The 57,671-nt window shown below is 66.6% G+C and carries 43 protein-coding genes (1 of these 43 running past the window's edge); 17 read left to right on the plus strand and 26 right to left on the minus strand.

Annotated features, from left to right (window positions below; all coding sequences use genetic code 11):
- Window positions 1-8,921 (plus strand): tandem-95 repeat protein (locus tag M5E06_RS21525; protein WP_252139944.1); only part of this gene is annotated, 8,921 nt, incomplete at its 5' end.
- A gap of 62 nt (window positions 8,922-8,983) precedes the next feature.
- On the opposite strand, the gene M5E06_RS21530 is transcribed toward M5E06_RS21525, so the two are convergent.
- The gene (locus M5E06_RS21530) at window positions 8,984-9,460 is read right to left on the minus strand and encodes a MarR family winged helix-turn-helix transcriptional regulator (RefSeq protein ID WP_252139945.1); all 477 of its coding nucleotides are present in this window, start codon (window positions 9,458-9,460) and stop codon (window positions 8,984-8,986) included.
- A 254-nt stretch (window positions 9,461-9,714) separates the two neighbouring features.
- Here M5E06_RS21530 and M5E06_RS21535 point away from each other — a divergent pair, with 254 nt between their 5' ends.
- Together M5E06_RS21535 and M5E06_RS21540 are read left to right on the plus strand one after the other, a co-directional pair.
- Window positions 9,715-10,413 carry an HAD family hydrolase gene (locus M5E06_RS21535; RefSeq protein WP_109074667.1) on the plus strand — a complete coding sequence of 233 codons (699 nt, stop codon included), beginning with the start codon at window positions 9,715-9,717 and terminating at the stop codon, window positions 10,411-10,413.
- Window positions 10,414-10,660: 247 nt separating this feature from the next.
- Complete coding sequence (locus M5E06_RS21540) at window positions 10,661-10,846, plus strand: hypothetical protein (RefSeq protein WP_252139946.1); 186 nt, start codon at window positions 10,661-10,663, stop codon at window positions 10,844-10,846.
- Between the two features lie 276 nt (window positions 10,847-11,122).
- Here the strand turns inward: M5E06_RS21540 and M5E06_RS21545 are convergent, their stop codons facing one another.
- The gene (locus M5E06_RS21545; RefSeq protein WP_252139947.1) at window positions 11,123-12,406 is read right to left on the minus strand and encodes an MFS transporter; all 1,284 of its coding nucleotides are present in this window, start codon (window positions 12,404-12,406) and stop codon (window positions 11,123-11,125) included.
- Between the two features lie 842 nt (window positions 12,407-13,248).
- Between M5E06_RS21545 and nifJ the strand changes: the two genes are divergently transcribed.
- The 5 genes from nifJ to M5E06_RS21570 all read left to right on the plus strand — a co-directional run bounded on the left by nifJ (window position 13,249) and on the right by M5E06_RS21570 (window position 21,683).
- A complete protein-coding gene (gene nifJ / locus M5E06_RS21550; protein ID WP_252140431.1) occupies window positions 13,249-16,767 on the plus strand; it encodes a pyruvate:ferredoxin (flavodoxin) oxidoreductase in 3,519 nt (1,172 codons plus the stop codon).
- 323 nt (window positions 16,768-17,090) lie between these two features.
- Window positions 17,091-18,596, plus strand: coding sequence for a tagaturonate reductase (locus tag M5E06_RS21555; RefSeq protein WP_252139948.1), 1,506 nt, complete (start codon window positions 17,091-17,093; stop codon window positions 18,594-18,596).
- A 64-nt stretch (window positions 18,597-18,660) separates the two neighbouring features.
- Window positions 18,661-18,957, plus strand: a complete 297-nt coding sequence (locus M5E06_RS21560; protein ID WP_109074673.1) for a hypothetical protein — start codon at window positions 18,661-18,663, stop codon at window positions 18,955-18,957.
- A gap of 33 nt (window positions 18,958-18,990) precedes the next feature.
- Window positions 18,991-20,055 (plus strand): LacI family DNA-binding transcriptional regulator, encoded by a 1,065-nt coding sequence (locus M5E06_RS21565; RefSeq protein ID WP_252139949.1) that lies wholly within the window; start codon window positions 18,991-18,993, stop codon window positions 20,053-20,055.
- Between the two features lie 104 nt (window positions 20,056-20,159).
- Window positions 20,160-21,683: an FAD-binding oxidoreductase gene (locus M5E06_RS21570; RefSeq protein ID WP_252139950.1), complete on the plus strand. Its 1,524-nt coding sequence runs from the start codon at window positions 20,160-20,162 to the stop codon at window positions 21,681-21,683.
- 22 nt (window positions 21,684-21,705) lie between these two features.
- On the opposite strand, the gene pflA is transcribed toward M5E06_RS21570, so the two are convergent.
- A complete protein-coding gene (gene pflA, locus M5E06_RS21575) occupies window positions 21,706-22,467 on the minus strand; it encodes a pyruvate formate-lyase-activating protein (protein ID WP_136703199.1) in 762 nt (253 codons plus the stop codon).
- A 210-nt stretch (window positions 22,468-22,677) separates the two neighbouring features.
- Window positions 22,678-24,963 (minus strand): formate C-acetyltransferase, encoded by a 2,286-nt coding sequence (pflB, locus tag M5E06_RS21580; RefSeq protein WP_252139951.1) that lies wholly within the window; start codon window positions 24,961-24,963, stop codon window positions 22,678-22,680.
- A gap of 397 nt (window positions 24,964-25,360) precedes the next feature.
- Between pflB and M5E06_RS21585 the strand changes: the two genes are divergently transcribed.
- On the plus strand, window positions 25,361-26,245 hold the full coding sequence (locus M5E06_RS21585) for a MurR/RpiR family transcriptional regulator (protein WP_252139952.1): 885 nt from the start codon (window positions 25,361-25,363) through the stop codon (window positions 26,243-26,245).
- A 272-nt stretch (window positions 26,246-26,517) separates the two neighbouring features.
- Here the strand turns inward: M5E06_RS21585 and M5E06_RS21590 are convergent, their stop codons facing one another.
- Window positions 26,518-26,895: a hypothetical protein gene (locus tag M5E06_RS21590; RefSeq protein WP_252139953.1), complete on the minus strand. Its 378-nt coding sequence runs from the start codon at window positions 26,893-26,895 to the stop codon at window positions 26,518-26,520.
- 206 nt (window positions 26,896-27,101) lie between these two features.
- Here M5E06_RS21590 and rraA point away from each other — a divergent pair, with 206 nt between their 5' ends.
- Together rraA and acnB are read left to right on the plus strand one after the other, a co-directional pair.
- Window positions 27,102-27,617 carry a ribonuclease E activity regulator RraA gene (gene rraA, locus M5E06_RS21595; RefSeq protein ID WP_252139954.1) on the plus strand — a complete coding sequence of 172 codons (516 nt, stop codon included), beginning with the start codon at window positions 27,102-27,104 and terminating at the stop codon, window positions 27,615-27,617.
- A 202-nt stretch (window positions 27,618-27,819) separates the two neighbouring features.
- Window positions 27,820-30,411 carry a bifunctional aconitate hydratase 2/2-methylisocitrate dehydratase gene (acnB, locus tag M5E06_RS21600; protein WP_252139955.1) on the plus strand — a complete coding sequence of 864 codons (2,592 nt, stop codon included), beginning with the start codon at window positions 27,820-27,822 and terminating at the stop codon, window positions 30,409-30,411.
- 71 nt (window positions 30,412-30,482) lie between these two features.
- Here acnB and M5E06_RS21605 read toward each other — a convergent pair whose 3' ends face one another.
- Complete coding sequence (locus M5E06_RS21605; protein ID WP_252139956.1) at window positions 30,483-31,340, minus strand: LysR family transcriptional regulator; 858 nt, start codon at window positions 31,338-31,340, stop codon at window positions 30,483-30,485.
- Window positions 31,341-31,434: 94 nt separating this feature from the next.
- On the opposite strand from M5E06_RS21605, the gene M5E06_RS21610 reads away from it, so the two are divergent.
- On the plus strand, window positions 31,435-31,815 hold the full coding sequence (locus M5E06_RS21610; RefSeq protein WP_252139957.1) for a tautomerase family protein: 381 nt from the start codon (window positions 31,435-31,437) through the stop codon (window positions 31,813-31,815).
- Between the two features lie 113 nt (window positions 31,816-31,928).
- Here the strand turns inward: M5E06_RS21610 and M5E06_RS21615 are convergent, their stop codons facing one another.
- From M5E06_RS21615 to M5E06_RS21650, 8 genes are all read right to left on the minus strand, one after another.
- Complete coding sequence (locus tag M5E06_RS21615) at window positions 31,929-32,834, minus strand: MBL fold metallo-hydrolase (protein WP_252139958.1); 906 nt, start codon at window positions 32,832-32,834, stop codon at window positions 31,929-31,931.
- Between the two features lie 80 nt (window positions 32,835-32,914).
- A complete protein-coding gene (locus tag M5E06_RS21620) occupies window positions 32,915-33,691 on the minus strand; it encodes an SDR family NAD(P)-dependent oxidoreductase (RefSeq protein WP_252139959.1) in 777 nt (258 codons plus the stop codon).
- Window positions 33,692-33,719: 28 nt separating this feature from the next.
- Entirely contained in the window at window positions 33,720-35,249 is a 1,530-nt protein-coding gene (locus tag M5E06_RS21625) for a tripartite tricarboxylate transporter permease (RefSeq protein WP_252139960.1), read from the minus strand.
- A 51-nt stretch (window positions 35,250-35,300) separates the two neighbouring features.
- A complete protein-coding gene (locus M5E06_RS21630) occupies window positions 35,301-35,837 on the minus strand; it encodes a tripartite tricarboxylate transporter TctB family protein (RefSeq protein WP_252139961.1) in 537 nt (178 codons plus the stop codon).
- 67 nt (window positions 35,838-35,904) lie between these two features.
- On the minus strand, window positions 35,905-36,894 hold the full coding sequence (locus tag M5E06_RS21635) for a tripartite tricarboxylate transporter substrate binding protein (RefSeq protein WP_109150023.1): 990 nt from the start codon (window positions 36,892-36,894) through the stop codon (window positions 35,905-35,907).
- 65 nt (window positions 36,895-36,959) lie between these two features.
- A complete protein-coding gene (locus M5E06_RS21640; RefSeq protein ID WP_252139962.1) occupies window positions 36,960-37,613 on the minus strand; it encodes a 2-dehydro-3-deoxy-6-phosphogalactonate aldolase in 654 nt (217 codons plus the stop codon).
- A complete protein-coding gene (locus M5E06_RS21645; protein WP_252139963.1) occupies window positions 37,610-38,659 on the minus strand; it encodes a 2-dehydro-3-deoxygalactonokinase in 1,050 nt (349 codons plus the stop codon). Before M5E06_RS21645 ends, M5E06_RS21640 begins: the two co-directional genes overlap by 4 nt.
- The gene (locus M5E06_RS21650; RefSeq protein WP_252139964.1) at window positions 38,644-39,474 is read right to left on the minus strand and encodes an IclR family transcriptional regulator; all 831 of its coding nucleotides are present in this window, start codon (window positions 39,472-39,474) and stop codon (window positions 38,644-38,646) included. The genes M5E06_RS21645 and M5E06_RS21650 overlap by 16 nt, the downstream gene beginning before the upstream one ends.
- 224 nt (window positions 39,475-39,698) lie before the next feature.
- Between M5E06_RS21650 and M5E06_RS21655 the strand changes: the two genes are divergently transcribed.
- The gene (locus tag M5E06_RS21655; protein ID WP_109150019.1) at window positions 39,699-40,808 is read left to right on the plus strand and encodes an ABC transporter substrate-binding protein; all 1,110 of its coding nucleotides are present in this window, start codon (window positions 39,699-39,701) and stop codon (window positions 40,806-40,808) included.
- Between the two features lie 24 nt (window positions 40,809-40,832).
- On the opposite strand, the gene M5E06_RS21660 is transcribed toward M5E06_RS21655, so the two are convergent.
- Window positions 40,833-43,847 carry a bifunctional diguanylate cyclase/phosphodiesterase gene (locus M5E06_RS21660; protein WP_252139965.1) on the minus strand — a complete coding sequence of 1,005 codons (3,015 nt, stop codon included), beginning with the start codon at window positions 43,845-43,847 and terminating at the stop codon, window positions 40,833-40,835.
- Window positions 43,848-44,315: 468 nt separating this feature from the next.
- On the opposite strand from M5E06_RS21660, the gene hmuQ reads away from it, so the two are divergent.
- From hmuQ to M5E06_RS21675, 3 genes are all read left to right on the plus strand, one after another.
- Entirely contained in the window at window positions 44,316-44,642 is a 327-nt protein-coding gene (gene hmuQ / locus M5E06_RS21665; protein ID WP_252139966.1) for a heme-degrading protein HmuQ, read from the plus strand.
- 34 nt (window positions 44,643-44,676) lie between these two features.
- The gene (locus M5E06_RS21670) at window positions 44,677-45,567 is read left to right on the plus strand and encodes a pirin family protein (protein WP_252139967.1); all 891 of its coding nucleotides are present in this window, start codon (window positions 44,677-44,679) and stop codon (window positions 45,565-45,567) included.
- Between the two features lie 474 nt (window positions 45,568-46,041).
- Window positions 46,042-46,956 (plus strand): M48 family metallopeptidase, encoded by a 915-nt coding sequence (locus tag M5E06_RS21675; RefSeq protein ID WP_252139968.1) that lies wholly within the window; start codon window positions 46,042-46,044, stop codon window positions 46,954-46,956.
- A gap of 113 nt (window positions 46,957-47,069) precedes the next feature.
- Here the strand turns inward: M5E06_RS21675 and M5E06_RS21680 are convergent, their stop codons facing one another.
- From M5E06_RS21680 to M5E06_RS21730, 11 genes are all read right to left on the minus strand, one after another.
- Window positions 47,070-47,414, minus strand: coding sequence for a HesB/IscA family protein (locus tag M5E06_RS21680; RefSeq protein ID WP_109074695.1), 345 nt, complete (start codon window positions 47,412-47,414; stop codon window positions 47,070-47,072).
- 23 nt (window positions 47,415-47,437) lie between these two features.
- Window positions 47,438-47,887 carry an iron-sulfur cluster assembly protein gene (locus tag M5E06_RS21685; RefSeq protein ID WP_252139969.1) on the minus strand — a complete coding sequence of 150 codons (450 nt, stop codon included), beginning with the start codon at window positions 47,885-47,887 and terminating at the stop codon, window positions 47,438-47,440.
- Between the two features lie 16 nt (window positions 47,888-47,903).
- A complete protein-coding gene (gene sufU / locus M5E06_RS21690) occupies window positions 47,904-48,371 on the minus strand; it encodes a Fe-S cluster assembly sulfur transfer protein SufU (protein WP_085085654.1) in 468 nt (155 codons plus the stop codon).
- Entirely contained in the window at window positions 48,368-49,630 is a 1,263-nt protein-coding gene (locus tag M5E06_RS21695; RefSeq protein WP_252139970.1) for a cysteine desulfurase, read from the minus strand. The genes sufU and M5E06_RS21695 overlap by 4 nt, the downstream gene beginning before the upstream one ends.
- A gap of 2 nt (window positions 49,631-49,632) precedes the next feature.
- Entirely contained in the window at window positions 49,633-51,000 is a 1,368-nt protein-coding gene (gene sufD, locus M5E06_RS21700) for a Fe-S cluster assembly protein SufD (RefSeq protein WP_252139971.1), read from the minus strand.
- Window positions 51,000-51,752 (minus strand): Fe-S cluster assembly ATPase SufC, encoded by a 753-nt coding sequence (gene sufC / locus M5E06_RS21705; RefSeq protein ID WP_109150011.1) that lies wholly within the window; start codon window positions 51,750-51,752, stop codon window positions 51,000-51,002. The genes sufD and sufC overlap by 1 nt, the downstream gene beginning before the upstream one ends.
- Before the next feature lie 70 nt (window positions 51,753-51,822).
- Window positions 51,823-53,307 (minus strand): Fe-S cluster assembly protein SufB, encoded by a 1,485-nt coding sequence (sufB, locus tag M5E06_RS21710; RefSeq protein WP_252139972.1) that lies wholly within the window; start codon window positions 53,305-53,307, stop codon window positions 51,823-51,825.
- Window positions 53,308-53,352: 45 nt separating this feature from the next.
- Window positions 53,353-53,823: an SUF system Fe-S cluster assembly regulator gene (locus M5E06_RS21715; protein WP_109074701.1), complete on the minus strand. Its 471-nt coding sequence runs from the start codon at window positions 53,821-53,823 to the stop codon at window positions 53,353-53,355.
- Window positions 53,824-54,134: 311 nt separating this feature from the next.
- Window positions 54,135-55,136 (minus strand): hypothetical protein, encoded by a 1,002-nt coding sequence (locus M5E06_RS21720; RefSeq protein WP_109150009.1) that lies wholly within the window; start codon window positions 55,134-55,136, stop codon window positions 54,135-54,137.
- A gap of 11 nt (window positions 55,137-55,147) precedes the next feature.
- The gene (locus M5E06_RS21725) at window positions 55,148-55,573 is read right to left on the minus strand and encodes a phage holin family protein (RefSeq protein WP_109074704.1); all 426 of its coding nucleotides are present in this window, start codon (window positions 55,571-55,573) and stop codon (window positions 55,148-55,150) included.
- Window positions 55,570-56,613, minus strand: a complete 1,044-nt coding sequence (locus M5E06_RS21730; RefSeq protein WP_252139973.1) for a hypothetical protein — start codon at window positions 56,611-56,613, stop codon at window positions 55,570-55,572. Before M5E06_RS21730 ends, M5E06_RS21725 begins: the two co-directional genes overlap by 4 nt.
- Window positions 56,614-56,820: 207 nt before the next feature.
- On the opposite strand from M5E06_RS21730, the gene M5E06_RS21735 reads away from it, so the two are divergent.
- A protein-coding gene (locus tag M5E06_RS21735) for a hypothetical protein (protein WP_252139974.1) crosses the window boundary here: on the plus strand, window positions 56,821-57,671 show its 5' portion. It continues 283 nt past the right edge of the window; the window shows 851 of its 1,134 coding nt (coding positions 1-851); its start codon is at window positions 56,821-56,823; its stop codon lies off the right edge, out of view.

The raw sequence follows: 57,671 nt of genomic DNA on the forward strand, positions 1-57,671 counted from the left end.
GCACCTGGACGCTGACCCCGGCCCAACTCGCCGGCCTGACCATCACGCCGCCGCACGACAGCGACGTCGACTTCACCCTGACCGTTACCGCCACGGCCACCGACCGCGGGCTTTCCCCAGTCTCCGTCCAGACGACGCTGGCCGTCACCGTGGTGGCGGTGGCCGACACGCCGACCCTCGCCGTGACGCCCGTTACCTACGACCTTGCGACCGGCCAGAACGAGACGCTGACCGGCACCGCCGGCAACGACACGCTGTCGGGCGGCGCCGGCAACGATACCATCCGGGGCGGCGCCGGCGACGATGTGATCTACGGCGACGGCACCGGCATCTTCACCACCGCCCTGACCATCACCCCCGCCGTGACGGACGTCGACGGCTCGGAGTCGATCTCCAAGGTGACGATCTCCGGCGTCCCGGCCGATGCGACGCTCAGCGCCGGCACCCGCAACGGCGACGGGACCTGGACGCTGACCCAGGCCCAGCTGACCGGCCTGACCCTGACCGCCAAGGAGGGGGACAGCAACACCCCCATCACCCTCACCGTGGTCACGACCTCGGAGGAGCGGGAGAACGGCAGCACCGCCGACAGCGTCTCCCAGACGCTGACCATCCAGTTCACCAACACGCCCAAGGGCAACGACAGCCTGGAGGGCGGCGACGGCAACGACACCGTCTATGGCGGCGCCGGCAAGGACACGCTGGTCGGCGGGGATGGCGACGACAGCCTTGATGGCGGCACCGACAACGACCTGCTGGCCGGCGGACTTGGCAACGACACCATCGACGGCGGCGCCGGCAACGACACCGTCACCTATGCGGACTCGGCCACCGCGGTGAACGCGAACCTCGCGACCGAGGTCGGCACCGGCGAGGGCAACGATGTCCTGCGCAATCTGGAGAATGTCACCGGCTCGGCCTTCGACGACACCATCACCGGCAACAGCGGCGCCAACATCCTGCAGGGCGGCGGCGGCAAGGACACCATTACCGGCGGCGCCGGCACCGACACCATCCGCGGCGGCGCGGGCGACGATTTGTCGATCTTCACCGTCGGCACCGACGGCGGCACGTCGTCCAAGCCGGAACAGCAGGATGGCGATACCGGCATTGATACCTTCCGGGTGATGCTGACCGGGGCGCAGCTGTCCGATGCGCCGGTCCTGGCCGACCTGCGCACCCTGCGCGACCAGATCGAGGCCGCCGCGGCCCTTCCCAATGCCGCGGGCAAGGACACCAACGTCGCCAATGCCACCACGCTGGCCGCGCTCGGCATCAAGGTGGCGGATTTCGAGAAGCTGGAGCTTTACGTCGATGGCCAGCCGGTCGACGTGCGCACGGTGCTGAACTACGCGCCCACCGCAACGGCGGACACCTTCGCCACCACGGAAGACGCGGCCATCACCGGCCGGCTGGGCGCGAAGGATCAGGACACGGTCAACGGCCGCACCGACGACACGCTGACCTTCAAGGGTCCGGGCGACGTCGGGCAGCCGGTGCGTCTGGCTCACGGCACGCTGGTGGTGAACGCCGACGGCACCTTCACCTACACGCCGGACGCAGACTTCAGCGGCACGGAGACCTTCTCCTTCACGGTGACCGACGGCTATGGCGGCGCTTCCACCGCTACGCAGACGATCAAGGTGACGCCGCAGGCCGACGCCATCACGCTCTCCACGCTGACCGCGCGCGGCGACGAGGACGCGGCCGGCGGCATCGCGCTTGCCCCGACCATCACGCTGAGCGACGTCGACGCTGCCAGCCCGGAACGGGTGGAGAGCGTCACCCTGACCATGGCCGCCTCGCAGCAGGACGTGGCCGGCGCCAAGCTGTACGTGAATGGCGTGGAACTGACCCGCAGCGGCCCCGATGCCTCCGGCAACTACAGCTGGACGATCCCGACCACGGCGCTGGCGGCCGGGGGTGCGGCAGGGACCTGGACGGTTCAGGGCCTGACGGTCGTCACCGCCCACAACTCCGACGCCGACCTCAATTACACGCTGACGGTCGGAACCATCGACAGCACCAGCGCCGGCACGGCGCGCGGCACGCAGACGGCGACCGGCACCATCACCGTCGATGCGGTGGCCGATGCGCCGACCCTGACCGCCGCCGCTGCCGCGACGGACGAGGAGACCTCCGTCGCGCTGACGATCACCCCCGCCCTGACCGACACCGACGGGTCGGAGAGCATCGGCTACGTCACCATCTCGGGCGTTCCGGACGGGGCCAGCCTGAATTTCGGCAGCGTTGTCAGCACCCAGAGCGACGGCAGCAAGACCTGGAAGGTGGATGCGGCCGACTTGCCGAACCTGCGCCTGACGCCGCAGCACGACTTCTCCGGCACCATCACCCTCAGCGTCACCGCGACATCGGTGGAACAGGAGAACGGCTCGACCGCCGTATCGGCGCCGGCCACCCTGTCGGTGACCGTCGCCGGCGTCGCCGACGCCCCCATCGTCATCCCCACGGCCGCCACCGGCAACGAGGACAGCGCCATCCCGCTGACCATCGACGCCCACCTGTCCGACGTGACCGGGGAGACGCTGGACCACATCACCATCACCGGCGTGCCGGAGGGGGCGACCCTGTCCGCCGGCACCCACAATGCCGATGGCAGCTGGACCCTGACGCCGGGCCAGCTCACCGGCCTCAGCTTCACGCCGCCGCTGAACTATTCCGGCACGGTGACGCTGAAGGTCACCGCCACCTCGGTGGAGGGAACGACCACCGCCACCTCGGCGCAGCAGTCGCTGGCGGTGACCGTCAACGCGGTCGCCGATACGCCGGTGCTGTCGGCCTCCGACGCGGTGGGGCGCGAGGACACCGCCATTCCGCTGTCGGTGGTGGCGGCCCTGACCGACCGCGACGGCTCGGAAACCCTCAGCATCCTGGTCGGCGGCGTGCCGGCCGGGGCGACGCTGAACCACGGCCATTACGACGCGGGCCTCGGCAAGTGGGTACTGACCCAGGCCGACCTGACCGGCCTGACCATCACCCCGCCGGCCAATTCCAACACCGGCTTCGACCTGACCTTCACCGCGCGGGCGACGGAAAGCTCCAACGGTTCCATCGCCGATGCGGCGGCGATGACCGTCCATGTCGAGGTGCAGGGCGTGGCGGACGTGGTGACGCCGAACGGCACGCTCACCGCCCGCGGCAACGAGGATACCGCGATCAACCTGCGGCTCGGCGATCTGGTGATGGTCGACGATGACGGGTCGGAGCGCCTGTCGCTGGTCGTCAGCAACCTGCCGTCCGGCTCCTGGCTGTCGCTGGCGGCTGGGCACGAGAGCGGGCTGGTCTATCTCGGCAACGGCCGCTGGTCGGTCGATGTGGAGTATCGCAACGAGCTGACCCTGACGACGAAGAAGGACTTCGCCGGCACGCTCACGCTGAAGGTGGACGTCATCACCACCGACAGCAACGGTGCGCCGATCATCACCGAGAACGGCGTGACCTCCGGCGGGACGCTGAAGGACACCCGCGACCTGACCGTCACCGTCGACCCCAAGACGGACGAGCCGGTCGTCTCCATCAGCGCCCATGCGCAGGAGGACGCCGTCGGCGGCATCCCGCTGACCATCTCCGCCCTGACCGGCGACAGCGACGGGTCGGAGCATATCTCCTCCATCGTCATCTCCGGCCTGCCGGCCTGGGTCACCCTGACCAGCACGGATGCCGGCGCGCTGACCGACAACCATGACGGCAGCTGGACCGTCGATCCCGCCAAGCTCGGAAATCTGCGGCTGAACGTGCCGGCCAACAACGCCGACGACTTCACCATCACCGTCAAGGTGACGGCGGTGGACGGCACCGACAGCCTGACCAAGACCTACACCCCGAAGGTCACCGTCACCGCCGTCGCCGACGCGCCGGTGTCGCACGGGGTGAACGGCGCGGTCGAGGCCTACCATGTCGATAACCTGTCGACGACCGGCGTGCCGGACGGTCTGGTTCTCGACCTGAACGCCTTCCTGCAGGACACCGACGGTTCCGAAAAGCTGGCGGTCACCATCTCCGGCGTGCCGAAGGGCACGGTGCTGTCGCGCGGCCTCGACAACGGCAACGGCACCTGGACGCTGACCACCGAGGAGTATACCGCGGCACTGGCCGAAGGCGGCCTGAAGCTGACCGTCAAGGACGCCAATGCCACCGGCATCACCCACAGCGTGTCGGGCACCGTCGACACGGCCAGCGTCACCCTGACGGTTAACCCCTACAGCATCGAGAGCGAGGGCGACCGCAACACCAGCGTGTCCGACAGCTTCGTGCTGAGCTGGACCACCACGGCCACGACGGGTGGCGGGTCCACGGGTGGTGGAGACACCGGCGGAGGCTCTACGGGAGGGGGTTCCACAGGCGGTGGCTCCACTGGCGGTGGATCGACGGGCGGCGGCTCCACAGGTGGCGGCACGACTCCCGATCCGGCGACCGGCGTCGGCAGCGACCGCCCGTCCGGCGTCACGACGGCGGAGGACAGCGCCGTCGCCCTGCATCTCGACACCGGCCTGCAGGACTGGAGCGGCGTCAGCTCCGTCACCCTGTCGAACATCCCGACCGGTGCCGTCCTGACCAACACGGCCGGCGATACGCTGACCATTGCCAACGGCTCGATCACCCTGACGCCGGCCCAGTTGACCGGGCTTTCGCTGACGCCGCCCTCCAACAGCGACGCCGATTTCACCCTCGGCATCGATGTGGCCACCAACTCCGGCAACACCCACACTACCCTGACCCAGGCGGTGACCGTAACCGCTGTCGCCGACAGCCCGCTGCTGACCGTGCAGGCCGCCTCCGGCAACGAGGACACGGCCATTGCGCTCGACATCACCGCCGCGCTGGCCGACACCGACGGGTCGGAGGTTCTGGCCAGCATCGTCATCGAAGGGGTGCCGACCGGCGCCTCGCTGTCGGCCGGCTATCTGGACTCCACCACCGGGAAGTGGGTGCTGACTCCCGACCAGCTGTCCGGGCTGAAATTCACCCCGCCGCACGATGCCAGCGGCACCTTCCAGCTGACGGTGACCGCGGTTGCGCGTGAGATCAGCAACGCCGACCGGGCGACCACGACCAAGACCCTGGCGGTCGAGGTGGCGCCGGTCAGCGACGCCCCCGCCATCAGCGCCAGCTCCCTCACGGCGCAGGAGGATCACGCCGCCAGCCTGTCGATCTCCGCCGCCGTCACCGATCTGGTCGGCACAGGCGAGGTGATCACCGCGCTGCGGGTGACGGTCCCGGCCGGCTTCACCCTGTCGGCCGGCACCTCGCTCGGCAACGGAGTCTATGATCTCACCGGCCTGTCCGCGTCGGATCGCGCGGCGCTGACGCTGACGCCCCCGGCCAACTATGCCGGCACGGTGACCCTGACGGTCGAAGCGGCCGCCCAGGACGGCACTGCGACGCCCATCTGGTCGACCAAGCCGCTGTCCGTCACCTACACGGCTGCCGCCGACGCGCCCGCCGTCATCGTCCATGACGCGACCGGCGCGGAGGACACGCCCATCGCCCTGAACCTGTCGGCCAGCCTCGTCGACACCGACGGGTCGGAGACGATGGCGGTCATTCTGTCCGGCCTGCCCGAGGGCGCGGTTCTGAACCACGGCTCCAACAACGGCGACGGGTCCTGGACCCTGAAGCCGTCGGAACTGGCGGGCCTGACCGTCACGCCGCCGCGCAACTATTCCGGCGGCATGGACCTGACGCTGACCGCCACCAGCCTGGAAAGCTCCAACAAGGACACGGCGAGCACGACCGCCAACATCCATGTGGAGGTGACGGCGGTCACCGACGCCCCCACCGTCATCGTCACCAATGCGTCCGGCAACGAGGATTCGCTGATCGCGCTGAACCTGACGGCGGCGCTGGTTGACACCGACGGGTCGGAGACGATGGCCGTCGTGCTGTCCGGCCTGCCGGCCGGCGCGGTGCTGGTGGATGCCAACGGCAACATTCTGACGCCCACCGCCGGTTCGGTCAGCCTGACCGCCGCCCAGCTGTCGGGCCTCAAGCTTCAGCCGCCGGCCGATGCCGGCACCGACTTCAACCTGACCCTGACGGCGACGACGATGGAGACTGTCGGCGGCGCCACCGCCACCACCAGCCAGCTGTTCCGGGTCAGCGTCGATCCGGTCGCCGACCAGCCCATCCTCACCTGGACGCCGCTGACCGGGACAGAGGACACGGGGCTACCGCTGAACCTCGCCGTGGCGCTGGCCGACACCGACGGGTCGGAGCGGCTGGGGCTGCTGACCATCACCGGCGTGCCGACCGGTGCGCTGCTGTCGGCCGGCACCCACAACGCCGACGGCAGCTGGACCCTGACGCCGGCCCAGCTCAACGGCCTGATCCTGACGCCGCCGGCCAACAGCGATGCGCCGATCAGCCTGACCGTCACCGCCGTCAGCATCGAATCCAACGGCAGCACGGCGACCAAGGTCGTCACCGTGCCGATCACCCTCCACGCGGTGTCGGACACCCCGACGCTGTCCGTCACCGCCGCGACCGGCAACGAGGATTCGGCCATCGCCCTGGCGATCAACCCGGCGCTGACCGACCTCGACGGGTCGGAGACGCTGACCGTCACCATCGCCGGCATTCCGGACGGTGCCCAGCTGTCCAACGCGGCGGGTGACGTGCTGACCGTCACGGGCGGGTCCATCACGCTGACGGCCGGGCAATGGACCGGTCTGGCGATCACCCCGCCCTCCAACAAGGGCGACGACTTCACCCTGACCGTGACGGCGACCGCCACAGACGGCACCGCCACGCCGGTCAGCACCAGCGCGTCGCTGCCCGTCACGGTGGCTCCGGTGACCGACACGCCGACCCTGTCCGTCACCGCCGCCACCGGCGACGAGGACACCGCCATCGCGCTGACGATCACCCCGGCTCTGACCGATCTCGACGGGTCGGAGACGCTGACGGTCACCATCGCCGGCATTCCGGCCGGCGCTCATCTGTCCAACACGGCGGGCGACGTGCTGACCGTTTCCGGCGGCTCCATCACCCTCACCCCCGGCCAGCTCGCCGGTCTGGCGATCACGCCGCCGTCCAACGACGATCATGATTTCAATCTGACCGTCACCGCCACCGCCAGGGACGGCAGCGCCAGCCCGGTTTCGGTGACCACGACCCTGCCGGTGACGGTCAACCCGGTGTCCGACGCCCCGACGCTGACCGTGGCCGCGGCGACCGGCGACGAGGATGCGGCGATTCCGCTGACCATCACCTCGGCCCTGACCGACAGTTCGGAGCTGCTGAGCATCACCATCGCCGGCGTTCCCACCGGTGCGACGCTCAGCGCCGGTACGCACAACGCCGACGGGACCTGGACCCTGACTCCGGCCCAGTTGGCCGGGCTGACGATCACACCGCCGCCGAACGACGACGGCGACTTCACCCTGACCGTCACCGCGACCTCCACCGACGGCACCGCCGCCGCGGCCTCCGTTGTGGCGCAACTGCCGGTCACCGTCCGCGCTCTGTCCGACGCGCCGACCCTGCAGGTCGATCCGGCATCGGTGGCGGAGGATGGCACGGTCGCACTGTCGATCACCCCGGCCCTGACCGACGCATCGGAGACGCTGAGCGTCACCATCGCCGACATCCCGGCCGGCGCCACCCTGTCGAACACGGCGGGCGACACGCTGACCATCGTCAACGGCTCGATCACGCTGACGCCGGCCCAGCTCGCCGGTCTGGCGATCACCCCGGCCCACGACAGCGGCAGCAGCTTCACCCTGTCGGTCACCGCCACCTCGACGGACGGCACCGCCACGCCGGCGACTGTGAACAAGCCGCTGGCGGTGACGGTGACCCCGGTCGCCGACACGCCGACGCTGGACACCCCCGCCGTGCACGGCAACGAGGACACGGCGATCGCGCTGACGATCACCGCCGCCTCGACCGACAGCGACGGGTCAGAAACGCTGTCGGTGCGGATCACCGGAATGCCGGACGGTGCCAGCCTGAACCACGGCACCCACAACGGCGACGGCAGCTGGTCCCTCGCCGCGTCCGATCTGGCCGGCCTGACCTATTCCCCGCCGGCCAACGCCCATGGCACGGTCGACCTGTCGGTCACCGTGACCGCCCAGGACGGAACCGACACCGCGGCGGTGACGCAGATCCTCAGCATCACCGTCGATCCGGTGAACGACAAAGCGACCCTGGCCGCCGCCCACGCCACCACCGCCATCGCCGCGGACGCGACCGATCATCCGGCCGTTGTCGCCGACGCGACGATCACCGATGTGGACAGCAGCGTCATGTCCGGCATGTCGATCCGCATCGCCGCCGGATCGCAGACCGGCGACGCGCTGAACCTCGACAGCCTGACCATCGACACCGACCCGTCCACCGGCCGCAAGACGGTGTCGGGCACCGGGATCGAGGTCAGCTGGGACGACAGCACCCACCAGCTGTCCTTGTCGGGCAGCGCCTCCACCGCGACCTACACCGACATCCTCCAGCATCTGGCGCTCAGCCCGAATGGCGGCGGCGCCCGGACGCTGGAGGTGACGGTCAGCGACGATCAGGGGCTGTCCAGCGATCCGCTGGCGGTGCAGGTGCTGGTCTCGGCCGATGCGACGATGACCGGCAGCAGCGGCGCCGACATCCTGCATGCCGGAAGCGGCACCACCAGCATGTCCGGCGGGGCCGGCGACGATCTGTTCATCTTCGCCCCGCGCGACGGCAACCTGACCATCGACGGCGGGGTGGGCTGGACCGACGTGGTGGAGGTCGGCGCCTTCGTCGCCAATGCCGGCACCAACTGGCTCCAGCAACTGGACGGCCACGCCTACACCGTGGATCCGTCGGGCCACGGCCTGACCTTCACCCAGGAGACGACCGTCACGCTGGAGGACCAGAACCATCACCAGCTGGTGCTGCAGAACATCGAACGGCTGACGTTCTGAGCGGATGGAGGCGGAGAGGGACGCGGGCTAGCGCAGTGGGACAGCGGAGTGGAGCGGTGCGGTCAGGCGACCGGCGCGCCGTCCTCCGCGGTCGCGGTGCCCGCCTGCATGTGGGTGATGATCCGCTTCATCAGGCGGCCCAGCATCGCCCGTTCATCCTCCGCCATGGCGGCGAGCGGCGGGGTCAGCGACTGGCGCAGGGGATCGCGGTGCAGCAGGGCCCGTCCCTCGTCCGTCAGGTCGAACAGCCAGCCGCGCTTGAATCCCGGATGCGGACGGCGGGCCAGAAACCCCTTGTCCACCAGGGTGGAGACGGTGCGCGACACCGGTGCCAGATGGATGCGCTGGAACCGGGCCAGCGCGGTTAGGGTGCGTGCCGGCTCCGGCGCGTCATGGAAATAGCGCAACGCCACCCATTGCGCCGGGAAAAGCCCTTCGGTGAAGCTGATGCCATAGACAAGCCGGCTGACCTGATCCAGCAATGTGACCAGATCCTCGTCCGTCGACCAAGCGTCGCGATGCCCCGGCCTTTCCGACACGCGCTTCTCTCCCTACAGGCATTGCGCCGAACATACAGGCGGCAAGCTTGGGCGCGGACTGTAGCGAAGTCAACGCGCCAGCGGAAGCGCCAGTCTTCGCGTCTGCGTGGTGAAACCACCGTGTAAGTTCGCGTGGATTATCGTCGAGGAAAATCCATCGCCGTCCTCCGCAAATCCTTGGCAAATCGCGCCGGCCGGTCCCACGTCTGGTCCTGTCGAATTCGACCCGCCTCCACAACCCGCGGACAATGGACATGACCGGCTATCCCCACGTGACCAACGCCTTCCTGTTCGACCTGGACGGCACGCTGACCGACACGGTGTACCAGCATGTGCTGGCCTGGAAGGAGGCGTTGGACGAGGAGGGGATCGCCCTGTCGGTCTGGCGTATCCACCGCAAGATCGGCATGAGCGGCGGGCTGTTCACCAACATGCTGCTGCGCGAGACCGGCCTCGCCATCGACCAGGACCTGCTCGACCGGCTGCGCCATCGCCATACGCAGGCCTACAAGCGGCTGGCCGCCGGCGTCGTCCCGCTGCCCGGCGCCCGCGATCTGCTGGACACGCTGACGGAGCTGAACATCCCCTGGGCCATCGCGACCAGCGGCCGGATGGAGACGGCGCGGCCGGCGCTGGAAAAGCTGGGCGTCGATCCCGAACGCGCCGCGGTCATCACCCGCGACGAGGTCGAATATGCCAAGCCGGACCCCGACCTGTTCCTGGCCGCCGCCGCGCGCATCGGCGTCGACATCACCAGCGCCTTCGTGGTCGGCGACAGCATCTGGGACATGATCGCCGCCAAGCGGGCGCGCGCGCTCGGCATCGGCCTGCTGTCCGGCGGCTATGGCCGGGAGGAGCTTGAGCGCTCGGGCGCGTTGCGCGTCTACGAAGATCCGGCCGACATGCTGACTCACCTGGACGAGGTGGGCGGTCGTCGCGGACTGGCGCAGTAAAAGATCATCCTGCATCAAGTAACCGGCCCGACCCCTGTTTGCAGAACGGATCGGAGCGCTGCGATCACCTTACGCAGTCTGCATCATGCACAGTCACAGCGCTATGATGCAGTGCAGCATCATCATGAAGGACATGCGGGATCGGCGCGTTTCACGGCGGCGCGCTGGTGGCAGCATGGGTTTGCCGATGACGCCGACGCCGCTCCCCGACGCCCGATCATCGCGATCCCAGACAAGGAGCCGTCGCATGTCCTCTCATCAGCCGTCCTCTCACAAGCCTGCCGCGCGCCACACCATCGCCCGCGCCCTTGTCGCTTCGGCCTTCGCGCTGGCCTCGCTGCTGTCGGTCGCCGCCGCTGCCGCCGTCTCCGCCCAGCCGGACCGCCCCGCCCCCACGATCGGGATCGACAGCCAGTCCTTCCTGTTCAACTGAGCGGCTCCGGACAAAAAAAGAGCCGCCGGTGACACCGACGGCTCTGAAGTCCGAGAGGAACGTCCAACAAGTTGTGCCGGGTCAACCCACGGCGCATCCAGCGGTACGGCGCTAATATACTAATATCTCATCCGCGTAGCAAGCGACTTCACCTCACCACGGTCAGCTTTTTTGTCCATCGGTCCCACTGGTCCGGGCCAATGCGAAACGCCCCCCGGCGCTGTGCTGAAGGGCGTCTCGATCGCACTGAACGTAATGTCGGAACCGGACGGACCGTCAGTCGGCCCCGGCCGTGGCGTTCGGCATGGCCGCGGCGGGCTTGCCCCCCCGCTGACCCAGGACCAGGGCGATGATGGCGAAGGCGGCCAGATCGAACACGGTCAGGCAGGCGAACAGCGGCTCGTACCCGATGGTGGTGGCCAGCTGGCCGATGATCAGCGAGAAGATCATGCCGCCCATATAGCCGGCCATGCCGCCGAAACCGGTCGCCGTGGCGACGTCCTGCTTCTCGAAGGTGTCGGTCACCAGGGCATAGAGCAGGCTGGACAGCATCTGGTGGGCGAAGGCGCCGAGCGAGAACAGGAAGATGGCGGCGATCGGGCTGACGGTGAAGCTGATCAGGGCCGGGCCGACCATGCACACCGCACCCACGCCGACGCCGGCGATGCGGGAGTTGACCAGCGACATCCGGAAGCGCTTGACGAAGAAGGGCGACAGGTAACCGCTGAGGATGCAGCCGATGTCACCGGCCAGGAACGGCAGCCAGGCGAACAGGGCGAACTGCTTGATGTCCATGCCGCGGGTCGAGACCATGTACAGCGGGATCCAGAAGCTGAAGGTCTGCCAAGCCGGCTCTGTCAGGAAACGGGCGGCGGCAATGCTCCAGAACTTGCCCTTGCCCAGCACGCGCTTCACCGACGGCTTCGGCAACTCGACATGCGCTTGGCCTTCCAGGATATAGTCGTGCTCTTCCTTGGTCAGGCGCGGATGGTTCTCCGGGTTGCGGTACAGCATGTACCACAGGGCCGACATGCCGACGCCCAGCAGACCGGTGACGAGGAAGGCTTCCTGCCAGCCATAGGTCAGCGACAGCCAGATGACGAAGGGCGGGGCGATCATCGCGCCGATCGAGCTGCCGGTGTTGAACCAGCCCGTGGCGATGGAGCGCTCCTTGGCCGGGAACCACAGGGTGGAGGTCTTCACGCCCGACGGCATGGCCGCCGCCTCGCTGACGCCCAGCAGGCCGCGGAAGAAGGCCATCGACTGCCAGCTGCCGGCCAGCGCATGCGCGGCGGCGGCAAGGCCCCAGACGCCGGCGAACATCGCATAGCCGAGCTTCAACCCGACCAGATCGGTGATGTAACCGGCGACCGGCTGCATCAGGCTGTAGCAAAGCTGGAAGGCGCTGACGATGAAGGAATACTGCTCGGTCGTGAAGTGGAGCTGTTCCTTGAGCGTCGGCGCCAGGATGCCCAGCGTGTTGCGGTCGATGTAGTTGACCACGGTGCCCAGCATCATCAGGGCAAGGATTTGCCACCGCAAACCACGGATCTTGTTCATGTTTTCCTCACATGCCTGCCACGGCAGGCGCCGGTGCGCACGTACAGGCCCTAGGGCGGCGATCCTCGGGCGGGATGCCTTGCCGGCGGGTGTTCGGTGCCGGGCGACGGTGTCGCTTCCACTCCGTTTCAAGAGGGGCGGGAGCATCGCTGGTGGAGTTATATTAATATATCAGTGTGCGCCGCAAGTGGTTTTCCGGGACCGCCGTCTGCCCTTGCGAAAATGTCGCAGGACGATGATGCGGTGCGCTGATTTCTTCGCAGTCGCAGCATAATTACGCCCTTGCCGACGGACGCTATTTGCTGCAATGCAATGTAATTGCGGGTTGAAACGCCTGTTCTTCTGTTCGGAATTTTGGCCGAGAGCCGATCACCCCGGCGCATCCGCATGTAGGAAGCCACAGCGCCTGATCGTGATAAATGACCTGTATCAATGGTCTGCGCCCGCCTTGCGCCCCTACCGGCGGTTGCTTTCACCCTATCGCTTGTCCGCAATCCCGCAGCAAAGCTCGGCATTCACCCAATGCTGCGCTGCGACAAATTGGGGCCTTCCTTGCAAAAGTAATATATCAGCTACGGGTGCAGCGCAGAACGGTAGTGCAACGCAGAACGGGGTCACCCGGAAAATCTGCGCGGAACTGACGAGTGTCAATGTGTCCGGCCCGCTCCGGATGGACCATTCCCCCTGGCCGACAGCCGTCTTCCGCCGGTTTTTGAAAACGCCTTCCCATTATCGAAGACGCGCCGAGGGAGACGACCGCCGCCAGCAGAGAGGACATTTCCGGCATGACCCAGAGCCCCACCTCCACCGCCTCCTCCCGGCCGGCAGCCGCCATCCGCATCATGGACGGCAACGAGGCGGCGGCCTCGGTGGCTTACCGCGCCAGCGACGTCATCGCGATCTATCCCATCACGCCCAGCTCGCCGATGGGGGAGTTCGCCGACGAATGGTCGGCGGCGCGCCGACCCAACCTGTGGGGCGCCGTTCCCCAGGTGGTCGAGATGCAGTCGGAAGGCGGTGCCGCCGGTGCGGTCCACGGCGCGTTGCAGGCGGGCGCGCTGGCGACGACCTTCACCGCGTCGCAGGGCCTGCTGCTGATGATCCCCAACATGTACAAGATCGCCGGAGAGCTGACGCCCTTCTGCATGCATGTGGCGGCGCGCACGCTGGCGACTCACGCGCTGTCGATCTTCGGCGACCATTCCGACGTGATGGCCTGCCGCCAGACCGGCTTCGCCATGCTGGCCTCGGCCAATGTGCAGGAGGCGCAGGATCTGGCGCTGGTCGCCCATGCCGCCACCCTGCGGGCGCGCGTGCCCTTCCTGCATTTCTTCGACGGATTCCGCACCTCGCATGAATTCAACTGCGTCGAGCCCCTCGCCGACGAGGATCTGCGCGCCCTGATCGACGATGCCTGCGTCGACGCCCACCGCCGCCGCGGCCTGACTCCCGACCATCCCGTCGTCCGCGGCACGGCGCAGAATCCCGACGTCTTCTTCCAGGCCCGCGAGGCTGCCAACCCTTGGTACGAGGCCTGCCCAGCCATCGTGCAGGAGATGATGGACCAACTCGCCGCCCGCACCGGCCGCGCCTATCGCCTGTTCGACTATCACGGCCATCCGCAGGCGGAACGGGTGGTGATCGTCATGGGATCGGGGGCCGAGGCCTGCAACGGCGCGGTCGATCGGCTGGTGGGGGAGGGCGAGCGTGTCGGCTGCCTGACCGTCCGCCTGTTCCGCCCCTTCGCGATTGCCGACTTCGTCGCCGCCCTGCCGCCGACGGTGCGCCGCATCGCCGTGCTCGACCGCACCAAGGAGCCGGGAGCGGTCGCCGATCCCCTCTATCTCGACGTGGTCGCCGCCCTGGCCGAAGCCCGCGCCGCCGATGCCTCCGCCATCGACCCGATTGTGGTCGCCGGCCGCTACGGCCTGTCGTCCAAGGAATTCACCCCCGCCATGGCGAAGGCGGTGTTCGACGAGTTGGGCCGCGACCGCCCAAAGCGCCGCTTCACCATCGGCATCACCGACGACGTCACCCACCACTCGATCCCCTGGGACCCGGCTTGGGGCGTGGAGGAGCCGGGCGTGTCGCGCGCCGTTTTCTTCGGCCTCGGCGCCGACGGCACGGTCGGCGCCAACAAGAACTCGCTCAAGATCATCCAGTCCCGGACCGGCGGCCACGCCCAGGCCTATTTCGTCTATGACAGCCGCAAGTCCGGCTCGACCACCGTCTCGCACCTGCGCTTCTCCAAGGACCCGATCCGCGCCCCCTACCTGATCGGCCAAGCCCAGTTCGTCGCCTGCCACCATCTGCCTCTGATGGAGCGGGTGGAGGTGGTGGAGATGGCCGCGCCCGGCGCCACCATCCTGCTGAACGCCCCCGGCACGCCTGAGCAGGTCTGGGACGCCCTGCCGGCCGAGGTGCAGCGCCTCTGCATCGAACGCAAGCTGTCGCTGCACGCCATCGACGCCGGCGCGGTGGCGCGGGAGGTCGGGCTCGGCCGCCGCGTCAACACCATCATGCAGACCTGCTTCTTCAAGCTGTCCGGCGTGATGCCCGTCGAGGACGCCATCGCCGAGATCAAGGCCGCCATCGCCAAGACCTATGCCCGCCGGGGTGAGGAGGTGGTGAAACGCAACATCGCCGCCGTCGATCAGGCGCTGACGCATCTGCGCCCCGTCCCGGTGCCCGACCATGTCACCGCCGACCACGATCGCCCGGCCCCGGTACCCGAAACGGCTCCCGATTTCGTCAAGCGCGTCACCGCGATGATGATCGCCGGCCATGGCGACCGGCTGCCGGTGTCGGCCTTCCCGGTGGACGGCACATGGCCGACCGGCACCTCCAAATATGAGCACCGCAACATCGCGGCGGAGGCGCCGGGCTGGAACGCCGACCTCTGCATCGAGTGCAACAAGTGCGTGCTGGTCTGCCCGCATGCCGCCATCCGCGCCACCGTGGTGCCGGAAACGGCGCTGGCCGACGCGCCTGCCGGCTTCGAGACCATCCCCTACAAGGGCCGTGAATTCCCCGGCGGCCGCTATCGCCTGCAGGCCTCGCCCGCCGACTGCACCGGCTGCACGCTGTGCGTCGCCGTCTGTCCGGCGGAAGAGAAAGATGGCTCCGGCCGTAAGGCGCTGGAGATGCGCCCGGTCCAAGCGCTGGCCAGCCAGCAGGAGGCCTTCGACTTCTTCCGCAGCCTGCCCGCCATCCCGCGCGAGTCGGTCCCCGTCACTGTCAAGCACAGCCAACTGCTGGAGCCGCTGTTCGAGTTCTCCGGCGCCTGTGCCGGCTGTGGCGAGACGCCTTACATCAAGATGCTGACCCAGCTGTTCGGCGACCGCATGGTGATGGCGAACGCCACCGGCTGCTCCTCGATCTATGGCGGCAACCTGCCGACCACCCCCTACACCACCGACGCCAGCGGCCACGGCCCGGCCTGGGCCAATTCGCTGTTCGAGGACAATGCGGAGTTCGGCCTCGGCCTGCGCGTCGCCATCGACGGCATGGCCGAACAGGCGCGCGACACGCTGGCCCTGCTGTCGGCCCAGCTGGAACCCGGTCTGGTGACCGCACTGCTGGAGGCCGACCAGCAGGACTCCGCCGGCATCGCCGCCCAGCGCACCCGCGTCGCCACCCTGATGGCGCTGCTCGCGCCGCTGAAGGACCCGCTCGCCCGCCGGTTGGAGCAGCTGGCCGACTATCTGGTCCGCAAATGCGTGTGGATCATCGGCGGCGACGGCTGGGCTTACGACATCGGCTATGGCGGCCTTGACCACGCGCTGGCCTCGGGCCGCGATGTGAACATCCTGGTGATGGATACGGAGGTCTATTCCAACACCGGCGGCCAGCAGTCGAAGGCCACCCCGATCGGCGCCTCGGCCAAGTTCGCCACCGCCGGCCGGTCGGCGGCCAAGAAGGATTTGGGGCTGATGGCGATGGCCTACGACCATGTCTATGTCGCTCGCACCGCCTTCGGCGCCCGCGACAGCCACACGCTGAATGCCTTTATGGAGGCCGAATCCTACCACGGCCCGTCGCTGGTCCTCGCCTACAGCCATTGCGTCGCCCATGGCTACGAGCTGTCGCATGGGCTGGAGCACCAGAAGCTGGCGGTGGAGAGCGGCCACTGGTCACTCTACCGCCGCGACCCGCGCCGGCTGGCCGATGGCAAGACCGCCCTGCAACTGGACAGCGGCGCCCCCTCCGCCGGCCTCGCCGCCTTCATGGCCGGCGAGTCCCGCTTCAGCGCCGTGGAGCGGGCCAACCCTGAGCGCTACCACGCGCTGCTGGACGAGGCGGAAGCGGAGCTCCGCCGCAAACGGCACCTGTTCGAGCATATGGCGGGGTTCAAGGAGTAGGGGAGGCGTTAGACCCCCACCTAACCTCCCCCGCTGGGCGGGGGAGGGACTGGCGCCACTCTACCGAACAAGCACTTATTCCCTCCCCCGCCCAGCTCTCGCACAAAGCTTCGCTTTGTGCTGACGCGACAGGCGGACCATAGGTCCGCTGAGAGCGGGGGAGGGTCAGGGTGGGGGCATCCGCTCAACCACTCCCCAACCACGATGCCGCACCCTTTTCCCCTTGCCCCACCCATTAATATATTAGTATATCTTACCCGTCGCCCGCGCTTGCCGTCAACGCACCGGGCTCCGATCTTCAGCTCCTGTAAGGATGCCCAGTCATGCGTTCCCTGACCCGTGACCAGCTTGCCGGTGGCGCGTTCGACGTCGCTCACACCGATGGCGCTCCGACCCTGCCCGTGACCATCCTCCAGGTCGGCGACGGCAATTTCCTGCGCGGTTTCGTCGATTGGATGGTCGATGTCGCCAACGGCCAAGGGCTGACTAAAGCCGGCGTCGCCATCACCCAGCCGCTCGACCAGGGCATCGTCCCGCTGCTGAAGGCGCAGGACAACCTCTACACCGTGCTGTTGCGTGGCATCGAGAACAGGCGCGAGGTCGAATCCCGCCGCGTCGTCTCCTGCGTCTCGGAGGCGCTGAACCCCTACGCCGACTGGGCGCGGATGGTCGCGCTGGCCACCTCCCCGGCGCTACGCTTCTTCGTCTCCAACACCACCGAGGCCGGCATCGCCGACCGCGAGGAAGCCTATGCCCCCGGCACCTGCCCGGACAGCTTCCCGGCCAAGGTCGCGGCCCTGCTGCACGCCCGCTACAAGGCGCTGGGCGGCACGGCCGACAGCGGTCTGGTCTTCCTGCCCTGCGAACTGATCGAGGCCAACGGCGCCAACCTGAAGCGCATCGTCCTGGCCCACTCCAAGCGCTGGGGCCTGGAGGCCGGCTTCGCCGATTGGGTGGAGACGCACAACCACTTCCTGAACACGCTGGTCGACCGCATCGTCCCCGGCTACCCGAAGGACGAGGCCGCGGCCCTCAGCGCCAAGTGGGGCTATGAGGACAAGCTGGCCGTCGCCGCCGAACCCTTCCATGTCTGGGTGATCGAGGGTCCGGCCCATCTGGCCGAGGAGCTGCCGCTGCACAAGGCCGGCCTGAACGTGGTGTGGACCGACGATCTGCAGCCCTACCGCACCCGCAAGGTCCGCATCCTCAACGGCGCCCACACCGCCAGTGCGCTGGCCGCCTATTGCGCCGGTCTTGACACCGTCAAGTCGATGATGGACGACCCGACCGTCTCGGCCTACCTGAACAAAGTGATGTTCGAGGAGATCGTGCCCTACGTGCCCCTGCCGGAGGCGGAGCGCCAGGACTACGCCCGCACCATCATGGAGCGCTTCGGCAACCCCTATATCCGGCACGAGCTGATCTCGATCACGCTGAACTCGGTGTCGAAGTGGCAGGTGCGCGTCCTGCCCAGCCTGAAGGATGCGGTCGTCCGCAACGGCTCGGCCCCGGCCGGCCTGTCCTTCTCGCTGGCGGCCCTGCTGCGCTTCTACCGCGGCACGCTGGCCGACGGCGCCTATACCGGCACGCGCGAGGCCGGGTCCTACCCGATCAGCGACAATGCCGAGGTGATCGCCGCCATGAGCGCCGCCTGGGCCGCCAATGTCGGTGACGCCAAGGCCCTGGTCGCCGCCGTCCTGTCCGACGTCCACCTGTGGAAGGAGGACCTGACCGCCATCCCCGGCCTTGCCGCGCGGGTGGCCGACAGCCTCGCCGCCATCGAGGCGAAGGGCATGAAGGCCGCCATGGCCGAGTTGGTTGCCGGCTGATCCGGCTGCCGTTTTATAAAGCGGGGCGTGTCCATCCGGATGGGCCCCGCCGGGCATGACATCGATGACACCCCTTCTGACCCGGCGGATCGCCGAACTGGAACTCGATGCGGCGGTGCTGCGCCATCGCCTGTTGCATATCCCGCTCGCGCTGCAAGAGGATTGCGGACTGCAGGCTTGCCATAGGATCATCGGCCGCGAAGCGCTGACCCTGTTCCGGGCCGTCCGGCAGGAGACGCGCGACGATGACGACGAATGCGACCGTGCGCTCTGCCGGATCGAGGCCGCCTATCAGCTCGTTCACGACGCGATCGAGGCCCTGGCTGTCCTTGCGCTCGCCGATCCGCCGACGCGGCACTGATGCGCCGCACCTGATGCGTGAGGAAGACCGACGATGCAGACGACCGAAGCCAGGAAGCGGACACGCCGTGGCACCCAGCGGGTGACGATGACCGACGTGGCCACCGCCGCGGATGTGTCGGCCAGCACCGTCTCGCTCTATCTCCGCCGGCCGGAATCGGTGTCGCGCCACCTCGCCGAACGCATCGCGCGGGTGATCGACGAGATGGGCTATGTGCCCAATCTGGTCGCCGGCAGCCTCGCCGCGGCGCGAAGCCGCACCGTCGGCGTCATCCTGCCGTCGATCCTGAACTCCTTCTTCGCCGAGACCTACAACACGCTCCAGGGCATGTTCCAGGCGGCGCATTACCAGACCCTGCTGGGCGTCAGCGAGTTCAGCCCGGAGGAGGAGGAAAGCCTGATCCGCGCCTTCCTCGCCTGGTCGCCGGCGGCGATGGTGGTGACCGGCTTCCACCACACCGAACGGACCCGCGCCATGCTGGCCTCCTGCGGTGTGCCGGTGGTGGAGATGTGGGACATGCCGGGGCACCCCGGCGAGGCGGTCAACATCAGCGTCGGCTTCTCGCATTTCGAGGTCGGCCGCATGCAGACCAGCCACCTTTACGACCAGGGCAGCCGCAAGGTCGCCTATATCGGCGCCGCCGCCAGCCAGGATCTGCGCGTGCGCAGCCGCACCGACGGCTATGAGGCGGAGGTGCTGCGCCGCGGCCTGCACGACCCCATCGACTTCACCGTCCCCGACGCCGCGACGACGGAGGTCGGCCGCTGGCTGATCGACGAGATCCTGACGCGCCATCCCGACATCGACGGCGTGGTCTGCTCCAACGACGCGCTGGCGCTGGGCGTGCTGTTCGAGGTCACCCGCCGCGACCTGCGCGTGCCCGACGATCTGGCGGTCGTGGGCTTCGGCGATCTGCCCTTCAGCAACTCCTGCCCGCCGCCGCTGACCACGGTCCGCCCGCCCCAGCGCGAGATCGGCCGTCTCACCGCTACCCAGATCCTGGCGGCCTTGAACGGCACCCGCGTCACGGCGAAGCACCACAACCTGGACTGCGAACTGGTGATCCGCGGCAGCACCCGCCCGCTGAAGAAAGGGTAGGGGGAGTCAGCCCACCCCATGGGCGTGTTCGGTTGACGATGGTTGTTATCATTCGGATAATAACCATACGCGAACACAACCAATGACCCAGGGTGGACAGGCTCATGCTGCTCGGACTGCACTCTTCCCGCCGCAACTTCCTTGTCGGCGCCGGCCGTTTCGCCGGCGCGGCCGCCGCGGTCCGGCTGATGCCGGGCTCCGCCTTCGCGGCGGAGGCGGGCGGGGCGCTTTGCCCGCCGCCCTCGGCCTGGTCCGATCTGGCGAAGGCGGTGAAGGGCGGGGTGCTGCGGCCGGAGGATCCCTTCTTCGCCGATGTCTGCCGCCCCAACAACCTGCGCTACGGCGCCACCCTGCCGGCCGGCATCGCCCGTTGCGCCAGCGCGACCGACGTGCAGGCCTGCATCACGTGGGTGAAGGAGCAGGGCATGCCCTTCGCCGTGCGCTCCGGCGGCCACAACTACGCCGGCTTCTCCACCACGCCCGGCCTGCTGATCGACATGTCGAAAATGGCGGGGGCGGAAGCGCTGCCCGGCAAGGATGGGCTGGTCAAGGTGCTGGGCGGCACGCTCAACTCCTACGTCTATAAGCAGATGGAACGGCTTGGCCGCACCATCACCCATGGGCGCTGCGATTCCGTCGGCGCCGCCGGCTTCCTGCTGGGCGGCGGCATCGGCTTCAACATGCGCAAGTACGGCATGGCGTCGGACCTGCTGCGCGCGACGGAACTGGTGACGGCCGACGGCAGCCACGTCAAGGCCGATGCCGACACCGACTCCGCCCTCTATTGGGCCTGCCGCGGCGGCGGCGGCGGGAATTTCGGCATCAACACCTCCTTCACCCTGGAAACCCGTCCGGCGGAGGCGGTCACCGTCTTCAATCTGGTCTGGACGGAGAATCTGCCGAAGGTCTTGAAGCTCCTGCTGACCGAACTGGCCAACGCGCCCGAAGATTTCGGCAGCAAGATCAGCGTCACCATCCCCAGCCGCCAGGAACGCTGCGACAAGGTGCCGGTCAGCATCTCCGTCCTCGGCCAGCTCCACAAGTCGAAGGTGTCGCTGCGGGAGATCTTCAAATCCACCTGGGAGATGATCGACAAGTCGAAGTCGGTGGTGAAGGAGGATGTGCCCTACTGGACGGCACAGGACTTCCTGGTCGAGACGACCTTCCCCTACTACTACCAGGAAAAATCCAGCTACATGAAGGCGGCGGACATCGGCGACGAGGCTATCGCCGCGATGTTCGACTGGGCGGCGAAGATGCCCGCCACCTCGATGCCGGTGGCCTTCAAATTCTTCCAGGTCGGCGGCGCCATCAACCGCGTCGGCCCGACCGAGACCGCCTATGTCCACCGCGGCTATGACTGGCTGTTTTCGGTCGAGGCCAATTGGTGGCGGCCGACGGATTCCGTCCTGCTGATCGAGCAGGCGCTGGAGTGGCAGCAGCGCTTCTACGACGACATCAACCGCCGCACCAAGGCGCAGGGCGCCTTCCAGAACTTCCCCGATCCGTCTCTGGCCGATTGGCAGCGGGCCTATTACGGCGAGAACCTCACCAAGCTGGCCCAGGTGAAGAAGGCGGTCGATCCGGCCATGCTCTTCACCTTCGCCCAGGCGATCCGCCCGGCGTAATCACGGCAGGATGGCTGCGGGTTCAGTCCGCCCGCAGCCCCCGCGCCTGGAACTGCCCCCGAACACGCTCCACCAGCTCGCGCGAGGGCGGTTCGGTGTCGGTCAGCATGTATTTGCGCCCCAATGCCTTCCATTTATGCTCGCCCATCTTGTGGAAGGGCAGCACGTCGACCCGGTCGACCACGCCCAGCCCGGCGACGAACTCGGCCAGCCCGTCGATCTCGGCCGCGTCGTCGGTCAGGTTGGGGACCAGCACATAGCGCAGCCAAATGCGCTTGTTCATCCCGGCCAGCCTCTCCGCGAATTCCAGCGTCGGGCGCAGCGGCACACCGGTCAGGTGGCGATAGGTCTTCTCGGAAAAGGCCTTGATGTCGAGCAGGACGAGATCGACGTCCTCCAGCAGATGATCGTCGGCATGGTTGCCGAGGAAGCCGGAGGTGTCGAGCGCGGTGTGCATGCCCAGCGCCTTCGCCCCGCGCAAGATGGCGGCGGCGAATTCCGGCTGCACCAGCGGTTCGCCGCCGCTCAGCGTCAGCCCGCCATGGGCGCGCTTCAGGAATTCGGCATAGAGCGCGATGTCTTCGAGGACTTCGGTCGAGGTCGTCCGCGTCCCGTCATGCATGTGCTGGGTGTCGGGATTGTGGCAGTACAGGCAGCGCAACGGACAGCCGGACATGAACAGCACATAGCGGATCCCCGGCCCATCCACCGTGCCGCCGGTCTCGACCGAATGGATCCAGCCGGAAACGGAGCCGGGGCGGGCTTGGGGGAGGGTGGGTGTCATGGGAGCTTGCTCTTTTGAAAAGCGGCTTTGCCGGATGTCCTTTGCCCCCTCCCCGACCCTCCCCCGCGTTCCGCGGGAGAGGGTGCCTTCTGCGAAGCGGCGGCAGTCCCCTCCACCGCCAAAGGCGGGGGAGGGTTAGGGAGGGGGCATAGAACCTAATCTGGCAACAACGCCGAAAAGAAAGCCGGCGGGCCGCCCATCGTACATTCCTCAATGCTTGTCGTGGAACGTCCGACTGATGACATCCAGCTGCTGCTCGCGCGTCAGCTTGATGAAGTTCACCGCGTAGCCGGACACGCGGATGGTCAACTGCGGATACAGCTCCGGATGGTCCATGGCGTGCAGCAGCGTTTCACGGTCGAAGACGTTGACGTTGATGTGGTGGCCACCCTGGTGGGCATAGCCGTCCAGCATGCCGACCAGATTGCTCACCCGCTCGTCTTCCGTGCGGCCGAGAGCGCCCGGGACGATGGTGAAGGTGTAGCTGATGCCGTCCTGCGCGTGCGAATAGGGCAGCTTCGCCACGCTGGCCATCGACGCGATGGCGCCCTTCCTGTCCCGCCCGTGCATCGGGTTGGCACCCGGCGCGAAGGGCTGGCCGGCCTTGCGGCCGTCCGGCGTGTTGCCGGTCTTCTTGCCGTAGACCACGTTGGAGGTGATCGTCAGCACCGACTGCGTCGGCATCGCGTTCCGGTAGGCCTTCTGCTTGCGCAGCGCCGTCATGAAGCGCTCGACCGCCCACACCGCGATGTCGTCGACCCGGGCGTCGTTGTTGCCGAAGGCCGGATAGTCGCCCTCGATCTCGAAGTCGGTGGCGAGGCCGCTGGCGTCGCGGATGACCTTCACCTTGGCAAACTTGATCGCCGACAGGCTGTCCGCCACCACGCTCAGGCCGGCGATGCCGCAGGCCATGGTGCGCAGGATGTCGCGGTCATGCAGGGCCATCTCCATCCGCTCGTACATGTACTTGTCGTGCATGTAGTGGATGGCGTTCAGCGCGTTCATGTAGACCTTGGCCAGCCATTCCATCATCGGCTCGAAGCGGGCCATGACCTCGTCATAGTCCAGCACGTCGCCGGTGATGGGCGCGAAGGCCGGGCCGATCTGCTCGCCCGAAACCTCGTCCTTGCCGCCGTTGATTGCGTACAGCAGCGTCTTGGCCAGGTTCGCGCGGGCGCCGAAGAACTGCATCTGCTTGCCGATGCGCATCGCCGACACGCAGCAGGCGATGCCGTAATCGTCGCCCCAATAGCCGCGCATCAGGTCGTCGTTTTCGTACTGGACCGAGCAGGTCCTGATCGAGGTGTCGGCGCAGAAGCGCTTGAAGCCGTCCGGCAGCTGTTCCGACCACAGGACCGTCAGGTTCGGTTCCGGCGCCGGACCCAGATTGTGCAGGGTCTGCAGCATGCGGAAGTTGGTCTTGGTGACCAGCGTCCGGCCGTCCAGCCCCATTCCCCCCAGGCATTCCGTGACCCAGGTCGGGTCGCCCGAGAACAACTGGTCGTATTCCGGCGTGCGCAGGAAGCGGACCATGCGCAGCTTCATCACGAAATGGTCGATCATCTCCTGGGCTTCCGCCTCGGTGATGACGCCGTCGCGCAGGTCACGCTCGATGTAGATGTCGAGGAAGCTGGACACCCGGCCCAGCGACATCGCCGCGCCGTTGGCTTCCTTCACCGCGGCCAGATAGGCCAGATAGGTCCACTGCACCGCTTCGCGCGCGCCGGCGGCCGGACGCTTGACGTCGAAGCCGTAGGAGGCGGCCATCTGGACCAGCTCCTTCAGTGCGCGGATCTGCTCGGAGATTTCCTCGCGCAAGCGCAGGACATCCTCGTCGATCCGGCTGACCTCCAGCGAGGCGAGCTGGGCCTTCTTGTCCTTGATCAGGAAATCTGCGCCGTAGAGAGCCAGCCGGCGATAGTCGCCGATGATGCGGCCTCGGCCATAGGCGTCCGGCAGGCCGGTGATGACGCCGGACTTGCGGCAGCGCAGCATCTCGGGCGTGTAGACATCGAATACGCCGTCATTGTGCGTCTTGCGCAGCGCCGGGAACACCTCCTCCAGCTTGGGCGACGGGGTGTAGCCGTAGGCCTCCAGCCCGGTCTTGACCATGCGCCAGCCGCCGAACGGCATGATCGCGCGCTTCAGCGGCTTGTCGGTCTGCAGGCCGACGATGACCTCCAGTTCCTGGTCGATGTAGCCGGCGGCATGCGAGGTGATGGAGGCGAAGACTTCGGTGTCGGCGTCCAGAACGCCGCCCTTGGCGGCGCGTTCCTGCTTCAGCAGGTCGGTGACCTTGGCGAACAGCGCGGTGGTGCGGGCGGTGGGACCGGCGACGAAGCCTGCGTCGCCTTCATAAGGGCACAGGTTGCGCTGGATGAAATCGCGGACGTCGACCGAGCGGCGCCAGACGCCCGGGGCGAAACCGCGCCAGGGGTCGGCGGCGGACTGCTGCTCCGTTGTCTGGGCAAGTCCGTCCATCAGCAGGGTGTCCATGATGACTCCTCAGAGATTCAGACGTCGGCGCGGATCATAGGCCGTGTCGGCAGTCTCGTGGTGCCCGCGAACCGCGCGGGGCGATTGGAAGCATAGGCGCGATGGGCGCCGGATTCGTTGATACACGTCATATTTTCAGAGCGGGCGGTGGACGGCAGATGCCATGGATGGATGCCGTGATTTGCGCCCGTTCTGTAGTTTTACTACATACTCCCGGACGGGCTTCCGGACAAGGCGAACCGGCTCGACATTTTGTCGCAGGGCAAGGTTTGGCAGCTTGGAAACGCTTGGAAAGGACGCCTCGGCCGGGCGACGGAATCGGTCGTTCGCAGCGCTGTATATGTAGCTTTGCTACATGTGCTAGGCTGACCCACAATCAGAAGGGAGAGCCCCCAGAATGCTGGCGAGAATCGCCGCCGTCCGCGACCAGATCCGGCCATCGGAACGCAAGCTGGCCGACTATGCGATGGCCCATCCGGGCGACGTCATCAACCTGTCGATGGCCGAACTGGCCGACCGGGTCGGGGTGAGCGAGCCGACGGTGGCGCGTTTCTGCGCGGCTCTCGGCTGCCGCGGCTTTCGCGAATTCAAGATCAAGCTGGCGCAGGACATCGCCGGCGGCATGCCCTTCCTGCACCAGGACCTGTCGGCGGGTGGGGAATTGAATGCCGAGGGCGGGGTGCCGGGAGCGGTGCTGGCCGGCAAGCTGTTCGACCGCACCATCGCCACGCTGATGCAGGTGCGCAACAACCTGCCGGCCGACGCGGTGGACCGCGCCGCCGACGTTCTGGCCGCGGCGCGGCGGATCGAGTTCTACGGCTCCGGCAATTCCGGCACGGTGGCGGAGGATATCCAGCGCAAGTTCTTCCGGTTTGGCATGCCGACCGTCGCCTACACCGACTCTCACGTCTATTTCGCCTCCGCCCTGACGCTGGCGAAGGGCGACGCGGTGGTCGCGGTGTCCAGCACCGGCCGCACCCGCGACATCCTCGATGCCGTGCGGAACGCCCGCAAGGCCGGTGCCGACGTGGTGGCGCTGACCCGCTCCGGCTCGCCGCTGGCGGAGATGGCGACGGTCAGCCTCGTCGCCGACATCGCCGACGATTTCGACATCCATTCGCCGATGACCGTCCGCATCGCCCATCTGGTGCTGGGCGACATCCTGTCGATCGCTGTGGCGTTGCGCATGGGCGACACGTTGCAGGAACGGCTGAAGCGCCACGACCGCGCCGTGGACGCCCATGTGTCTGAGACCGTGTCGGCGCGGGCCGGCGATAGTTAAGACAAGTCAGAGGTTCGCATGGAGGGGCCGCAGGCCGCGTCCCTTTCAACAAATGCGCCAAAAGGGAACGAAGTCCTATAAAATCCGGCGGTTTCCACCCGCTTGCGGAGGCCGGTCAGATGGAACAGCAGCAGTTATCATGTTTCACCATGTTCCATCCACCCGACGCCCTTCCTTTCGGAAGGACGGGCCGCTGCAACATGGAACGACAGCCGGGCTCCTGTTCCACGATGTTCCATCCGCGCGGCCGACCTCGGTTGCGGGCGGCGGGTTCACCGGCTGCCCGGCAGCGTCGCCCCGCCGCGGGCATAGACCTGGATCGGCCGGCAATCCTCGTCCAGCGTGACCACCAGGGAGCCGGGCTGGTCCTTCAGATAGACCCAGGCGTCCCAGCGGACAATCGCGTCGCGGAACTCGTCGCGGTAGAGGCCGTAGCTCAGCCCGCGGATATCACCCGCCGGAATGTGCATTCCCGTCAGCACCGCCGCGGTCTGCGGGTTGCATTCGCCCGCGGAGTAGCGTTCCAGCGCGCTCAGCACCGCCGGGTCGGGCTGCGCCACCGGCGGGGGCGAGATGACGGAGGCGCAGGCCGAGACCAGAAGGATCAGCGCACCGGCCGCGCCGGCGGCGGCAATCTTCGGCATGGTCATGGAGGACACCCCGGGTTCTTTTCGTCTTTCCGGAAATATGGGCGCGGGTCGCTGCTGCGTCGACTGCACGTTCGGCAGGCCTCCTGCGTCATGTTCGCCGACCTGCCGTCGTCCCGGCGCGCCGCCCTTGCCTCCCGCCCGCCTTTGGCGCAAGAGGTGACGGGAGAAAGTCCCTGCACCGTTCACGCTGCGGAGCCCCGATCGTCATGAGCACAGATCAGACCACCACCGCCTTCACCCCGACCTGCGACCTGTTCGACCGGTTCAAGGACGATGCCCGCTACGTTCTGCCGGGCTTCCGCGACTTCGGCGCCGTTACCCGCTTCACCGGCGAGGTCGTCACCGTGAAGTGCCTGGAGGACAATTCCCGCGTCAAGGAACTGCTGGCCACCCCCGGCGCCGGCCGCGTCCTGGTGGTCGACGGCGCCGGCAGCCTGCGCTGCGCCCTGATGGGCGACATGATCGCCGCGTCCGCCGTCAAGAACGGCTGGGCCGGCGTGGTGATCTGGGGCTGCGTCCGCGACGTGGCGGAACTGGCGACCCTGCCGCTCGGCATCAAGGCGCTGGCGTCGATCCCGCGCGCCTCCACCCGCCGCGACCAGGGGCTGGTCGACGTGGCCGTGGAACTGCCCGGTGCGGCGGTCCGCCCCGGCGATATCCTGTTCGCCGACGAGGACGGCATCGTCCTGCTGACGCCGCAGCAGGCCGCCGCGCTGAAGTAAAGCGGGGCTGGCAAAGTGGTCATACCAAGCGCCGGTAATACCAGTCCAAAAAGAATGGCTGCTTCATCCTGCCCGCTTCACGTAAGCGGGGCGCCCCCTTGCACTTTCATTTAAGCGGGCATATAAACCCGACCTGAGTTCAAGCGGGCCGTCTCACGGTTCCCATCCAAGGGCCGGCCTTTCATTTATGAGGAACCCTGCCGTGCTCGAAGCCTATCGCCAGCACGCGGCCGAACGCGCCGCCCTCGGAATCCCGGCTCTGCCCCTGACCGCGAAGCAGACGTCGGAGCTGATCGACCTGCTGAAGGCCCCGCCGGCGGGCGAGGAGGCCTTCCTCCTCGACCTCATCACCCACCGCGTTCCGGCCGGCGTCGATGACGCCGCCCGCGTCAAGGCCGGCTTCCTGGCCGCCGTCGCCAAGGGCAACGACAGCTCGCCGCTGATCTCCAAGGTCAAGGCCACCGAGCTGCTGGGCACCATGCTCGGCGGCTTCAACGTCCAGCCGCTGATCGACCTGCTGTCGGACTCCGAATGCGGCGCCGCCGCCGCGGAAGGCCTGAAGAAGACCCTGCTGGTCTTCGACTTCTTCCACGACGTCAAGGAACTGGCCGACAAGGGCAACGCCAATGCCAAGGCGGTGCTGCAGTCCTGGGCCGATGCGGAGTGGTTCACCTCGCGTCCGGAAGTTCCGGCGTCGATGACCCTGACCGTCTTCAAGGTGTCCGGCGAGACCAACACCGACGACCTGTCGCCGGCCCCGGATGCCTGGAGCCGTCCGGACATCCCGCTGCACGCGCTCGCCATGCTGAAGAACCCGCGTCCGGGCATCGAGGCCGACGAGCCGGGCCAGCGCGGCCCGACCAAGCAGCTGGAAGCGCTGAAGCAGAAGGGCAACCTGATCGCCTATGTCGGCGACGTGGTCGGCACCGGCTCCTCGCGCAAGTCCGCCACCAACTCGGTGCTGTGGTTCACCGGCGAGGACATCCCGTTCGTCCCGAACAAGCGCTTCGGCGGCGTCTGCCTCGGCACCAAGATCGCCCCGATCTTCTACAACACGATGGAAGACGCCGGCGCGCTGCCCATCGAGTTGGACGTCAACAAGATGGAGATGGGCGACGTCATCGAGCTGCGCCCCTATGAAGGCAAGGCCCTGAAGAACGGCGAGGTCATCGCCGAATTCACCGTGAAGTCCGAGGTGATCTTCGACGAGGTGCGTGCCGGCGGCCGCATTCCGCTGATCATCGGCCGTGGCCTGACCACCCGCGCCCGCGAGGCGCTGGGTCTGGCTCCGTCGACCCTGTTCCGCCAGTCCGCCGCCCCGGCCGACACCGGCAAGGGCTTCACGCTGGCCCAGAAGATGGTCGGCCGCGCCTGTGGTCTGCCGGAAGGCAAGGGTGTCCGTCCGGGCACCTATTGCGAGCCGAAGATGACCACGGTCGGTTCGCAGGACACCACCGGCCCGATGACCCGCGACGAGCTGAAGGACCTGGCCTGCCTGGGCTTCTCGGCCGATCTCGTGATGCAGTCCTTCTGCCACACCGCCGCTTATCCGAAGCTGGTGGACGTGAAGATGCACCATGAGCTGCCGGACTTCATCTCCACCCGTGGCGGCGTCGCGCTGCGTCCGGGCGACGGCGTCATCCACTCCTGGCTGAACCGCCTGCTGCTGCCGGACACCGTCGGCACCGGCGGCGACAGCCACACCCGCTTCCCGATCGGCATCAGCTTCCCGGCCGGCTCCGGTCTGGTCGCCTTCGCCGCCGCCACCGGCGTCATGCCGCTGGACATGCCGGAATCGGTCCTGGTCCGCTTCAAGGGCACGATGCAGCCGGGCGTCACCCTGCGTGACCTCGTCAACGCCATCCCGCTCTACGCGATCAAGGCCGGCCTGCTGACGGTCGAGAAGAAGGGCAAGAAGAACATCTTCTCCGGCCGCATCCTGGAGATCGAGGGTCTGCCGGAGCTGAAGGTCGAGCAGGCGTTCGAGCTGTCCGACGCCTCGGCCGAGCGTTCGGCGGCGGGCTGCACCGTGCAGCTCAGCAAAGAGCCGATCATCGAGTACATGACCTCCAACATCACGCTGATGAAGTGGATGATCGCCAACGGGTACGCCGACGCGCGCACCCTGGAGCGCCGCATCAAGGCGATGGAGGCGTGGATCGCCGATCCGCAGTTGCTGAAGCCCGATGCCGACGCCGAGTATGCCGCGGTGATCGAGATCGATCTGGCCGATATCAAGGAGCCGATCCTGGCCTGCCCGAACGATCCGGACGACGTGAAGACGCTGTCCGAGGTCGCCGGCGACAAGATCGACGAGGTGTTCATCGGCTCCTGCATGACAAACATCGGCCACTTCCGCGCCGCCGGTAAGATCCTGAACGGCAAGTCGGACATCCCGACCCGCCTGTGGATCGCCCCGCCGACGAAGATGGACGCGATGATGCTGACCGAGGAAGGCTATTACGCCACCCTCGGCAAGGCCGGCGCCCGCATGGAGATGCCGGGCTGCTCGCTGTGCATGGGCAACCAGGCGCAGGTGCGCAAGGGTTCGACCGCCATCTCGACCTCGACCCGCAACTTCCCGAACCGTCTGGGCATCGACACCCGCGTCTACCTGTCGTCGGCCGAACTGGCCGCCGTCGCGGCGCTGCTGGGCAAGATCCCGACCACCGAGGAGTATCTGGCCCAGGTCGGCGTGGTGAACCAGGCCGCCGCCGACATCTACCGCTACATGAACTTCGACCAGATCCCGGCTTTCCAGGAAGTCGCGGACAAGGTCGCCGTCCCGGCCTGATAGCCGGAAACAGCGGTCGCTAACGAAAACCCCCGCCGGAGCGATCCGGCGGGGGTTTTTGTATCGGAGCATCAGCCGCGCACCGCACTCCTGAAGGCGGCCGCCAGTCCAGCGAGTGCTTCGCGCGGTCTTCCATCCTTCACCCTGGTATGCAAAACCACGGGCAAGCGCGGCAAGGCTGGAAGCCCGAGCCTGGAGCCAACATCGACGGCGCCAAATGGCACCATGCGCGGAGACAATGCCGCGATACCCAGCCCGGCCGTGACGGCCGCCGCCACCGCGGTCACACCGCCGCCAACGAAGATCTCCGTCCAAGGCATGCCGGCCGCGTCGAGCAGTTGCCCGGCCAATGCCCGTACCCCACAGGGCTCCGCCATGGTGGCAATTGGCAGAGGTTCGTCCGCACGATGCTGCCAGCTCGGCGCCGCGAACCAGCCGAACTGTTCCTCGGCAAGGAGTTGGCCGTCGTTGCGCCCCGCATGCAGGCGGACGATTACGGTGTCGAGTTCCCGTCGGTCGAAGCTCTGAAGCAGGTCCCCCGACGATCCAATCCGGATTTCGATCACCAACTGCGGGTCCTGCGCGTTCATCCGGGCAATCAATGCGGGAAGCTCCGGTCCCGCCACATGGTCGCTGATGCCGATGCCGATTCGTTGGCGCCCCTGGCTCAGGGAGGCGAGTGCGCGATCATGCGCCTCAAGCAGGTCGCGGGCGTGATCGAGAAAGGTGGCGCCGCGTGGCGACAACTGCACATACCGCGGGGTCCGTTCGAACAGGCGGCACCCCAGTCTTTCTTCGAGACGTTTCAGCTTCAGGCTGACTGCGGCTTGCGTGGTGCGCATGGCTTCGGCCGCGCGCGTAAAGCTCTCCAGTTCGGCGATTCGCACGAAGGCCCGAACCGCATCGAGGTCGAGAGGTTGGTCCATCATTTCTAACCGTTATCTTAGATATAAGACATCATATCATACGGAAATGACTGATCCGCGGCTATTCTGAATGAGGACGTCATGGAAAGGAAATGCGATGCCGCTCGTTCATATCTCCCTACGCACTGGAAAGCCTGAATCCTACCGACAGGCAATCTTCGACGGCCTTTACCGTGCGATGCATGAAACCTTCAATGTGCCGGAAGACGATCAATTCATGACCATCACCGAGCATGACGCGGTGAACTTCCGCTACAGCTCGGCTTATCTTGGCGTGTCGCGAGGGGATGACCTCGTCTACATCCAGATCACGGCGAACAATACCCGCACTGTCGAGCAGAAAAAGGCATTGTTCGCGCGGATCGTGGAAATACTCGGCGAGGATCCAGGCATCCGGCCGCAGGACGTGTTCGTGAACATCGTAGAAGTGGCGAAAGAGAACTGGTCGCTCGGCAACGGCGTTGCGCATTACGCCTGAGGCAAAGACCGACACTCCGGATCAGGCAATCGTGGCCCCCTGGTCACCTGCCGCGGCTCACTATGCGAAAGCCGGGGCGGTGTGGCCCGGGGTCTTGATGCCGGACACAGAACTTACGTCTGCGGCCCGCAATAGGCGGTCCCATCCTCCGCCCGTGCCGGCTTGTCCAAATATATGCCTTGCCGCGGGATGGCGATGCTGTCGAACTCGTCGGCCAGCCGATGCAGGGCGGTTCGCATCTCGGCTCCGTGCATCGGTTCGCCATGGCCGGTGATGACCAATTCCGGTTCCAGGGCCGCCAGCCGGGCGACCGACTCCCGCGCCTTGTTCCATTCCACGGTGAAGTACATGGGCGGTCCGTGCATTTCCGCCCGCTGAACCGCCACCGCATAGGCCGACTCCTGCCCCGTGGTGACGAAAGCATCGCCAACGACCATCGAGCGGTCCCGTTCCCGCCAGAGGGAGACATGGCCGACGCTGTGCCCCGGCGTATGAACCCAGCGCCAGCCCGGCATCACCGGCACCGATCCATCCTCCGGCAAGGCCCGCAGGCGGGAGCCGACGTCCACCGGCTTGCGCGGATAGAAGCGCGCCAATGCCGCCATGGCACCGCCGCCGACCGACGGATCTCCCGGCGGATAGGCGGCTTGGCCGTTGAGATAGGGGTGCTCCAGCGGGTGGGCGTAGACCGGGGCATCCCACTCCTCCGCCAGATCCGCCAGCGTCCCGACATGGTCGAAATGGCCGTGGGTCATGACGATGGCGGCAGGGCGGGAGTCGCGGCCGAACCGCTCCGCCGCCGCGCTGCGGATGAAGCCCTTGGTGCCGATCAGTCCGGTGTCGATCAGCACCCATTCGCGGTCGCCGGCTCGCGGCGGACCCCAGAACACCACATTGACGATGCCGAGCCGCCGATAGGCGAGGTCGGGCGCGATCTCGTGCGTATGGTCGTTGCGCAGCGCGTCGAGAGCCGGATCGATCGCGCTGCTGTCTTCCGACAAGGGGATTTGCGTGGCCATGGTCGTTCCTCTCCTGCCCGTGTCTTACGACAACAGCATGGAGCGGTGCTTGTCCTGCGATCCCCTGCCGGTCCAGCTCTTTACGGCATGAACTGACCGCCATTCACGTCCAGCACCTGCCCGGTGATGTAGCCGGAGCAGGCGTGGGAGGCAAAGAACAGGAAGGTCGGGGCGCATTCCTCCGGCTTGCCGAAGCGGCCCATCGGAATGCCGGTCGACACGCGGGCCTTGGCCGCTTCATCCTTGTCGGCATGGAAGGCGGTGTCGAAGGTGCCCGGCGACACGGTGTTGAAGCGGATGCCTTCCTTGGTGTGGAAGGCGACCCAATTCTTCTGGATGTTGTGCAGCCACGCCTTGGCCGCCCCATACAGCCCGGCTCCCGGTCCGCCGCCGGTGTATCCGGCGACTGACCCGACCAGGATCACCGACGCCGTCTGACCGCTGTCCTTGGCCGACTGCCGCAGATGGGGCAGGGCATGCTTGGTGGTCATCAAGGCGGAGCGGGCGTTCAGGTCGGTCACCGCGTCGAAGAACTCGTCGTCGATCTCCTCCAGCGGCTTGCGGGCGACCAGCCCGCCGGCATTGTTGATCAGAACGTCGATGCCGCCGAACCGTTCGGCGAAGGCGTCCACCACTGCTTTGCAGGCGGTGCTGTCGCTCAGATCGCCGGCGAAGAAGGCGGCTTCGCCGCCCGCCTGCTCCATCGCGGCCAGGGTGGAGTCGAGATCGGCCGGCGCCTTGCGGCCGTTGATGCCGACCTTGGCGCCGCAGCGGGCGAAAGCCTGAGCCGCGGCCAGCCCGATCCCCTGGGTCGAGCCGGTGATGAGGACGCGGCGGCCCTTCAGATCGTCGAACATGGACAGGTTCCTTGTTGTCAGGCTTGGTTCATCTGGTTTGGTTCAGGGGACCAGCGGTGCCGGCCCGCTGGCTCTCCGTCCGGTGGGCGCGCCAGCGCTTCACCAGCGGCAGCAGCAGGGTCAGGATGGCGACGGTCAGAAGAACCACAGTGATCGGCCGGGTGTAGAGGAAGTCGTAGCTTCCGCCCGACAGCGACAGCGCCCGGCGGAAATTGGCCTCCGCCATCGGTCCCATGATCAGCGCCAGCACCACTGGAGAGGCCGGGAAGTCCCACTTCTGCATGAAGTATCCGGCGACACCTGCCGCCAGCATGATCCAGATGTCGAACAGGCTGTTGTTGATGGCATAGGTGCCGACGATGCACAGAACGAGGATCACCGGCGTCAGCACCGACTTCGGCATCTGCAGGACGCGGCCCATGAAGCGCAGCGATCCCAGCCCGATCACCAGCATGGCGACGTAACAGAACAGCATGCCGGCGAACAGGGTGAAGACCAGATCCGCATGCTCCTTCAGCAGCAGTGGCCCCGGCTGCAGCCCCTGCAGCGTCAGCGCGCCCAGCATCACCGCCGTCACCGCGTCACCCGGAATGCCCAGCGTCAGCATGGTCAGCAGCGCGCCGCCGGTGCAGCCGTTGGCGCCGGCTTCGCACGCGGCGACACCGGCCAGTTCGCCCTTGCCGTAGTTCTCCGGCGTCCGGCTGAACCGCTTGGCCTCGTTGTAGGCGACATAGGCGGCAATGTCGGCGCCGGCACCCGGAATGATGCCGATCACAATGCCGAGGCCGGAGGAGCGCGCCACCGTGCCCAGCATGCGGCGGTAGGTCGGCCAATCCGGCAGAATGCGGCCCAGCGCCGCCGCCATGCCCAGGCGGACCTTCGGGTCTTCCAGCGTCTTGAAGGCTTCGGCCGCGGCGAACAGGCCGATCATCACCGGGATGAACGGGACGTTGAACAGCTCTGTATAGCCGCCGGTGTAGCGGGGAAAGCCGTCCATCGGGTCCATGCCGACGGTGGCGATCAGCAGCCCGAGGAAGCCGGCGATCAGCCCCTTGATGACCGAGCGGCCGGAGATGCTGGCGATGATGCTCAACCCGAAGACGGCCAGCGCGAAGCTCTCCGGCGCGCTGAACTCAAGGGCGAAGCCGGCCAGGATCGGGGCCATGAAGATCAGCACGATGATGCTGGCGGTGCCACCCAGGAAGGAGGACAGCGTCGCCGTGCCGAGCGCCACGCCGGCCATGCCCTTTCTTGTCAGTTCGAAGCCATCCATCGCCGTGGCGGCGGCGGCTGGGGTGCCGGGGATGCGCAGCAGGATCGCCGTCACCGACCCGCCATAGACGCCGCCGAAGAAGACGCCGGAAATCATCAGCAGGCCGGACACCGGGTCCATGCCGAAGGTGAAGGGCAGCAGGATGGCGACGCCCATGGTCGCGGTCAGGCCGGGCAGGGCACCGATGACGATGCCCAGCGCCACACCGACCAGTGCCAGAAGCAACGCCAGCGGGTTCGCGGCCAGCGTGGCGAAGCCGCCCATCAGAAGATTGAGTTCATGCATGGCGGCTGTCTCCCACCGGGCAAGGGGTGGTAACGGGAAGGGGGCGGCTGGTCATTCGAACAGGCTCCCCACCGGCAGCGGTACTTGCAGCAGGTAATGGAAAACGCCATAGACCAGCGCGGTCACCCCGACCGCCAGAACCGGATTCCACACCGGGCTGCGCTGTCCCATCAGCGCCATGATGACCGCCATGTAGACGGCGGTGGCCGGGCCATAGCCGACCTGCTCCATGGCGGCGATGCAGGCGCCGGTCGCCAGCATGCCCAGCGCGACACCGGCATAACCGGCAATGCCGACCGGCGCCTGCCCATCGGCGGCGGGGGCGGTGGGTGCACGCAGCGTGTTGGCAATCAGGATCAGGCACAGCAGGATCAGCGCGCCGGCGTGGATGATGGGGAAGCGCGCGGCGCCGACATCGGCGGCGAGCATGCTTTTCGGAAAATCGGATGTCGCGGCGATGGCCGATGCGGCGACCGCGATCAGAACGACGGAGATCACCAGGTTGGCGAACTTGGTCGTCAGCGGCATGGCGATGCCGGAATCGTCGCTGGAGCCGGGGCGGTCGCTCCCGGCGGGCGGGTTGCTCATGGTCCGGTCTCCTCAACCGATGAAGAAACCCCGGCGGCGAACCGCCGGGGGCTGCGTCGGTCAGGCTTTACTTCGCCATGCCCAGCTTGGTCATCAGGCCCTTGAAGAAGGCGTTGTCCTTCTGCATGACCTGGCCGAACTCCGGACCGTCGGCATAGGCCCAGGTCAGGTTCATCTTGGCCAGCTGGTCGCGGAAGCCCTGGTCCTCCGCCGCGGCCTTGCTGGCGGTGCGCAGGGTTTCAACCACCGCGGCCGGGGTCTTCTTCGGCACGACGATGCCGCGCCAGGTGGCGACGGACAGATCGATGCCCTTCTCCTTCAGCGTGGGCACGTCGGGGAAGGCCTTCTGGCGCTGGTCGGCCATGACGGCCAGCATGCGCAGCTGGCCGGCGGCGAGCTGGCTCGACACCTCGGCCGGGCTGACCGAAACCGCCTCGATATGGCCACCCAACAGCGAGGTCACCGCCGGGTTCGCGCCGTCGAAGGGGACATGGTTGAAGGTCGTGCCGGTCTTTTCCTGCATCGCTTCGGCAGCAAGGTGCCAGATGGCGCCGGTGCCGGAGTTGCCGATGCGCACCTTGCCGGGATTGGCCTTGGCGTAGTCCAGGAATTCCTCGATCGTCTTCCAGGGCGCGTCGGCCTTGACCGTGATGGCGCTCGGCTCCGCATTCAGGCGGGCGATGGGCGTGAAGTCGTCCACGGTGAAGCGGGCGACACCCATATGCGGCAGCAGGGTGATCTCCACCGTGCCCATGCCGATCTTGTAGCCGTCGGGACGGGCGGCCATGATCTCGGTGAGGCCGACGGCGCCGCCGCCGCCGGTCTTGTTGACCACGCCCATCGACTGCGGCAGGTGCTTCTTCGCCGCGTCGGCGAAGGCACGGGCGACGAGGTCGGTGCCGCCGCCGGCGGCGTAGGGGACGATCAACTCGATCGGCTTGGTAGGATAGTCGGCGGCAAAGGCCGCACCGGGCAGGGTCGCGGCTCCGGCGATCAGCACGCCCGCGGACAGGCCGACCGTCAGTGCACGGCGGGAAAGGCGATTGGTAACCTTCATGGGATTCCCTCTAAGGTGCGCCGGCGTGTGCGCCGGTCGTTGGGTGATGAAAATGGAAGGTGAATTCAGCGGGCGACGGTCCCATCCGCCCAAGCCTGGGCGAAGCGGGCCGCACGGGCGGCCAAGTCGGCAACCGGCAAGCCCGGGCTGTAGAGGGCGGAGCCAAGACCGAAGCCGGCGGCACCCGCAACCCGGTAAGGCTGCATGGTATCGGGCGTGATTCCGCCGACGGGGAGCAGCCGCACGCTGTGCGGAACCACCGCCCGCAGAGCCTTCACCACCGGCGGGGTGATCTGCTCCGCCGGGAACAGCTTCAGCGCATCGGCGCCGGCGGCGAGCGCCGCGAAGGCCTCCGTCGCGGTGGCGACACCGGGAACACAGATCATCGACCGCGACTTGGCGGCGCGGATGATCGCGGTGTCCGCGTGCGGCATCACCACCAGATCGGCGCCAATGGCGGCCAGCCTGTCGACCTGATCCAGCGCCAGGACCGTCCCGGCTCCGACAAGCGCATCCCGCGGCAGGGCGCGGCGGATGGATTCGATGCTGTCGAACGGATCGGGCGAGTTCAGCGGCACCTCGATCAGGCGGAAGCCGGCGTCATAGAGCGCATTGGCCGCAGGCACGGCCTCCGCCGGAGTGAGGCCGCGCAGGATCGCGACCAGCGGCAGGGCGGCGAAGGCGGCGTCGACGCGGGCGGAAAGCGAAAGCTCTGTCATGGTGCGCTCTTGAATCTGGAGGGCGTGGCCGAAGCGGAGGGCAGCAGTCCGGCCGCCGCGGCGAACTGGAACAGGCCGCGGGGTGCGGTATTGCCAAGCTGCGCGGCAGGCGTGGTGCCGAAGGCGGCCAAGCCGCGGCTGTAGCGGCGGCAAAGCGCCGGATCGCCGATCAGCAGCAGCGGGGTGTTGGCCGGCATCTCCGCCAGAAGAGCCAGTCCGGACCGTAGTTCGTGCCCGATCAGCAGGCCCGACAGATAATGCGCCAGCGCCTCCGGCGGCAGGCGCTTGGTCAGCCCCAGCGTGCGGGTGGCGAACAGCTGGTGCGGCAGGTCGCCCGGACCGGCCGATTGCGCGGCCCGGATGCCGATGGCGAAGGCCGCCTCCTCATCCTCCGGCGTCGCGTCGACCCCGGCCGGCATCAGACGGCCGAGCAGGGAGTGCGTCTTCAGGACCGCGAACAGTTCACCCGTCATGTAGGTGGAGAAGCCGGCGATGCGGCCGTCGGCGACCTGGACCCACTTGGAATGGGTGCCGGGCATCGCGACGCAGGCGTTGCGCGCCCAACCGGCATTCTCGGCCAGTGCACCGGCGATCTGGATTTCCTCGCCCCGCATCACATCGGGAATCGCAGTGGCGGGGACGCCGCCGTCGGGATCGTGCAGGACGCCCGGCGCAATCAGGATCTGGCGGCCGGCCGCCGTCTCGACCCGCGCCGCTTGGTCCGCCAGCGTCGTTGCGTCGGCCGGCGTGGTGACATAGGGCGCCTCGACCCAACCTTGGGCGCTGCCGACCATGCCGCCGGCCACCACCGGCAGGGTGGGGTGGGCATCCAGCCAGTCGCCGCACAGAAGGGTCAATGCCGCATCGAAGCCCGCGGCGCCGGGCTGCGGCAGGTTCTGAATGCCGTGCCCGTTCGACCGCTCGGCCAGAATGCGGGCGGAGCCGTCCAGCAGGAAGCCGCGCAGGCTCGACGTGCCCCAATCCAGCGCGATCAGCGCAGGGCGGTCGGAGGTGATTCCGGCAGAGGAGGTTACGGTGCGGTCCATCCCAGATCCTTGGAAATTGCCTCCGCCGTCGCGCGGACCAGCGGTCCCAGCGTCGCCATGCGGTCGTCAGGCATGTAGGGGACGGCGCTGGCGACGCTGACCGCCGCCACCACCAGATTCCGGCCGTCGCGCACCGGTGCGGCGACGCAGCGGATGCCGAGTTCGTTCTCTTCCAAATCCATCGTCCATCCCTGGGCGACGTAGCGGGTCAGTTGTTCCTCGAACACCGGCAGGTCCGCCGGACGCGGGCGGCCGGCGGGCAACTCTGCCGGGCAGGTCATCGCATGGAGCACCCGCCAGCGCGCCGGCGGCATCCCAAGCATCAGCGCCTTGCCCAGTCCGGTGGAGGCGAGCGGCATACGCTGTCCGGTGCGCGACCGCATTTCCAACCCGCGGGTGCCAGGGATCTTGTCGAGGTAGAACACCTCGCCATTCTCCTCGACGCCGAGGTGGACGGTGTCGCCGGTGGCCTGAGCCAGTGCCTCGATATGCGGGCGGGCGATGGCGACCAGCGGGCGCTGTTCCAGCGCCTTCATGCCGAGTTGGATGAGCTTGGGTCCCAGAAGGTAGCCCTTGTAGGGGATGTGGTGGAGATAGCCCTCCGCCACCAGACTGGTGAGCATGCGGTTGGTGGTGCTGCGCGGGGTGCCGAGCCGTGCTGCGATGCCCTTCACGTCGCCGATGCCGTCCGCCACGCATTCCAGCAGCGCAAGTCCGCGCAGCAGGGTCTGTGTTCCGGTGCCCTGGGTCCTTCCGGCATCAGCCTCCTGCTCTGTCGCTCCCATCGCCGCGCTCATGGTTTGTTTGACCACCATTGATCTCCCGATGCTGGCGCATGTGCCAAAGTGTGTCAAATAATTTCCCATAGTACCAAATAGTGGGACATTTGTGGCGGCGACGAACGGTCGCGGCTCCCTTCGGAGCGCTGCGAAATCCATGATCGCGCTTTCAAATTCCTGTCGTATCGGTCAGAAAAGGAAACATGCCGGGACCGGCGGATATGGTCCTGTACAAAACAGCAATTCTGGGAGAACCAACCATGCGTCTCACCGTCCTTTCCTTCGTCAGCGCGACGGCGCTGCTGGCCGGCTTCGGCACGGCGCAGGCCGACATCGTGATTGGACTCGGCACGGCGACCACGGGGCCGGTGGCGGCACTGGGTGAGCAGTCGGTGTATGGCGCCAAGCAGGCGGTCGCGGACATCAACGCCAAGGGCGGCGTGCTGGGCCAGAAGCTGGTGCTGAAGGTGGGCGACGACGCCTGCGACCCGCGGCAGGCGGTGGCCGTCGCCAACCAGTTCGTGCGCGATCAGGTTACCGCCGTGGTCGGCCATCTCTGCTCCGGCGCCAGCATCCCGGCGGCCGACGTCTACCAGGAGGAAGGCGTGGTGATGGTCACCCCGACCGCCACCAACCCGCTGCTGACCGCCAAGGGCCATCAGAACATCTTCCGCGTCTGCGGCCGTGACGACCAGCAGGGCGTGGTTGCCGGCAATTATCTGGCCGAGCACTTCAAGGGCAAGAACATCGCCGTGCTGGACGACAAGCAGGCCTATGGCAAGGGGCTGGCCGACGTCGTGGTGCAGACGCTGGAGAAGGCGGGTGGCAAGGTCGCCTATCGCGGGTCGGTGACGGCCGGCGAGAAGGACTTCTCGGCGCTGATCACCAGCCTGAAGGACAAGAACATCGATGCCGTCTATTATGGCGGCTACCATCCGGAACTTGGTCTGATCGTCCGTCAGGCGCAGGAGCAGGGGCTGAAGCCGCAGTTCATCGCCGGCGACGGCCTGAACAACCAGGAATACTGGTCGATCACCGGTCCGGCCGGCGAGGGCACGCTCTACACCGACAGCGCGTCGGCGGCCAGCGATCCCAAGGCGCAGGAACTGATCGCCTCCTTCAAGAAGGCCGGCCTGCCGGAACCGGGCAACTTCGCCTTCTACAGCTATGCCGCGGTCCAGGTCATCGCCGAGGGCCTGCAGAAGTCCGGCGGCACCGACAGCGGGAAGCTGGCGAAGGCCCTGCACGCCAACAGCTTCGACACTGTTGTCGGGCCGGTGGAGTTCGACAAGAAGGGTGACATCACCAAGCCGAACTACGTCATGTATGTCTGGAGCAACGGCCAGCCCAAGATGATTGCCCAGAAGTAACAGGGTTCCAGAGCCGGCCCAGCCTCAGGCATGGGCCGGCTCTTCTGTGGCTGTGAGTTCCGACTTCGTCACGTATTTGTGGATGAAGTCTTCGACAGGCATCGGCCGATCGAAATAATAGCCCTGGAAGATCGTGCAACCGCGGTCTTCCAGGAAGTCCCGTTCGGCTGCTGTCTCCACCCCTTCCGCCACCGCCTTCAGGCCGAGCCGGCTGGCAATCGACAGCATCGTCTCCACCAGCACGGCATTGTGGCTGTTGCGGTCGACATCCTGAACGAAGGAGCGGTCGATCTTGATTTCCCCCACCGGCAACTGTTTCAGGTAGGACAGCGACGAGAAGCCGGTGCCGAAATCGTCCAGCGAGAAGGCAATCCCGAAGGCCGCCAGTTCCGACATCTTGGCGACGGTGTCGGCGCAGTCGCTGACGGCGATGCCCTCGGTGATCTCCAGCGTCAGACGGCGCGGGTCGGTGCGGGTGGCGCGCAGGGCGGCGATGACGCCCGCGCAGAAAGTCTGCTGACGGAACTGGCGCGGGCTGATGTTGACCGACAGGTGGCAGTCGCTGCCGGCATCGGCCAGACGGCGCAGCACATGACAGGCTTCCAGCAGGATCCAGTCGCCCAGCGGCAGGATCAGACCGGACTCCTCCGCCACCGCGATGAAGGCGCCGGGGGCGACGAAGCCGCGCTGCGGATGCTGCCAGCGGATCAGCGCCTCCGCCGCCACCAGCGTGCCGTCGGCCCGGGTCTGCGGCTGCAGGAACAGGGTGAATTCCCCGGCATCGACGGCCTTGCGCAAATCCTGCTGCAGCAGCAGACGCGCCTGGGCGTCCACCAGCATGGTGGGGTCATAGTCGCGGATGGTGTTCCGTCCGCCGTCCTTGGCGGCATACATGGCGGTGTCCGCCTGTTTCAGCAGGTCCTCCACCGATTCGTCCGGCGACTTTGGAAAGACGGTCAGGCCGATGCTGGCGAAGATGCAGTGTTCGCAACGGTCGAGCTGGAAGGGCTGGGCCACCGCCATCCGCAGCTTTTCCGCCACCCGCCGGGCGATCTCCGCCACCTCGTCCGCCGTCGCACCCAGGTCGGGGAGAAGGATGACGAACTCGTCGCCGCTCAGCCGGCTGACCAGATCGCCCTTGCGCAGGGTGGCGTTCAGCCGCGCCGCCAGTTCGCGCAGCAGCATGTCGCCGACGATGTGGCCGCGGGCGTCGTTCAGTCCCTTGAAATCGTAGAGGTCGAGGAACATCAGCGCGCCATAGCGGCCGGTCTGGCGCGCCGCTCGCAGATGACCGTCGAGATACTCGAGCAGCAGGCGGCGGTTCGGCAGGTCGGTCAGCGGGTCGTAGTAGGCGAGCTTTTCGATTTGCCGCTCCGTCCGCTTCCGTTCGGTGACGTCCATCACCACGGTCAGGTAGCCGCGCACCGAGCCGCCGCTGTCGCGCAGCATGCTGGTCAGGGTGGAAACGGAAATACGCGCGCCATCCCTGCGCAGTCCGGTCCATTCGCCGGGCTCGGGCTGGCCGCAGTCGCGGGTGCGGGCGACCAGCGCATCGAAACCCGCCCGCACCGGCCGGCCCAGTTCGGTGGAAAGGATGTCGGCATGGGCGCGCAGTTCATCCTGGTCGTACAGGCGCGGCAGGTCGGTGGAGCCGACGATCTCCTCCGACGGATAGCCGAAGATGCGCTCCGCTTCGCGGTTGAAGACGCGGACGACGCCGTCCAGCGTGGTGGCGATGATGCCGCAGGCCGCGCTCTCCAGGATGCCGGTGTTCAGCGACAGGCTGTCCTTCAACGCCTCGCGGCTGGCATAGGTCTCGGTCACGTCCTGGAAGACCATGACGACGCCGTGCAGCGCGCCATCGTGGTCGCGGATGGGGGACGCCATGTCGGCGATGTGGCTGCGGCTGCCGTCGCGCGCCACCAGCACCGTGTGGTTGGCGAGGCCGACCATCTGGCCGTTCTCCAGCACCTGCTGGACCGGGACCGGCACCCGTTGCCCCGTCTCGGCATTCTCGATGTCGAACACCTCGGCGACCGGTCGGCCGACCGCTTCGGCCACCGTCCAGCCGGTCAGGCGTTCCGCCACCGGATTCATCAGGGCAACGTGGCCGGCGGTGTCGGTGGCGATCAGCCCGTCGCCGATCGACAGCAGCGTGACGCGCGCCTGCTCCTTCTCCCGCCACAGGTCGCGCTGGGAACTGTGCAGGGCATCATAGGGATGGTGCACGGCGGTGACGAACACGGCCCGGTACAGGTACCAGTAGCCGATGACCTTGTAGATGTGCCCGGCCACATTGGCGAGGTCGTAGACGCTGAGATAGAGCGTGAAGCACATCTCGCTGATCGCGATGGCGACGGCGGCGATGACAAGGCGATGGACATCCAGAGTCCGCGTCTCGCGCCGCCGGCGGTGGAAAATCAAGGCGGCGCCGGCATAGAGAAGAACCAGCGCATATTCGGCCGCCACCTTCAGCGGCGTCAGCCCCTGGCCGGGCAGATAGGTGCGCGGCAGCAGGTCCGGGTACCACAGGATGGCGACGAACAGCGCGGCGGTCGCCAGCAGAACCCCGACGATCAGCGGATAGCGCAGAGCCGCCGATCCCGGACGCCAGGGCAAGGTCGCCGCCATCAGCAGGGCGATCGCCGCCATCAGCCGGGCGCCGAGCCAGAAGGCGATGGCTTTCTCCGGCCCCGACGGCGTCACGAAGTCGGGCATTCCCGCATAGGACAGCAGATGACCGAAGTCGAGCAGCGCCACGCCGAGGAAGCCGGTGGACAGGGCCAGCAGGGCCGGCGGAGTCTCGGCGGTGTGGGAATGCCAGCCGATGGCGAAGATCAGGGCGGCGACGGCGATGGCGAAGGTTTCGAAGAAGGTATGCAGCGGCAGGTAATGCGCGATTTCCATCGAACCGGGGAGACGGGCGGCCTGAAGGACCAGCAGGAAGGGGATGGAGAGGATGATGAGCGTCGCGATGGCGCCGGGCGGCTTCGTGCGACCCTGCAGCGCCCCCGTCTTCGCCGGACCTGTTGAAGTCATTCCGTCCCCCCTGGCCGCTTGGTCGGTCGCCCGGTTCGCGGTGTTATACCTCTTTTGCGTATATTAGAGCTTAACGGTTCCGACAGTCCATGCTCCGCCGCCTTCCGCCGTTCCGAAGGTCTGAAACACCGTGAAACATCTCCGCGGCGACTGTTCAATGTTCCATCCGCCGGGATCGGCGGGGGAGGTCGGGGCTTTGCGGAGGTGGCGCATGCGGGGGCCTTCGGGGCAGGTGAGGGGGAGGGCATTTTACCCCAGCCGGGGAGGGCTTGCGGCAGCGGCAGAGAAAATGCGCCGCAAGTTACTGTATTATAAAGAGAAATATCGGTTGCTCGGTAGTGGGCCATTGTCCCGGCCCCGGTTCCGGTCGGGCATATGGGGGAGCGGCGTCAGGTCGATTGCCGGTCTGGCCTTCCACCCTTATCCTCGACCGGGTCGGGCCTGTCGACCAATCGGGAAAGAAGGCGCATGTTCATCGCGATGAACCGTTTCAAGGTCCGCCACGGGGCCGAGCAGGAATTCGAAGAGGTCTGGCTGAACCGCGAGGTCCATCTGCACAAGGTGCCGGGCTTCGTCGAATTCCATATGCTGCGCGGCCCGGATCGCGAAGAGTACCGGCTCTACACCTCCCACACCGTGTGGGACTCGGAAGCCGCTTTCCAGGCCTGGACGCGGTCGGAGGCCTTCCGCAACGCCCATGGCAACGCCGGCGCGCGCAAGCCGCTGTATGTCGGGCCGCCGGAGTTCGAAGGGTTCGAAGTGATCCAGACCGTGCCGCGCGATCCGAACGCCTGACCCCAAAACATTTGAACCGACGGGAGGAAGACCCATGCTGGAGTTGGTGATCGAGCAGCGGCGAAAGAGCCTCGGCGGATTCGAAGTGGGGCGGGTGCTGCCCTTCGTTCAGCGGCGGATGGTCGGCCCCTTCGTCTTCTTCGACCATATGGGGCCGGTCGATTTCGAGCCGGGCCTTCCCCGCGATGTCGACGTGCGTCCCCACCCGCACATCGGGCTGTCGACCGTCACCTACCTGTTCGAGGGCGAGATCATGCACCGCGACAGCGTGGGCTCCGAACAGGCGATCCGGCCGGGGGAGGTGAACTGGATGACCGCCGGGCGCGGTATCACCCATTCCGAACGGTTCGAGCGCGCGCGGGTGGAAGGCGGGCGGATGCACGGAATCCAGGCCTGGGTCGCCCTGCCCGAAGCGGACGAGGAGACCGACCCGGCCTTCAGCCATTACGGCACCGGCGACCTGCCTTTCTTCGAGGAGGGCGGCGTGCGCGGCCGGCTGGTGGCGGGTGAGGCGTTCGGCTCCAAGGCGGAGGTGAAGACCCATTCGCCGCTGTTCTACATCCACTGGGATCTCGCCCCCGGCGCCCGCGTGTCCTTGCCGGAAGACGGGTGGGAGCGCGCTGTCTATGTGGTGGCGGGGAGCGTGGAGGCCGAGGGTCGGCGCGTCGAGGCCGGCCGGATGATCGTCTTCGCTCCCGGCCAGCCGGCACTGCTGACCGCCGCCACGCAGTCGATCGTCATGGCGATCGGCGGCGAGCCGCTGGGCCAGCGCTTCATCGATTGGAACTTCGTGTCGTCGTCGAAGGAGCGCATCGAACAGGCCAAGGCAGACTGGCGGGCGGGGCGGATGAAACTGCCGGACCTGGACAACGGCGAATTCATTCCGCTGCCGGAGATGCCGAAGCCGGCCAATCCGATGTCGTGATTTGGATGACAAGTTACCGAAGCTACTGGTGGCATTCCTGAAATTGAGAAGGAAAAGTGGAGTGCCTTATGGGGACCAATCGCTGCGAAGCGATTGTGCCGCTGGTTTTGTTTGCCGACTGGATTTTGCGAATTCTAGTGAAGGATAGTTTTCGATCTCATTCTGTAAGGCATTGAGCTATGATGGATTTAGCATTTCTTTCTCCAATGCATTCATGTTTTTTATAAATGTCTTATGCGTTGTGCAGGCGGGCAAACAAAAACTTAGTCTCTATACAAAATGCTCTTTGAAACACCAGAGCAGAACAAAGCCTTGCAAGCTCATGGCGCATTCTCCTGTCGTTGTCCTACATCCGTATTGTTGTCGATAAAAAAGAACAGATTTGCGCTGATTGCCGCATTCCATGTATGGGGAGGCTATGTATATACTCAAAGGAGCTTGTTCTGACTTTAATCAACTATTTGGAGAGTTAATATGACTGCTTACACCATAAATAATGGAGCGACATTCGATGTGAAGCAATATCTTCACCCAATGACGAATTCAAGGTTTGTGGTTGCAGTGATAGCGGTGTTGCCGATAATTTTATGGATCGCTTACATGAGTTTTAATAACCGCATATTCTTTATCTTTGTAAGTGCATATACAGCTCTATTGTTTCTGGCGATTTGGATTGGTATGGAGTTTACGAAAGCGCTACTTGTCGGAAACGCAGTGAAAGTAGGACATGATAACTTTCCACAGATCGCAACCATATTGGAATCTGTAAAAGATAAGATTGGGTATCATAAGGATGTGGAGATATACATCGTAGAGAGTGGAACTGTGAACATGATACTGCACAGATTCTTTTCGACAAAATTTATTGTGATACATTCATCCTTTGTCGAATCTTGCGACTCGGCCAAAAATTATCGAGACATAGAATGGGCAATAGCGAGATTTGTTGGGTACATGAAAGTAAAAAAAGACCACTATTTCCCAATCGTTTTTGAAATAATGGAGGCCATCAAGAAATTTCCGATTCTGAATTTGCTTGTTTTGCCTTATGAACGTTGCATTATATATTCTGGTGACAGAATTGGTCTGGCGCTTTGCGGTGAGGTGGAAGCGGCAATTACAGGAATTAGCAAGCTACTGATTGGAAAAGCGCTATACGGAAAAGTTTCCAGTGATACATTTATTTTCCAATCTCGTATTGTAAACAGTAGCTTTTTTGCTGGCGTCGCACGATTCTTTTCTTCTTACCCTCATATGACTGACCGCTATTTGAATATCATGGCATTCGTGAAGGAAACGGTTCCGGAGCATTATCTGGAATTTGTCACCAAGCACCACATTGACAGAGTTAAGCTTGAAGAAGCGCTCAGAGACCGTCACGGAAGATAGATGGAAAATATGCCCTAAGAGATTTAGGCGTACGTCAATGTAAAAATCTTCAACTCGATGTCGAGATCCGGCTGCACAGGGGGCATCGGAGCAGCCCCCTGCGCAGCAACCGTTCAGACGTGGAAGCTCTCACCGCAGCCGCAGCGGCCCTTCTCGTTCGGATTCTTAAAGACGAAGCCGGTCTGGAACTTGTCGTCGACATAGTCCATCTCGCTGCCGATCAGGAACATGACGGCGGCCGGGTCGATCAGGACGGTGACGCCCTTATCCTCCACCACCTCGTCGAACTTCAGCTTTTCCTTGGCATACTGAACGTCATAGCTGAGGCCGGAGCAGCCGCGCGCCTTCACGCCGATGCGCAGGCCGACGACCTCGTCGTTGGCCTTGGACATCAGCGCCTTGACGCGATCCGCGGCGGCGTCGGTGATCGTGAGCGCCTTGGGCAGGGAACGGGCCATGGTGACGGTCTCCTAAATACTGCTCAGAACATATCCAGTTGAAGGCGGGCTTCTTCGGACATCATGCCCTGGTGCCAGGGGGGCTCCCACACCAGTTCGATCTTGACCTCGTTGACGTCCTCAACGCCCAGCACGGCCTGACGGACCTGCTCCGGCAGTTCGCCGGCCACCGGACACATGGGGCTGGTCAGCGTCATATCAATCTCGACATTGCGCTGGCCATCCATGTCCACACGGTAGATCAGGCCGAGTTCCCAGATATCGACCGGAATTTCGGGGTCGTAGCAGGTCTTGATGGCCGCCACGACGCGATCCATGATCTCCTCCCGCGGGTCGTAGCCCTCGGGCGGCTTGGGCATCGGCGCGAAGTCCTTGGACTCGGAAGCCTCGCTCGCGGCCTGGACCTTCAACTGCGCCTCGGCTTCGGCCGGGTTCGGGGCGATCGGGCGCTGCGTCAGTGCTTCATCGGGCATTTCGATCCCCCTTCCCTCAATACTGGTCGCTGGAGGCCGCAGCCTCGCCGTGGAGTGCCGCATTCATCGCGTGCCAAGCCAGCGTCGCGCACTTCACCCGCACCGGGAACTGGCGCACGCCGGACATCACCATCAGCTTTTCCATCGTCTCGTCATCGACACCCTCGGGGATGTCGGGCTCGTCCTGGGTGCACAGCTCGTGGAAGGCGTGGAAGAGTTTCTCCGCCTCCGCCGCGGTCTTGCCGCGCACCAGTTCCGTCATCATCGAGGCGCTGGCGGTGGAGATGGCGCAGCCGCGGCCCTGGAAGGCCACGTCGTCGACCACCCCGTCCTTCAGGGTCAGATAGACCATGAATCGGTCGCCGCACATCGGGTTCTCGCCCTTCGCTTCGCGATTGGCGTCGTCGGGATGGCGGAAGTTGCGGGGATTCTTGCCGTGGTCCAGGATCACTTCCTGATACAGCTCGCGCAGATCGTCCATCATGCTCCGAAGAACTCCTTGACCGCCTGGAGGGACTGGACGAGGGCGTCGGCTTCCTCCCGCGTGTTGTACAGGCCGAAAGAGGCGCGGACGGTCGGTCCGACGCTGAACCGCTCGGCCAGCGGCTCGGCGCAATGGCGACCGACGCGCACGGCGACGCCATACTGGTCGACGATGGTGCCGACATCGTGCGGGTGCACGCCCTCCAGCGCGAAGGAGATGATCGGCCCCTTGCCGGGCGCGGTGCCGACGATGCGCAGGCCGTCGATCTGCGACAGCTGCTGCGTCGCGTATTGCAGCAGGTCGTGTTCGTGCGCGGCGATGGCGTCGCGGCCGAGGGATTCGACATAGTCGATGGCGGCGCCCAGGCCGATGACCTCGGTGATCGGCGGGGTGCCGGCCTCGAAGCGCGACGGCGGGGCCTTGAAGGTGGTGCCTTCGAAGGTGACGCTCTCGATCATGTCGCCGCCGCCCTGGTAGGGAGGCATCTTCTTCAAGAGGTCGTACTTGCCGTACAGCACGCCGAGGCCAGTCGGGCCATAGAGCTTGTGCGCGGTGAAGACGTAGAAGTCGGCGTCGATGTCCTGCACGTCCACCGGGCCATGGACCACCGCCTGGCTGCCGTCGAACAGGACGGGCACGCCGCGCTCATGCGCCAGCTTGGCGATGGCTTTGGCCGGGGTGACGGTGCCCAGCACGTTGGAGCAGTGGGTGATCGCCACCAGCTTCGTGCGGTCGGACAGCAGGTCCTTGTAGGCATCCATGTCGAGGACGCCGTCCTCGTCGCAGGGCACGACCTTGATGACGATCTTCTTCTCGGCCTGGAGCAGCTGCCACGGAACGATGTTCGCGTGGTGCTCCATGATCGACAGGATGACCTCGTCGCCTTCGTTCAGGAAGGTTCGGCCATAGCTGGCGGCCACGAGGTTGATCGCCTCGGTCGAGCTGCGGGTGAAGACGATGCAGCGGTCGTTCGGCGCATTCAGGAAGCGCGCGACCTTGGTACGCACCGCCTCGAACTGGTCGGTCGCGGTCTGCGACAGGAAATGAACGCCGCGGTGGATGTTGGAGTAATCCTCTTCCAGGAAGCGGGTCATGGCCTGGATGACCTGACGCGGCTTCTGGGCGGACGCCCCGCTGTCCAGATAGACCAGCGGCTTGCCGGGCTTTCCCTTCCTGGCGTGGACGCTGCGGGCGAGGATCGGGAAATCCTCCCGCACCCGCTGCACGTCGTAGGCTTGGTTCAGGATGGCATCGGACATGGTTACTTCTGCTCCTCCAGCCAGCCGGCCACGATCTCCTGGAAGGCGTCGCGGATCGACTCCTCGGCGATCTCCTCAAGGGATTCCGACAGGAATGCGCCGATCAGCAGGCCTTGGGCGGTGTCGCGGTCGATGCCGCGGGCGCGCAGGTAGAACAGCGCGTCGTCGTCCAACTCGCCCGCCGTGCAGCCATGGCTGCACTTCACATCGTCGGCATGGATTTCCAGTTCCGGCTTGCTGTCGATCTCGGCGCCGTCGGACAGCAGCAGGGCGCGGTTCAGCTGGTAGCCGTCGGTCTTCTGCGCGTCGGGGCAGACCGTGATCTTGCCCTGGAACACCGCGCGTGCCGTGTCGTCGATGACGCCCTTGTAGACCTCGCGGCTGGTGCCGTTCGGCTGGGCGTGGACGATCAGCGTGGTGGTGTCGGCATGCTGGGTGCCGCGGACCAGATAGCCGCCGCTGACATGGGTGCGGGCGTCGGTACCGTCGAGGCGGCTGACCACCTCGTTGCGCGACAGCCTGGCACCCGTCGTCAGGATGAAGTTGTCGTAGCAGCCGCCGGTCGCCACCGTCGCCGCGATGTGCGACAGGTGGATGGCGCCGGTACCTTCGCGCTGCGACTTGTAATGGTGCAGGGTGGCGCCTTCGCCGACGAACACCTCGGTGACGTGGTTCGCCAGCGTGGTGCCGGCGCCGCGGCCGACATGGTGTTCGACCACCACCGCCTTCGAGCCAGCCTCTGCGATCAGCAGGCTGCGCGGGTGGCAGGAGGTCGCCTGCGCCTCCGACCCGACCGAGACGAAGACCAGCTCGATGGGGCGTTCGACCTGGACGCCGGCCGGCACATGCAGGACCGCACCATCGGCGAGATAGGCGCTGTTCAGCGCCACCAGCGGCCGGTCGTCCGCCGCGGCGAGGCGGCCGATGTGGTCGGCCAGCAGGCCGGAATGGGTGGTCAGCGCGGCGTCGAGGCTCAGCAGTTCGACGCGCGGCGGCAGCCCGTCGACCGACGACAGGTCGGCGCGGAAGCGGCCGTCGACGAAGACCAGACGCGGGCCGTCCTGCCCCTCGGCCCGTACGGTCGGCAGCAGGTCGATGGTGGCCGCGGCCGGGGCGGCGGGCTGGAAGCTGAGCTTGGCAAGGTCGCGCAGGTTGGTGTAGCGCCAGCTCTCGTTCTTGATCGTCGGCAGGCCGACGGCGGCGAAGCGCTCACGCCCGGCGGCGCGCAGCTCGGTCAGCCAGGACAGGCCGCTGCCGGGCAGGCCGGCGCCCACCTGATCGAGCGGCGCCAGGAAGGCCGGCGCTGTCGCCGGATCGGCGCCGCGCGTCGAGTAGGTCATCGGGTGAAGGGGGGAGTTGGGGGCCGTCATCACGCCGCCTCGCTCGCGCCGAAGTCGCGGTAGCCGTTCTTTTCCAACTCCAACGCCAGTTCCTTGCCGCCCGACTTCACGATGCGGCCGGCGGCCAGCACATGGACATAGTCGGGAACGATGTAGTCGAGCAGGCGCTGGTAGTGGGTGATGACCAGCATCGACCGCTCCGGCGAACGCAGCGCGTTGACGCCCTCGGCGACGATCTTCAGCGCGTCGATGTCGAGGCCGCTGTCCGTCTCGTCGAGGATGGCGAATTTCGGTTCCAGGACCGCCATCTGCAGGGTCTCGTTGCGCTTCTTCTCACCGCCGGAGAAGCCGACATTGACCGCGCGCTTCAGCATCTCGTCGTTCATGCCGAGCGCCTTGGTCTTCTCGCGGATCAGCTTGAGGAACTGCATGGCGTCCAGTTCCTTCTCGCCGCGATGCTTGCGGATGGCGTTGATCGCGGTCTTCAGGAAGGTGGTGTTGCCGACGCCGGGGATTTCGACCGGATATTGGAAAGCCAGGAAGACGCCCTCGGCAGCGCGTTCTTCCGGCTCCATCGCCAGCAGGTCCTTGCCGTAATAGGTGACCGAGCCTTCCGTGACCTCGTAGCCGTCGCGGCCGGCGAGGACGTAGGACATGGTGCTCTTGCCGGCGCCGTTCGGCCCCATGATGGCGTGGACCTCGCCCGGGCGGATGGTCAGGTCGACGCCCTTGAGGATTTCCTTGCCGTCCACGGTGGCGTGCAGGTTCTTGATTTCGATCATCGTCTTCGCCTCGTTGTCTTCTTCAGGCCGCCGGCACGCCGTCCGGTCTTCACGTTCTGTCGGTTGGGTCTTAGCCCACGCTGCCTTCCAGGCTGATGCCCACCAGCTTCTGCGCCTCCACGGCGAATTCCATCGGGAGTTCCTTCAGGACCTCCTTGCAGAAGCCGTTGACGATCAGGGACACCGCGTCCTCTTCCGAGATGCCGCGCTGGCGGCAGTAGAAGAGCTGGTCCTCGCTGATCTTCGCCGTCGTCGCCTCATGCTCGATGCGGGCGGAGCGGTTGCGGCTCTCGATGTAGGGAACCGTGTGGGCGCCGCACTTGTCGCCGATCAGCAGGCTGTCGCACTGGGTGTGGTTGCGCGCACCCTCCGCCCTGGGCAGGATCTTCACCAAGCCACGGTAGGTCTGCTGCGCCTTGCCGGCCGAGATCCCCTTCGACACGATCGTAGAACGGGTGTTCTTGCCGATGTGGATCATCTTGGTGCCGGTGTCGGCCTGCTGGAAGTTGTTGGTGATGGCGACCGAATAGAACTCGCCCACCGAATTGTCGCCCTGCAGGATGCAGCTCGGATATTTCCAGGTGATCGCCGAGCCGGTTTCGACCTGTGTCCAGGAGATCTTGGAATTCTTGCCGCGGCAGGCGCCACGCTTGGTGACGAAGTTGTAGATACCGCCGACGCCTTCCTCGTTGCCGGGATACCAGTTCTGGACCGTCGAATACTTGATGGTCGCGTCGTCCAGCGCCACCAACTCAACCACGGCGGCGTGCAGCTGGTTCTCGTCGCGCTTCGGCGCCGTGCAGCCTTCCAGATAGCTGACGTGGGCGCCCTCGTCGGCGATGATCAGCGTCCGCTCGAACTGGCCGGTGTTGGCCTGGTTGATGCGGAAATAGGTCGACAGCTCCATCGGGCAGCGCACGCCCTTGGGGATGTAGACGAAGCTGCCGTCGGTGAAGACTGCGCAGTTCAGCGTCGCATAATAGTTGTCTGTGTAGGGCACCACCGAGCCGAGATACTTCTTCACCAACTCCGGATGCTTCTGCACCGCCTCGGAGATCGCGCAGAAGATGATGCCCATCTCCTCCAGCTTCGCCTTGAAGGTGGTGGCGACCGACACGCTGTCGAACACAGCGTCCACGGCGATGGCCGGGCTCTTGCCCTCGGATCCTTCGACGCCGGCCAGGATCTCCTGCTCACGCAGCGGGATGCCCAGCTTCTCGTAGGTCTTCAGCAGTTCGGGATCGACCTCGTCCAGCGACTTCGGCCCGGCCTTCTTCTTCGGCGCGGCATAGTAATGCGCGTCCTGATAGTCGATCGGCGGGAAGCTGACGGCGGCCCATTGCGGCTCCTCCATCGTCTGCCAGACGCGGAAAGCCTTCAGACGCCATTCCAGCAGCCACTCCGGCTCCTCCTTCTTGGCGGAGATGAAGCGGACGATGTCCTCGTTCAGGCCCTTCGGCGCGACGTCGGCCTCGATGTCGGTCGTGAAGCCGTACTTGTACTTCTGCTCCGTGACGGCGCGGACCTGCTCGACGGTTTCCGGTTGGGCGGCCATGGCTTTGCCTCGTCCTTCTCAAGAATGCTGTTCGGTGCGCGCCGTTCAGTGCGCAGGGCGGGCCGGCTGGGCGGCTGTGGAGTTCGTTGCGGCTGCCGGGGCGGGGAAGGTGATGGGGGCCATCATGTCGGCCAGCGTCACCTCCTCCAGCGCGCCGCGAATGGCGCGGTTCACCTTTTCCCAACCGCCGCGCATGGGGCAAAGTTGCTCCACCCCGCATTGGCTGTCGGCACCGTCGACGCAGGCGGTCAGCGCGATGGGACCGTCGAGCGCCGTGATGATTTCCGCGATGGAGATTGCATCGGCCGGCCGGCTCAGCGCATAACCGCCAGCAGCCCCGCGTTGCGAGGTGGTGAGCCCCGCCGGCGTCATCGTCTTCATCAGCTTGGCGACGGTGGGGGCGGGAACGCCGGTGCGGTCGGCCAGATGGGCGACGGTATGGACCGTGCCGACCTGGCGTGCCATCTCGCTCAACACGACGATGGCATAGTCGGTCAGCTTGCTCAGCCGGATCATGCCCACACCCCGTTTCACCCCGGTTTCGAATACAGGACCAATTTAGTCCTGATTGCTCCGGGGGGCAAGGGGCGTTTGTCGATTGGAGTGCAGGGTTTCTGCCGGTTTGACGGGTTTGCATGGCTGATGCGCCGTCAATACCCGTCAACGCTGCTTGGTTATAGCGCCGCTCCTGTCACCACGCTACAGCGAAGCCGCAGCCTTCCCGTCGAAGTGCGACGGTTTGTCGCGGGATGACACGGCACGCTGAATGCGGAAAACCCCGCGCCGGTGGCGGCGCGGGGTTGGTCCGGCAAAGTTCGGGCTGGCGGTCAGCCCGGCTTCTTCACTTCCGCGCGGGCGGCGTCGGTGGCGTCCGACACGACGTCATGCAGGTCTTCCTTCACCGACTCCACCACCGTGTCGGCCGCAGCCTGGGCGGCGCGGGTGCCGCGGTCCAGCGCGTCCATGGCGATGGACTTGGCGCGCTCGGTCGCCTCGTCGGCATACTCGCCGACCCACTGCTTCTCATAGCGGGTGCCCGGCAGGGCGGCGCCGATGGCCGCACCCAGCGCCACGCCCATGGCGCCGGCGACGATGGGATGGTCCTCCACGAGGTCCCAGAAGCCGGTCGACATGTCATGCGCACGGTGGCGCAGATGGTCGGTCGACGGTGCCATCGAGGACAGGCGCGACATGCCGCGGCTGGCATAGGACTGGGATTGCCGCTGGCCCTGAATGTCGCCCTGGCCCGTCCGGTGGTCGCCGTCCGAACCGCCCATCATGCCGCTGACCCTGTCCGAGGCGCTGTCGTAGGCGGAGCCGACCGCGCCCGAGGCGCTGTCATAGGCGGAACTGGCGGCGTTGCGGACGCTCTCGCTGGCGCCGCTCAGCGATTCGCGGGCGTAGTCAACGGCGTCGCCCATGCGGTGGCGGGCGTTGCGGACGGTGCTGGACCGGGCGATGCGGCGGTCGTAACCCGTGCTCGACAGCGCCAGCCAACCCAGCCCGATGCCGACCAGGGCCAGCGGGATCGGGTTGCTGGTCACGTTGTCCAGCATCGATCCCGACGATCGGGACTGCGACTGCCGGTAATGGACGGTCTGGCCGCTTTCATAGCGGTCGGACTGCTGCGACGGCGAATAGGTATGCTTCATGGAATTCTCCATCAGGGATTGGGGAGACCACCGCGTCAGTCTGTCGCGCAGACGGGAGCTGCGGTCGCGCAGCGCCTCGACGGTGCCGCCGATGCGCGCGCGGCTGGCGCGGATGTCGCCCTCCAGGGCGTCGAGATCCTGCGGCCCGGTTTCGGATTTACGAACGTCGTCCGTCATCGGCCGGCCCCTCAGCGGGCAAGCTGGGATTTCGCCCAGCGCTTGTCCTCGTCCAGCGTATTGATCGTGCGGCGGGGGCGGAGGTTGGCGGGGCTCAGCCGGTTCTTGCCGACATAGGCCAGGATGCCGCCGACCAGCAGAACCACCACGCCGACGATCAGCGCGGACAGCCACGGGGCCAGGACGTTGGACAGGCCGAGAACCGCGGAGGCAAGCAGGACCAGAACGCCGGCGAAGGCGATCAGTCCGCCGACGGCGATGAAAGCCACGCCGCCGGCGGCCTCGGTGGCCTTGTCGGTCAGCTCGGCCTTCGCCAACGCGATCTCGGATCGGGCAAGGTTGGCGGATTCGCGGGCGAGATCGGCGAACAGGCCGGCGAGCGGCCGGTCCTGCCGCGGATCCCGCGGCTCGTCATAGCGGTTCTCGGCGGCGCTCATGGACGCTGTCCCTGCGGCTTGGAGGTGGAGGAGGTGCTCCCGGCGGTCCCGCCCTGGGTCCCGCCGACGCCGGTGGTGCCGGAGTTCATGGCGCTGCCGGCGCTGCCGGTCGTGCCGCCGGGGGCGCCGACCGTGCTGGTGCCGAGCGCCGTTTCGGGCGTGGACCCGGTGCCGCGGCCGGTGACGGAGGCCGGGGCGGTGGAGAGAGGCATGCCGATGCGGCCGGCGGCCGGCTTCGGCTCACCCAGACGCTCAGAAGCGCGCTCCGACTCCATGCGGCCGGCCAGATTGCCGGTGTTGACGGCGGAGGATCCGGTCGTCGGCGTGTCGGCGCTGTGCGACGGCGTGCTGCGGCTGACGGACTCGGCGATGCCGCCCGCCATGCCGCGGTTCGGGCTGGAGCCGCGTCCCATATCGCGATTCATGTCGCGGCCGGTGTCGTAGGCTGAGCCACGCGCGGTGCGCACGGACTGCGACGGATGGGCGTTGCCGCGCAGCGAGGTCGAGGCGCGGTGCATCCGCCGCTCGCCGGAGCTTTTGATGAAGCGCGCGGCGAGGAAGCCGACGGCGAAGGCGGCACCGATGAACACCTCGGGCTGGCGTCGGGCGAAGCCCTCGACCTCGCCGACGATGTCGTCGACATTCGCGTCGCGCAGCATGTCGGCGACCCGCTCGACGCGGCTGGCAGCCTGCTCGGCGTAATCGGCGACCACGCCGCCATTCTCCTCGTTCAGCTGCTCGGCGGCCTTGTGCAGGGCGTTGGCGACCCCGCCAAGCTGGTCGGCGGCGCGGCCGGTCTGCTGTTCCAGCAGCGAGCGGATGCGGCCCTGGGCATTGCCCAGCGTCTCGCGCCCGGTGGCCATCGCGTCGTCGGCGGCGCGGTTGACGGTCTTCTTGATATCCTCGACGCCGCTGCGTCCACCGGACGTGCTGTTGCCGATGGTGGAGCTGCCGGCGGTCGAACTTCCAGCGGTGGAACTTCCGGTGGTGGAGCCGGTCGGGTTCGGTCCGCCGGTGCCGGTCATGTCGCGGTTCGGCATCTTGTCTTTCCTCCTCGGGGATTCCGGTATTCCGCGGCTCCGCGCCTGCGGCATCAAACCGCCCGTTGCGGAATCGGGTGTCGGGAAGGGAAACACCAGCCAAGCCTTCGGGGTTCCACGCAGCCGCTGCGCGAAATGGACAGTCACCACCAATGTGCTAAACTTTGCCGGGAATATCCTGGTGCGACCCGGCCGGAGGGTGGCGGCATGAGCGTCTTCAGCGTGGTGGCCGACGGACAGGCCGGACTTTTTCGGCTGCAACAGGCGAAGAAGCCTTGGGAAAAGGACCTTCAGGCGAAGGACGCCCAGGGGCAACTTGCCCAGAAGGCCGAGCGGGCGCAGGCGCTGACCCAACCCCTCGCCAAGTGGCAGAGCGACCACGCTTCCGCCAAGGCGGCGCTGGAGGAGGCGAGGCGGGTTGGCAGTCCCAAGGAGGCTGCCGCCGCCCGGCTGGAGCAGGTCGAACGCAAAATCGAGCAACTGAAGCTGGCGATGCGCTTCGCCCAGGGCGATGCGCAGAAGCTGGCATCCTTGGCGCGGGAAGCGGCGCTGCTGGCGCGCGAGGCCGGGCGCGCCGCCAAGGAATATGGTGCCGGCATCAAGGCCGCGGCGGAAATGGGGCTTCCGGGGGATGCCGGCGCTGCCACCGGCGGCTCCATGCTGTCGTCGGAGACGACCATCACCCGCAGCACCACCAGCCTGACCCTGCAGCAGACCGAGGTGACGCTGACCATCGGCATTTCGGCGGGAGACGGAGGCTCGGCGGAGAATGCCGCCGACCTGATGGCGGCGGATGCCGGGGCGGCGGCGGATTCGACCCCCGGGGCGACGACGCAGGACGGCAAGCTGCACGACGACATCGCCCGGCTGGTGGAGGATGTGCTGTCCGGCTTGGGCGGCGGTGGGCTGGCCGGGACCGACCCGGCCTCCGCGGCGACGGCTGGGACCGGTGGCCGCAGCACGATGATCCAGCAGCTGATGGCCGACAACGCCATGAAGATGTCGCGCTATCGCGAGGCCGACGCCTTCGTCCAGCGGGTGGAGGGGGTGCTGGCCAC

Source organism: Azospirillum sp. A1-3, from assembly GCF_023806445.1.
Classification (GTDB): Bacteria; Pseudomonadota; Alphaproteobacteria; order Azospirillales; family Azospirillaceae; genus Azospirillum.

Excerpts from the sequence above, each read along its gene's own strand:
- M5E06_RS21535 (WP_109074667.1), top strand. The coding sequence starts at position 9,715 with ATGACCGGCTATCCCCACGTGACCAACGCCTTCCTGTTCGACCTGGAC.
- M5E06_RS21540 (WP_252139946.1), top strand. The coding sequence starts at position 10,661 with ATGTCCTCTCATCAGCCGTCCTCTCACAAGCCTGCCGCGCGCCACACC.
- M5E06_RS21545 (WP_252139947.1), bottom strand. The coding sequence starts at position 12,406 with ATGAACAAGATCCGTGGTTTGCGGTGGCAAATCCTTGCCCTGATGATG.
- nifJ (WP_252140431.1), top strand. The coding sequence starts at position 13,249 with ATGGACGGCAACGAGGCGGCGGCCTCGGTGGCTTACCGCGCCAGCGAC.
- M5E06_RS21555 (WP_252139948.1), top strand. The coding sequence starts at position 17,091 with ATGCGTTCCCTGACCCGTGACCAGCTTGCCGGTGGCGCGTTCGACGTC.
- M5E06_RS21560 (WP_109074673.1), top strand. The coding sequence starts at position 18,661 with ATGACACCCCTTCTGACCCGGCGGATCGCCGAACTGGAACTCGATGCG.
- M5E06_RS21565 (WP_252139949.1), top strand. The coding sequence starts at position 18,991 with ATGCAGACGACCGAAGCCAGGAAGCGGACACGCCGTGGCACCCAGCGG.
- M5E06_RS21570 (WP_252139950.1), top strand. The coding sequence starts at position 20,160 with ATGCTGCTCGGACTGCACTCTTCCCGCCGCAACTTCCTTGTCGGCGCC.
- pflA (WP_136703199.1), bottom strand. The coding sequence starts at position 22,467 with ATGACACCCACCCTCCCCCAAGCCCGCCCCGGCTCCGTTTCCGGCTGG.
- pflB (WP_252139951.1), bottom strand. The coding sequence starts at position 24,963 with ATGGACACCCTGCTGATGGACGGACTTGCCCAGACAACGGAGCAGCAG.
- M5E06_RS21585 (WP_252139952.1), top strand. The coding sequence starts at position 25,361 with ATGCTGGCGAGAATCGCCGCCGTCCGCGACCAGATCCGGCCATCGGAA.
- M5E06_RS21590 (WP_252139953.1), bottom strand. The coding sequence starts at position 26,895 with ATGACCATGCCGAAGATTGCCGCCGCCGGCGCGGCCGGTGCGCTGATC.
- rraA (WP_252139954.1), top strand. The coding sequence starts at position 27,102 with ATGAGCACAGATCAGACCACCACCGCCTTCACCCCGACCTGCGACCTG.
- M5E06_RS21605 (WP_252139956.1), bottom strand. The coding sequence starts at position 31,340 with ATGATGGACCAACCTCTCGACCTCGATGCGGTTCGGGCCTTCGTGCGA.
- M5E06_RS21610 (WP_252139957.1), top strand. The coding sequence starts at position 31,435 with ATGCCGCTCGTTCATATCTCCCTACGCACTGGAAAGCCTGAATCCTAC.
- M5E06_RS21615 (WP_252139958.1), bottom strand. The coding sequence starts at position 32,834 with ATGGCCACGCAAATCCCCTTGTCGGAAGACAGCAGCGCGATCGATCCG.
- M5E06_RS21620 (WP_252139959.1), bottom strand. The coding sequence starts at position 33,691 with ATGTTCGACGATCTGAAGGGCCGCCGCGTCCTCATCACCGGCTCGACC.
- M5E06_RS21625 (WP_252139960.1), bottom strand. The coding sequence starts at position 35,249 with ATGCATGAACTCAATCTTCTGATGGGCGGCTTCGCCACGCTGGCCGCG.
- M5E06_RS21630 (WP_252139961.1), bottom strand. The coding sequence starts at position 35,837 with ATGAGCAACCCGCCCGCCGGGAGCGACCGCCCCGGCTCCAGCGACGAT.
- M5E06_RS21635 (WP_109150023.1), bottom strand. The coding sequence starts at position 36,894 with ATGAAGGTTACCAATCGCCTTTCCCGCCGTGCACTGACGGTCGGCCTG.
- M5E06_RS21640 (WP_252139962.1), bottom strand. The coding sequence starts at position 37,613 with ATGACAGAGCTTTCGCTTTCCGCCCGCGTCGACGCCGCCTTCGCCGCC.
- M5E06_RS21645 (WP_252139963.1), bottom strand. The coding sequence starts at position 38,659 with ATGGACCGCACCGTAACCTCCTCTGCCGGAATCACCTCCGACCGCCCT.
- M5E06_RS21650 (WP_252139964.1), bottom strand. The coding sequence starts at position 39,474 with ATGGTGGTCAAACAAACCATGAGCGCGGCGATGGGAGCGACAGAGCAG.
- M5E06_RS21655 (WP_109150019.1), top strand. The coding sequence starts at position 39,699 with ATGCGTCTCACCGTCCTTTCCTTCGTCAGCGCGACGGCGCTGCTGGCC.
- M5E06_RS21660 (WP_252139965.1), bottom strand. The coding sequence starts at position 43,847 with ATGACTTCAACAGGTCCGGCGAAGACGGGGGCGCTGCAGGGTCGCACG.
- hmuQ (WP_252139966.1), top strand. The coding sequence starts at position 44,316 with ATGTTCATCGCGATGAACCGTTTCAAGGTCCGCCACGGGGCCGAGCAG.
- M5E06_RS21670 (WP_252139967.1), top strand. The coding sequence starts at position 44,677 with ATGCTGGAGTTGGTGATCGAGCAGCGGCGAAAGAGCCTCGGCGGATTC.
- M5E06_RS21675 (WP_252139968.1), top strand. The coding sequence starts at position 46,042 with ATGACTGCTTACACCATAAATAATGGAGCGACATTCGATGTGAAGCAA.
- M5E06_RS21680 (WP_109074695.1), bottom strand. The coding sequence starts at position 47,414 with ATGGCCCGTTCCCTGCCCAAGGCGCTCACGATCACCGACGCCGCCGCG.
- M5E06_RS21685 (WP_252139969.1), bottom strand. The coding sequence starts at position 47,887 with ATGCCCGATGAAGCACTGACGCAGCGCCCGATCGCCCCGAACCCGGCC.
- sufU (WP_085085654.1), bottom strand. The coding sequence starts at position 48,371 with ATGATGGACGATCTGCGCGAGCTGTATCAGGAAGTGATCCTGGACCAC.
- M5E06_RS21695 (WP_252139970.1), bottom strand. The coding sequence starts at position 49,630 with ATGTCCGATGCCATCCTGAACCAAGCCTACGACGTGCAGCGGGTGCGG.
- sufD (WP_252139971.1), bottom strand. The coding sequence starts at position 51,000 with ATGACGGCCCCCAACTCCCCCCTTCACCCGATGACCTACTCGACGCGC.
- sufC (WP_109150011.1), bottom strand. The coding sequence starts at position 51,752 with ATGATCGAAATCAAGAACCTGCACGCCACCGTGGACGGCAAGGAAATC.
- sufB (WP_252139972.1), bottom strand. The coding sequence starts at position 53,307 with ATGGCCGCCCAACCGGAAACCGTCGAGCAGGTCCGCGCCGTCACGGAG.
- M5E06_RS21715 (WP_109074701.1), bottom strand. The coding sequence starts at position 53,823 with ATGATCCGGCTGAGCAAGCTGACCGACTATGCCATCGTCGTGTTGAGC.
- M5E06_RS21720 (WP_109150009.1), bottom strand. The coding sequence starts at position 55,136 with ATGACGGACGACGTTCGTAAATCCGAAACCGGGCCGCAGGATCTCGAC.
- M5E06_RS21725 (WP_109074704.1), bottom strand. The coding sequence starts at position 55,573 with ATGAGCGCCGCCGAGAACCGCTATGACGAGCCGCGGGATCCGCGGCAG.
- M5E06_RS21730 (WP_252139973.1), bottom strand. The coding sequence starts at position 56,613 with ATGCCGAACCGCGACATGACCGGCACCGGCGGACCGAACCCGACCGGC.